Source organism: Streptomyces sp. NPDC054842, assembly GCF_053611025.1.
The window spans coordinates 1-56860 of record NZ_JBSGZN010000048.1 but is presented as its reverse complement, the minus strand read 5'-3'; the positions used below and the strand labels follow the sequence as shown (position 1 = coordinate 56860).

Genomic DNA, 56860 nt, shown 5'->3' with positions numbered 1-56860 from the left:
AACGACCGGTCGTGTCCGCACGGTTCCCGGCACCGGCCGAGGAGACCGGGAACCGTACGGACGTGACCGGCGGTCAGGTCTCCCGCGGCCCGTCCCCGGAGGGACGGCGCGAGCCGCGCGGGACGCCGACCTTGCCCGAGCGCAGGTAGTCGGCGACCAGCGCGTTGACCTCGGTGGGCTTCTCCAGCAGGGAGGCGTGGCCGCAGTTGCGGATCTCGGTGTACTCGGCGGTGGGGATCAGGTCCGCGAGTTCCCGTGACAGGTGCCGGGGCGCGACGATGTCGTGCTCCATCCCGACGACGAGCAACGGCACCCGGACCCGGGCCACTTCCTCGTCGGAGGGCCGGAAGGCGGTGCTCGCCTCGGCGTGGCCGATGGCGCCGTGACCGCCCGACTCCGCGAGTCCCGCCAGGCCGTCGAGGTAGGGCGCGATGAACTGGTCGCGGTTGAGCGCGCGCGGCCCGAAGAGGTACATCGCGCGGAAGGTGCCCTCCAGCAGGGCCGGGACCTTGTGGCCGTTCTTCAGCCGGTCCACCGCCTCGGCCTGGATGGCCTGCTGCAGCTTGCCGGGCTTCCACGGCACCCCGATGAGCGCGGCCCGCTCGATCAGGTCGGGGCGCTTCATCGCCAGCTCCAGCAGGATCATCGCGCCCACCGAGTAGCCGATGTAGGTACAAGGGCCCAGTTCCAGGGCCTCGTTGAGCGCGGCGAGGTCCTGTCCGAGCAGTTCCACCGTGTACGGCGGAGGGGTCTCCTCCGAGGGATGCACACCGCGCAGGTCGAAGGTGACGACCCGGTAGCCGGCCTTCGTCAGCTGCGGCACCTGCATGGTCTCGAAAAGGGACGCCTGGTGCTGTCCGGGCACGAGCACGACCACGGGCCCGTCCTCGGGCCCGTAGAAGTCGTAGCTCAGCGTGACGTCCGTGGGCAGGGTGACGTTCATGGTGTTCCCTTCTGTGGGGCGCTCAGCCGATGACCAGGCGCTCGAAGTCCTGACGGCTGGGTCCTACGTGGTCGCGGCTCAGGTCGGGGTGCTCGCGCAGGAACGCAAGCACGCGGCGGGCCACCTTGCGGTCCCTCATCAGCTCCGCGGGGCTGAGCAGCATGTGGTAGACCCGCTCGGCCGCGACGCGGACGTGCTCGTCGTCCTCGCGCAGGACGGCCAGGGCGGTGAGGACGCGGGAGGCCAGGGAGTCGTCGTGCGGGCCGCCGGCGAGCTCGGCGAGGCGGGCGGCATCGGTGGCGACCTGCTGCTCGAACCACTGCCCCAGGCACCGGCCGGTGGACTCGTGGGTCTCCAGGGCCCAGGCGGCCGGCTCCTGTCCGAGCCGGCCGAGCCGGTCGGCGACGGTCCGGGCGTGGGCCAGGCCGAGCGAGACACCGCGGCCGAAGGTGGGGTTGGTCTGTGCGCAGGCGTCACCGACCAGGGCGAACCCGGTGACCAGTGGGGCGCCGTCCGCCGTCAGCGACCGGTAGCGGTTCTCAAGACCGGCCATCGGCAGGGGGTCGCCGACCGGGGTCGCCCCGTCGAGCCAGTCCCGCACCGGAGCCACGCTGGCCAGGAAGCGGAGGTAGACCTCGCGGTCCAGCAGCCGCGTCCGCGCGGGGTCGTGGGAGGACACGGTCGTGGACAGGTGGAAGCGGCCGTTGTCACCGGGGAAGGCCAGCACCGTGGCGAAGTCGAGTTCGTGCACCACCGGTGACCGCAGGGACGGGAAGCGCCCGCCCGCCTTCAGCGCGAACTCCTGGGCGATGTAGGAGAAGCCGCACGCCTGGGCCCTCTCGCGGGGCGGGGCGCCTCCGATGCCGGTCAGCCAGGCCGCCGCGGCGGATCGGCGGCCGGTCGCGTCCAGCACCACCTCGGCGGCCACCTCCCCCGTCTCCGCGAGGCGCACCCCGTCCACATGGGGGACGCCGTGCGGCGCCCCGGCGCTGAGCAGGCCGGTGGCCCGGTCGCGCAGCAGCGTGACGGCGGGATCGGCGGCGACCCGGCGTCTGAGCGCGGCCTCGAAGACCAGCCGGCGGCACAGCAGACCGAGATCGCCGTTCCCGGTCTCCAGGGTCACGGGCACCGCGCCGCGGCCGGTCAGGTCCGCCAGAACCTCGGGGCACTCCTCGCGGAGCACGCCGACGCCGAGCCCCAGCAGGGCGTGCCCCTGGCGGGCGTGCGGCACACCGCGCCGTTCCCAGCCGGCCGCCTCGGCGTGCGCCCCGCCTTCCGGTGGCGGTCCGTCCCGCTCGACGAGTGTCACCCGGTGGCCCCGGCGCGCGGCGAACGCCGCGAGACCGAGGCCGGCCACCCCGGCGCCCAGCACGAGGATGTCCGCCACGGTCAGCCCCGCTTCACGAGCACCGCGAAGCGGCGCGTGGCGACGACGGTGCACACGGCCGTGATGCCGAGGGCCCAGGCCGCGGTACCGAGCACCGGCACCGCGAGCGCCCCCTCCCCGGCCAGGGCGGCCAGTGACTCGGAGGCCAGCGAGACCGGGTTTGCCCGCACCGCGGGCCGGATCCAGTGCGGGAAGGCGTCCAGCGGCACGTAACCGCTGGACATCAGGGTCAGCACGAGGGTGGGCATCTGCACGTAGCGCACGATGATGCCCGGGTGCTGGGCGACGAGCGCGACGGCCACGGCCAGCGCGCTGCACATCATCCCGAACAGCGCCACGATCCCGAAGAAGCCGAGCACGGCGAGCGGTCCGCGGGAGAACCGGAAGCCGACGGTGTGCGCGATCAGGGTCACCAGTACGGCGACGCCCATGATCCGTACGAAGTCCCCGCCGATCCGCCCGAACACGTAGGCGCGCATGTCCAGCGGCATCGCGCGCAGCCGGTTGAACACCCCGCTGCGGATGTCGCTCCACAGGGCGATCGCGGTGGTGAGGATCGAGGAGAACGCCGTGGTGAGCACGATCAGCGGAGCCAGCCGCTGGACGTAGTCGACGTCCTGGGTGTCGCGCACCAGCACGCTGAACGCCGCCAGCAGCATGAAGAGCTGAAGCAGCGGAAACGCGACGGTGACGATGAGCATCATCCGGTTGCGGACGAACTGGCGGATCACCCGGCCGGCGATGACGGCGCAGGCCGCGGTCAGGGTGGCCGGCTGGGGCGTGGGGGACGACGGCGCCGTGGGCGCGACCGGTCCCGGCGACTGCACGGTCATCGGACGGCCACCTTCCTGAACGCGACGGTCGTGGTCCACGAGAAGAGGGCGAGCAGGCCCACCAGCCAGGCGAGCCCGGGCAGGATCGCCCCCCAGGCCGGCTCGGCGGTCGAGAGGGCGCGCAGCGCGTCGATGACCCCCGACACGGGCGAGGCCGAGACGACCGGCTCCAGCCAGCCGGGGAACAGGTCCGCCTCGACGAAGCCGGTGGACAGCACCAGCAGGGGCAGGTACGGCAGGTGCAGCACCGCGCTGAGCGCCTCCAGGTTGCGCAGCCGCAGCGCGATGGTGGCCGTGGCCAGCGACAGTGCCACGGTGAAGGCCACGGCGAACACGACGAACGCCAGCGCGGCGAGCGGACCCTGGTCGAACCGGAAGCCGGCCAGGTGCCCGGCGAGCGCGATCACGACGGTCGACAGCAGACCTTGCAGCGCCACCACGCACAGGTGCGCCAGGCTCATCGCGCGCATGTCGACCGGGCTGGTCAGCAGCCGGGTGAAGACGCCGCTGGAGCGGTCGGCGGCCAGTTCGGTGGCGCTGCCGATGGCCACGAACATCAGCGCCTGCACCAGCACGGTGGGGGTGACGAACCGGCCGAAGCCGATGCCCTGTTCGTCCAGCATCCTGGCGAAGGTGCAGTAGAAGACGGCGAAGAAGAGCAGCGGCTGCACCACCGTGGCGGTCAGGCCGCCGCGCGAGAACGAGCGGACGCGCAGCCGGTCGAAGAGCACGTGGAAGTCGTGCCGCCGGCCGGCCGGGCGGCCTTGGGCGGGGACGGCGGGCACGCCCGTGACGTCGGACGTGGTGCTCATCGGGTGGCCTCCCGCTGCAGGGGTTCGGTGAGCGCGAAGAACACCTCGTCGAGGGTCGGCCTCGTGACCTCGATGTCGGCGATCCGCAGTCCCGTGCCGTCGAGCCGGCCGATCACCGCGGCGACCTCCTCCGGATGGGACATCGGTACGGTGACCTTGTCGCCCTCGGCCACCGCACCGGGCAGGTCGCGCAGCGCGTCGCGGACCGTGCCGGGGTCGGCGGCGCCGGTCAGGGTGAGCCGGCACATGATGCCGCCCACGTCCCGCTTGAGTTCGTCCGAGGAGCCGTCCGCGAGCACCCGGCCCTTGTCGATGACGACGATGCGGTCGGCGAGCTGGTCGGCCTCGTCCAGGTACTGAGTGGTGAGGAGGACGGCCACCCCGCGGCGGGCCTCGGCCCTGACCATCTCCCACAGGAGTTTGCGGCTGCGCGGGTCGAGGCCCGTGGTCGGTTCGTCGAGCACCAGCACCGGCCGGGGGACCACGAGACTGACCGCGAGGTCGAGGCGTCGGCGCATGCCGCCCGAGAGGTATCCGACCGGGGTGTGGGCGGCCTCCGCCAGCTCGAAGCGCTCCAGCATCTCCCCCGCCCGCTGTTGTGCTTCGCCGCGGCTCAGGCCCAGCAACCGGCCGAAGAACACCAGGTTCTCGCGGGGGCTGATCTGTTCGTCCAGGGCGGCGAACTGCCCCGTGACGGCGATGTTCGCGCGCACCAGGGAGGGTTCGGTCTCCGGGTCGTGGCCGAGGACGCGGACGCTGCCGCCGTCGGGCTGGAGCAGCGTGGTCAGGCAGTTGATCAGCGTGGTCTTGCCGGCGCCGTTCGGGCCGAGCAGGCCCACCACGGTCCCGGCCGGTATCCGCAGCGACACCCGGTCCAGTGCGGTCTGGTCACCGAATCGCTTGGTGAGGTCCGAGAGGGAGATCGCCTCGGTCATCGTGGCTCCTTCGTGGCGTCGTGCTCGGGTCGGTGGGCGCGGTCACGACGGTGTCCCGGCCTCCACCTGGCTCAGGACGTAGGCCAGGACCTGTTCCGTGGTCTGGATGGAGCGGCCCGTCTTCTCGTCGATCGGGGGCAGGTCGAAGTCGTCCTCGATCGCGAAGGCCATCTCCAGCAGGGCGAGGGAGTGGAAACCGAGGTCCTCGACCAGCCGCATGTCCTTGCCCGCTTCGAACCGCTCCCGCTCGGGGGCGAGTTGCTCGATGATCGCGAGCACCGTCTCGCGCACCTCTTCACTGGAGTAGGGCATGTGGTCTCCTGTTCTCCGGCCGGTCAGGCAGGGGAGTCGGTCGTGGCGGGCACCTGGTCGAAGAGGTGCTCCCGGCTGAGGTGCTGCCACAGCTGCCGGCGGCGGCTCTTGCCGCTGCTCGTGCGCGGGATCGCGCCGCGCGGCACCCGGGCCACGCGGCGGCGGGTGCCGGGGCACGCGGCGGCGAGCACGTCCTCGGCCACCTCCGCGGCGCGGGTGCCGAGGTCCTCCAGCACGGCCACGGCGTGCGCTCGGCCGCCGGCCTCGCCGAGCACGACACAGACCCGGCCGAGGTCGAGTCCGGCCTGTCCGAGCATCAGCTCGACGTCCTCGGCGAAGAGGGAACGGGCGTGGACCTTGACGCTGTCGCCGAGCCGTCCCAGTACGTAGAACTCGCCGCCCAGTTCGAAGGCGACGTCGCGGGTGAGGAGCCGGCCGTCCTCGAAGGCGGTGCCCCGGCCGGGGTCCGCCGTGAGATAGCCGTCGGCCAGTGACGTGCCGCTCACCACCAGCTCGCCGGCATGGCCCTCGGGCAGCGGCCGCCCGTCGTCGTCGACCACCCGCACCGACATGCCGTCCAGGGCGCTTCCGCAGCTGATGACCTGCACGCTCTCGCCGGTCCCGGCGTGCTCCGGGGTCTCGGCGAGCAGGCGGACCTTCGCTCCCACGCGCAGGTCGTCCCGGTGCACGCGGACCGCGCGCGGGGTCCGGTCGACCGGGACTCCGGTGACGGCGAGCGTGCTCTCGGCGAGGCCGTAGGCGGTGGTGAGGGCGCCGGGTGCCAGCCCGTGGGGCCGCATCAGCTCGGTGAAGCGGTCCACCACCGCGGGGTCGACGCGCTCGGCCGCGACGATCACGGCCCGGGTCCGGGACAGGTCCGCGCCCTCCAGGTCCGCGTGGCCGATCCTGTCCGTGATCCGCCGCAGTCCGAACGCCGGGGTGGCGGTGATCGTGGCCGGCTGGGCGACCCGGTTGGCGTCGAAGCGCGTGACGTAGGCCATCGGGTGACGCAGGAAGGTCTCGGGCCTGCACACGGCCAGCCGGTTGTTTCCCGAGACCGGCACCACCAGGCAGCCGATGAGTCCCATGTCGTGGTGCATCGGCAGCCAGGAGCACCAGGAGTCGTCGGGACCGGCCTGCTCCCAGGCACGGATCGCGGCGGTGTTCGCGTCGAGTGCCGCGTGGCTGATCCGCACCCCGCGCGGCCGTCCGGAGCTGCCCGAGGTGAACTGGACGAGGGCGCGTTCGTCCGGGGCGCGGCGGCCGGGCGCGGCCTCGGCGAGCTCTTCCAGGAGCAGCACCCGCGTGCGCAGCCCGCCTTCGGCGAGTACCTCCACGAGGTGGTCGCGGTGGGCCGCCTCCACCACGACCGCTCCGGCGTCCACGGCGGCGACGACGGCGCGGGTGTGCGCGCGGCCCGCCTCCCCGGACACCCGGGTGGGCGGCGCCAGCACGCTCACCACGCAACCGGCGGCCTGCACCCCGTAGAAGGCGGCGATCAGGTCGGGTCCGGTGGAGCAGAGCAGCGGCACGACCGCTCCGCGCGGCACGCCCTCCGCGATCAGCCCGCCCGAGATCCGCAGGGCCGCCGCGGCGATGTCCGGGTAGGGCCGGTAGGTGTGGGAGACCTCGTCGAACATCTCGACCCCGGTGTCGTGGCGGGGCTCGTCGAGCCAGCCGAGCGTGCGGGGTACGGCCGCGTGGGCTCGGAGCGTGGGGGGTCGGCTCATCTGCCACTCCTTCGTGGGACGCCCCTGGGGGCCGGGATCTCCTCGGCGACGCTCGTGACACTAGGAGCGATCGCGGGGAGGGCCGTCGTCTCTTTCACGGCTCTGTTCGTCCGGGGCGTCCCGGCCGGCCGGGCCTGAACACTGGCGCCCATGGATGAGTTCACCCCGTGGAGCGACGAGGAAGCCGCCCGCTACCGGGCTGCCGGGATCTGGCGGGGGGTACCGCTGGGCGACGCGCTGACCGTCGCGGCCGGGACCACTCCCGACCGGATCGCCGCCGTGGACCGCAGGCGCCGAGTGACCCACGGCGAGGTGCGCGCCGAGGCCGACGAGATCGCCCGCGGGCTCCGGGCCCGGGGGCTGAACCCCGGGGACCGGGTCATGGTCCAGCTGCCCAACGTCGTCGAGTTCGTCACGGTCACCGTGGGGATGTTCCGCGCCGGCATCATCCCGGTGTTCGCGCTGCCCGGGCACCGCGCGAACGAGGTGCGCCACCTGATCGAGGCCTCGGGCGCGGTCGGCTACGTCACCACCGACCGCTTCCAGGGCTTCGACTACCGCGCCCTCGCCCGCCACGCGGCCGCCCTCCCCGGCGTGCGGACGGTGATCGTGGCCGGCGACAGTGAGGAGTTCACCCCGCTGGAGCGGATACGCGCCCAGGGCGCCGGAGGCGGACCGCTCCCCGCCGTCGATCCGTCCGGTGTCGCGTTCCTGCTGCTCAGCGGCGGCAGTACGGGGAAGCCCAAACTGATCCCGCGTACGCACGACGACTACCTCTTCAACATCGCCGCTTGCGCCGAGGCCCTTCAGTTCGATGCCGACAGCGTCTACCTGGCCGCGAACCCGGCGGCGCACAACGCGGCGCTGGGCTGCCCGGGTGTGCTCGGCGCGCTGCTGGTGGGGGGCAAGGCCGTCCTGGCCGCGAGCCCCTCCCCCGACGAGGTGTTCCCGCTGATCGGCAGGGAAGGGGTCACCCACACCACGGTGGTGCCCGCGCTCGCGGCACTGTGGTCCCGCGCCGCCGCGGTCCGCCCGGTGGACATGACGTCGGTCGTGCTGCAGGTGGGCAGTTCCAAGTTCGACGAGCAGGCCGCCGGCCGCACGCAGACCGCGCTGGGCTGCCGGATCTCCAACTGGTTCGGCATCGGCGAGGGGCTCCTCACCTACACCCGTCTCGACGATCCGGACGAGGTCGTGCACGGAACCGAGGGCCGGCCGCTGTCCGAACTCGACGAACTGCGCCTGGTGGACGAGGAGTTGCGCGAGGTTCCGGCGGGCGCGGTGGGCGAGCTGGTCACCCGCGGGCCGTACACGATCAAGGGCTACTGGAACGCGCCCGAGGCGAACTCGACCTCGTTCACGCCGGACGGCTTCTTCCGCACCGGCGATCTGGCCAGGCTCACGCCCGAGGGCAACCTGGTCGTCGTCGGCCGCGCCAAGGATGTGATCAACCGGGGCGGCGAGAAGGTGTCGGCGGACGAGGTCGAGGGGCACCTGCGCGGACACGAGGCCATCGAGGACGCCGCGGTGGTGGCCCGCCCGGATCCCGAACTCGGCGAGGCCGTCCTGGCGTTCGTGGTCCCGGGCGGCCACGCCGGGCGGGCGCCTTCGCTGGTGGAGATCAAGCGGTACCTGGCCGGCCGGGGGCTGGCCTCGTTCAAGCTGCCCGACGAGGTCCGCGAGCTGCCCGTCCTGCCGCGGACCCCGGTGGGGAAGATCGACAAGGTCGCTCTGCGGGCCACGGTGGCGGCCGGTTGATCCGCGCGCTGCTGCCGGCCTGCGCGGCGGCCCGGTCGAGCGGCGGCGAGCTGACCGGACCGGAACTCCCCGGGACGGAACTGCGGCAGGTGGCCGGCGCGTCGCCGCGGCGGCGGGCCGAGTACGCGACCGTGCGGCGGCTGGCGCGCGCCTGCCTGGCCGACCTCGGCGAGGCACCCGTACCGCTGGCGCGGGGTACCGGCGGGGCGCCCCGGTGGCCGGCCGGGACGGTCGGCTCCCTGACGCACTGCCACGGCTACCGGGCGGCGGCGGTGGCGCGGACCCGCGACGCCGACGGACTGGGCATCGACGCGGAACCGCGCGCCCCGCTGCCCGCCCGGGTGCTGGCGCAGGTGGCCTCGGCGGCCGAGCGGGCGCACCTGGACGGGCTGGCGGCGGCGGAGCCGGACGTGCCGTGGTGCCGGCTGCTCTTCAGCGCCAAGGAGTCGTACTACAAGGTCTGGTATCCGGCGATGGGGTGCTGGCTGGGCTTCGACGACGCCGAGGCCGTCCTCGAAGGCGGCCGCCACGGCGGCGGGTTCACGGTGCGGCCGGTGGCGGGCGGTGCCCGCCGGGTCCGCCGGGCCGACGCGGACTTCGACGCCGCCGCCACCGGCTTTCCCGCCCTGCGGGGGCGCTGGGCGGCCGGTCCCGGCGTCGTGGTGACCGCGATCGCCGCACCGGTGGGTTCGCTGCCCCGCCCCGGTCAGGCGGGGCGCACCGCGACCGGCATGCCGCGGTGGGCCCAGTAGGGGAACCGGAATCCGCCCTCGCTGGGCTCCCACACGCCCTCGCCGGCGGCCTCGATGTCCGCGAAGCGGGTGACGAGCCGCTCGAACACCACCGCGCCCTCGACCCGCGCCAGCGCCGCGCCGAGGCAGAGGTGCACCCCGCCGCCGAAGCTCAGGTGCGCGTTCGGCGACCTGGTCAGGTCGGCGCGGGCCGGGTCGCGGAACACCCGCTCGTCGTGGTTGGCGGAGGCCAGCAGCAGCACCACCACCCGCCCCTTACGGATGGTCAGGCCGGCGACCTCGACGGGCTCGACGGCCATCCGGGTGGTCGCGTGGATCGGCGCGTCGTAGCGCAGGAACTCCTCCACCGCGGTGCCGACGATGCCCGGGTCGGCGCGCAACTGCCGCTGCGTGTGCGGCTGCCGGAGGAACAGGTCGCCGCCGGTGGCGATCGCGTTGGTGGTCGTCTCGAAGCCCGCGTAGTAGACGAACAGCGCGTTGTCGATGATCTCCTCGTCGGTCAGCGGCTCCTCGCCGTCCCTGACCGCGGTGATCATCCGCGACAGCAGGTCCTCGCCCGGCCGGCGCCTGCGCTCGCGGAGGAGTCCGACCATGTACTCCCGCAGCTCGACCACGGCACTGTGCGCCTCGCGGCGCTTGTCCTCCGGGATGAAGACCGCGAACGCCTGGGCCAGCGAGGTGGACAGGCGGGCGATGTCGGCACGGTCGGGGCGGGGGATGTCGAGCAGCTCGCTCATCACCATCATCGGTACGGGCACGGCCAGGTCACGGACGAGGTCGAAGCGGCCCTCGTCCGCGAACCGGTCCAGCAGCCCGTCCACGAGCCGGCCGACGGGTTCGCGCATGCCGCGGACCATCGCCGGACTCAGCGACTTGACCAGCAGCCGGCGCAGCCGCGTGTGGTCCGGCCGGTCGCGGTCGACGACGATGCGCCGCAGGTAGTCGTTGGCCGGTCCCGCGCCCACCGACACCTCCTGGTACTCCTCGGGGAACTCCCGGCCCAGCCGCGGGTCGCGCAGCAGCGCCGAGACCTCCTCGTACCGCGGGAAGACCCACTGCCCGGGGCCGCCCCGGCAGACCGGGCCGTGGTCGCGCAGACGGCGGTAGACCGGATAGGGGTCACGCATCGCCCGTGCGTCGTCCAGCAGGAAGCGCGGCATGTTCAGCACGCTCTTCAAGGCTGCGTCACCTCCCGGCACCCGCGGGTGCTCGGCCGTGTGGGTCGGGTCGTTCCCCTGGCCCGCCCAGTCTGGGAGCCCGGCGGGACGCGGCGGGCGGCCGTGAAGGACTGGCGACAGGTTCCCGCGCCCCCGCCGCGGAGCTGGCAGGCTCACGGGACACCACGCGCCAGCCACAGGAGGTGCCGGCCGCATGCGAACGCTGCCCGCCAGGTTCGACTCCCGCGATCCCGCCGTCGTCGCGGACCCCTACCGCGTGTACGCCGGCCTCCGCGCCGCCGGCCGGCTGGCCCGCGGCGCCGCCGGCCAGTGGGTCGTCTCGCACCACCGGGACGTCAGCCTGCTGCTCAAGGACCGCCGACTCGGGCACGAATACCCGCCCGAGTACCACGAGTTCTCCACCGGAGCCGGGCCCGCCAACGACTTCCTGAAGCGGATCGTGCTGGACCAGGACGCACCCGCGCACACCTTCCTGCGCGGGATCATGCAGCGTTCGTTCAGCCCCGGGCTGATGCGCCGGCTGGAGGACTACGTCGCCACCCAGGTCGACCGGCTGATGGCCGAGGCCCAGGAGCGCGCGGGACCCGGCGGGGTGCTCGACGTGGTCACCGACCTGGCCTTCCCGCTGCCGGTCACCGTGGTGTGCGAGCTGATCGGCATCCCCGACGTCGACCGGGCCGCGGTGCGGCCGTACGCCGTGGAGCTGGCCAAGGCGTTCGCCCTCTACGTCCCCCCGGAGGAGCGGGCGCCCGCGCACGAGGCGGTCACCTGGCTCCGCTCCTACGTCTCGGCCCTGGTGGACGAACGGGCCCGCCGCCCCACCGACGATCTGGTGAGCAACCTGCTGGCCGCCCGGCGCACCCATCCCGGCTTCGACCGGGAGACGCTGGTCGACAACGTGGTCTTCCTGTTCTTCGCGGGTTTCGAGACCACCACCAACCTGATCTCCACCATCTTCTCGGCGCTGCTGCGACACCCGGGACAGCTCGCCCTGCTGCGCGCCCGCCCGGAGCTGGCGACGGGCGCCGTCGAGGAGTTCCTGCGCTACGACGCCCCGATCCAGGCCACGGCCCGCTACGTGCGGGAGCCGGTGGACATCGACGGCCGGACCGTGCGCGCCGGCCGCATCCTGGTGCTGCTCCTCGGCTCCGCCAACCACGATCCGGCCCGGTTCGCCCGGCCCGAGGAGCTCGACATCACCCGCGACCCCAACCCGCACGTCAGCTTCGGCGGCGGTGTCCACCACTGCCTGGGTGCGGCGCTGGCCCAGGTGGAAGGGCGGGCGGTGCTGCGGTGGCTGGCGCACGCGCCGGCCACCCCGGCCGCGGCGGGCGCGATCGAGCGGCGTCCCAGCGTCACCTTCCGCGCCTACCGCAGCATCCCGGTCAGGCTGGAGCCCGCTCCAGCCTGACGGGGATCCGGCGTCCTCACCGCTGCCCCGCCCGGCCCGCGGCACGCCCCGGCCGCACCGCGCCTGCGGAGTGCGGCACGGGACTCCGCCACCGGGGCCTGCGGGACACGCTGATGCTCAGTGCCTCGCCCGCCAGGGTCCTGCTCTGCTCGACCAGTCCGGTCCGCCGGCAAGCGGCTGCCAGGCCCAGCAGGGCCGCCCGGAACAGCTCGGACTCCTTGGGCGGCGGGGCCCCGTCGCCGTACTCCGCGCCGGTGTCGAAGGCCTGGCAGCCGTCCGGCGCCAGGACGAACCGCAGGTTGTGCGCGAGCTGCGCGGCCGGCACGAAGAACCCTTCCTGCCTGGCGGTGCACAACGCCGCCAGCATCGCGGGTGACTCCCGCTCGCAGATCTCTGTCGCCTCCTCCCGGCTGCCGATCTCGGGGAGGTACGGGACGTCGTCCACGCGGGCGCCGGTCTCCGCGTCCTTGCGGCCGAGGAGGGTGCAACTGCGGTCGCTGACCGCCAGGTGGTAGTCCAGCAGCCGGCGCAGCGCCGACCGCCGCCTGTCGCTGCGCAGCAGCCACTTGACCTCCCCCGTGCTCGCCGTGACACCGGCCACGAGTCCGTGCAGGGAGTAGCGGCCGAGGCGGGGCTGCTCGAGGAGGTTCACGTCGAGGAGGCTCTCCAGGAGGAGTTCGGCCTCGGGCGGGCTGGTGCCGAGCAGGGCGGCCGCCTCGTACGCGTCCAGGCTCGCGTCCGGCAGCAATGTCAGTACGCCCAGAGCGTCGCGTTGCGCGTCGGTCAGGGTGTCGAAGGAGAGCTGGAGCACCGACCGGACACTGCGGTCGCCCGCCTTCAGTTCGGCGGGGCGCCGCTGCATGTCGCCCAGGCGCTCCACCAGGTGGGACAGGTTCCAGGTGGGGCGGCTGCGCAGTTTGGCGGCGGCCAGCCGCAGCGCCAGCGGGAGGCCGCCGCAGTGCGCGACGAGCCGCTGGGTGGCCTCCGGGTCCAGGTCGCCCCCCAGCAGCCGCTCGACGAGCTGCCTGGAGTCCGCGTCGCTCATCCGGGAGACCGGGCACGGTTCGGTGCCGTCGAGGCCGTAGAGACGGCGCCGGCTGGTGATCAGGGCGAGGGAGCCGTTGCCCGGCGGCAGCAGGGACACGATCTGCGCCTCGCTCGCCGCGTTGTCGAGCAGCAGCAGCACCTTGGACTCGGCCAGCAGGGCACGCCACAGAGCCACTTGGCTGTCGAGGTCCGCCGGGATGCGCGCCGCCTCCGTTCCCAGCGAGCGGAGCAGCACGTGCAGGACCTCGGCCGGTTCACGGGGCCCCTCCCCCGGGCTGAACCCGTGCAGGTCGACGTAGAACTGGCCGTCGGGATAGTCCTGGGCCAGCCGGTGGGCCGTGTGCAGGGCGAGTGCCGTCTTGCCGATGCCGCCCATGCCGTCGACACAGATCAGCAAGGGCCCGGAACCCCGCGAGCCCTCCCTGGCGGTCCGCAGCAGCGCGTCGACCTCCTGGCGGCGGCCGACGAAGTCGGTGAGGCCGTGGGGCAGGGTGCAGGTGGCGCGGATACGCGTCCTGCGGGAGGGCGGTACCGCCGGGTGTCTACCCGCGTCACTCCTCGGCGCGGAGTCCTGCCCCCGATATCCGGGGGGAGCGCCGGCCCGCAGGCAGGCCAGCGCGTCCCCGCGCAGGACCGCCTTGTGCACCCGCGCCAGCGAGTCGTCGGGATCGATGCCGAGCTCGTCGCGGAGCAGCGTACGGATCTCGGCGTACTCGGCGAGCGCGTCGGCCTGCCTGCCCGAGAGGGACAGGGCGAGCATGAGCTGCGCCCGCAGATCCTCCGCCAGCGGGTGCTGGGCCACCAGGTCCCGGAGATCTCCTATGACCAGTGCGGGCGGCGACGAGCGCAGCTGGAGGGTGATCAACTCCTTCTGCACCGCGAGCCGCCGCTCCTCCACGACGCGCGCGGCGGCGCGGATCAGCCCGTTGTCCAGCTCGTCGGCGTCGACGACGTCCGCGGCGACCTGGCCGCGGAACAGGGCGAGGGCCGTCTGAAGTTCCCCGATCACCTCGGCCTCGTCGGCTCCGCCCGCCGTCAACTTGCGCACCCGTAAGCGCCGTTGGTTGAACTCCACCAGGTCCGACTCGACGGCGCCCACGTCGAGCCGGTAGTTCGGGCCGTCGGTGAGGAGGTAGTCGCCCGCGCCGGGGATCACCTGCCGGAGCTGGGCCACCGCCTTGCGCACCTGGTTCGAGGCGGTCGCCGGGCAGCAGGAGCCCCAGACCGCCCGGGCGAGCCGGGGAGTGCTGAGCACCTCGCCCGGGGACAGCATCAGCACGGTGAGCACGCGGCGCGCCACGGTGCTCGGCAGCCGGGCGGCGGATTCCCCGCACCGCACCGCGACGGGCCCCAGCACCTGGAAGCGCAGGCCCGGCTCCCCTCGCGTCATTCGGCCGGCTCGCAGGCCGCGGGTATCGCCGTACGCGGCGCCCCGGCGACGAGGACGGAACCGCGGCACCGGCGGTCGACCGGTGGGCGTGAGCCGTCTCGTGCGGGCGGCGGCGTCGCAGGTGATCCGCAGGCGCGGGAACCCGAGTGCGGGGCCGGTAAGACCCGCGTTCCGGTCACCGTACAAACGGACTTCAGGCCGTCCATCCATTCCCCCTTGGACCGAGCATGGGCTGAAGCCAACCCGTGGTGTTGCTCCGTTAGCCCGTGGTGCCGGGCCCTAATCCCGGATGCAGCTAAAAACTTGGCGTTCCGGCGCAACCTCGCGGTTTGAGCCGTGGTGCGGCCGGTGTGTACTTTGCCCCGTCATGTGGACATCCGCAACCACAGGAACATGGCCTTCAGTTGGCCCGTCGCGGCGTCCTCCCCCGGCGGACGCGGAGGTTCCCCGTCCCTTACGGAGCGGAAGGGCCCGCGTTCTGCCGGTGCCTCAACAGCGGGGCGGCGCTCGGGTTAGGGTCGCCGGGAGGTGGGCCGGACGACACGGGGGGAACGGGTTGGATCGCCTGACACGAGCGGACCGGAACGCCGGCCCGGCCCGGCCGGTACCGGTCGGGTCCACCGGCCAGGCGTACGAGCGGGTCACCAGCGGTGGTTCAGGGAACACGGTGCGCCCGTGAGCGGCCGGGCGGCCGGCGCGGTGCTGCCGGCCTCGCTGCGCGCCTGGCTCGGGCCGGTCGCGGCCCTCGCCGTGCTGGTGGTCGTCGGCATCGGGGTCCTGTACGCCGGCCATGGCGGGCCCGGCGCGGTGGACCGGTGGTTCGTCGAGCCCACGGCGGACAGCGTGGGGCCGCCGTGGCGGCGCGTCGCCCTGGCCACCGACTTCCTCGGCGAGCCGGTCGGAGCGGCGGCGCTGGTCGTGGCCTGCGTGACGGGCTGCCTGCTGCTGCGGCGTCCGCGCGCGGCGGTGCTCGTCGTCGCCGGAGCCGCTGCGGCCGTGGGCACGTCGACGCTGCTCAAGCACCTGGTGGGACGCACCATCCACGGCGACGACAACCTCTCCTACCCGAGCGGGCACACCGCCTTCCTCACCGCGCTCGCCCTCGTGGTGGCGCTGCTCGCGGCCGCCCGGCCCGGTCTCGGCAGGGCGGCCGGCGCGTCACTCGTGCTCGCCGCGGCGCTGGTCGCCGGCGCCGCCATGGGGTGGGCGCAGGTCGCCCTCGGCGCGCACTACCCGACCGACGTCCTCGGCGGCTGGTGCACCGCGCTGGCGGCCGTACCGGCGACCGCGTGGCTGGTCGACCGGGTGGCCGACGGGCCGGGCGACCGGACGGCCACCCGGGCGGCCGCTCGGACGGAGGACCGGACGGACGACAGGACGGCCCCCTCCGGCCCGCGAGCGCCTGACTGACTGACTGACTGACTGACTGACGAGACCGTACGGCCCCCGGACCTTCGTCGCGCGATTCCACGTCAACTGGTAACCGAGTAATGGGCCCTGATGTTGCGTCAGGTGTTGCGTCAGGTTACGCCCGGCGGCGGAACACCGGCTTCACCGGACGTCCGGTCAGCCACGGGGTGGGGTCACCGGCGTCCAGTGCCTTGCGGTACACCGCGCATGCCTGGGCCACCACGTCGACGGTGTGGTCGATGTCGTCGTCGTCGAGCGCGCTGCTCACCACGAAGGACGGGGCCAGCACCCCGCCCGCGAGGAGCCGGTGCAGGAAGAGCGTGCGGTACCCCTGCGAGGGCTGCCCCTTCTCGTCCAGCGTGGCGAAGACCAGGTTGCTGGCCCGGCCCCGGACGAGGACGTGGTCGCCCACGCCCATGCCGGCCGCCGCGTCGCGGACACCGGCGGCGAGCCGCTCGCCGAGGGCGTGCAGCCGCGCGGTGACGCCCTCCTCGGTGTAGGTGGTCTGCACGGCCATCGCGGCCGCCAGGGAGTGCGTCTCCGCCCCGTGCGTGGTGGACAGCAGGAACACCCGGTCCCGCGCGTGACGCAGTCCGCCCAGCTCCATCAGGTCGCGGCGGCCGGCCAGCGCGGAGACGGCGAACCCGTTGCCCAGCGCCTTGCCGAAGGTGGAGAGGTCCGGGACGACGCCGTACAGGCCCTGGGCGCCCGCCTCCGACCAGCGGAGGCCGGTGATCATCTCGTCGAAGACCAGCACGCAGCCGTGCCGGTCGGCCAGTTCGCGCAGACCGGCGAGGTATCCGGGCGGCGGCTCGCGGTGGCCGGCCGGTTCGAGGATCAGGCAGGCGACCTCGCCGTGGTGCCGGGTGAGGAGTTCCTCCGTGGCGGCCAGGTCTCCGTACGGGAACGCCACGGTGAGGTCCGTGATCGCCGACGGGATGCCGGCGGACATCGGAGTGGTGCCGATGAACCAGTCGTCGACGGAGAAGAACGGGTGGTCGCCGCAGACGGCCACCTTGGGGCGGCCGGTGGCGGCGCGCGCGAGGCGTACGGCCGCGGTGGTGACGTCGGAGCCGTTCTTCGCGAACTTCACCATCTCCGCCGTCGGCACAGTGGCCAGGAAGCGCTCGGCGGCCTCGGCCTCGACGATGGACGGGCGGACGAAGTTGCTGCCGCGGTCGAGTTCCCGGCGCACCGCCTCCAGCACGCGGGGGTGGGCGTGACCGAGGCTGACCGACCGCAGGCCGGAGCCGTACTCGATGTAGCGGTTGCCGTCGACGTCCCAGACGTGGGCGCCGCGGCCGTGGCTGATGACGGGGGCCAGGTGCTCGGGGTACTGGTCGTCGCCCTTGGCGTAGGTGTGCGCGCCGCCGGGGATCAGGGCGTGCAGCCGCTCGTTGGCCGCCCGCGAGCGGGGCAGCGCGAACTCGGCCGCCCCACCGGCCTGTTCGGTCTCCGCGCTCGGGGTGGTCGCGCTCTTGTCGGTGTCCACGCCGGTCTCACTTCTCTCTCTGCTGCAGGACCTCGGCGAGGCTCGGCGCCTCCTGGTCCCGCTTGGACATGGACGTGGCCGGCAGCGGCCAGGGGATGGCGAGTTCGGGGTCGTCGAAGGCGATGGTCACGTCCTCGGCCGGGTCGTGCGGGCGGTCGATCCGGTAGGTGACGTCGGCCGGTTCCGTCAGCGCCTGGAAGCCGTGCGCGCAGCCGGCCGGGATGTAGAGGGTCGACGGTGTGTCGCCGGACAGCTCGAAGAAGGCCCGGTTGCGGTAGGTCGGCGAGTCGGGCCGCAGGTCCACGACGACGTCGAAGATCCTCCCGTAGGAGCACCGCACCAGCTTGGCCTCGCCGTCGCCGGAGCGCAGGTGCAGGCCGCGCAGCACGCCGCGCACCGAGCGGGAGACGCTGTCCTGGACGAAGGAGTCCGGGTCGAGTCCCACGGAGCGCACCGTGTCGGCGTCGAAGGTGCGGCAGAAGAAGCCGCGCTCGTCGGCGTAGGGCGTCGACTCGAACAGGTACGCACCGGCGATGGCCGGGACTTCGGTCGCCTTCACGAGGCCTCCCGCAGGACGTGGGCGTGGTCGGCCGCCGGGAACAGGGCCGCGGTCAAGTCGGTGAACTGGTCGTCGAGTTGGCGGGAGACGAGCAGGTTCCGCTCGGCGAGGGTCCGCCGCAGCTCCGCCGAGTCGCCCTCCAGCTCCCGGAACTGGGCGAGCAGCCGGTCGGCGTCCACCTCGCGGGCCGGATGGCAGTACGCGTCGAGTCCCATCCGGGCCATCAGCGCGTCGCTCTTCGCGGCGTAGCTGAGCGCGAGCGTGGGTGTGCCGGCCTTCAGCGCGCAGACCAGGTTGTGGTAGCGGGTGGCCACCACGGTGTCGGCGGCGGCCGTCTCCTTCATCAGGTCGGCCAGGGAGGCCGCCTTCGCGGCGGTGACCAGCGGCGAGTCGACGGCGTGGATGATCGCGGCGGCCACCGGCGCGTCGCAGTCGTCGCCGGTGAGGAGCCGGACCGGGCGGCCGTCCTCGACCAGGGCGCGGACGAAGCGGGTCGTCCCGTCGAGGTAGCGGCGGTGGATCTCCTCGGCCCGCGCGCGGTCGTCGTTGCCGCCGTGGAAGTCCATGACGCCGACGCAGACCGGACCGGGCGGGCCGGACGGTGTGCTCGCCGGGGGCGCCGGGAGGGCGAAGGCGAGGTCCGGGTGGACCGTGTCGCGCGCGGTGTCGACGCCCATCGCTTGGAGCGCGTCGCGGGAGAGGGTGTCCCGGTACGAGCGGTACGTGGCCAGCCGCGCCGACCAGCGCACCAGGGCCCGGGTGGCCCGGTCGCGGATGGGGGCGGCGCCGACGCCGACCAGCGCCACCCGGGTCCCGAACAGCCGGCCCGAGGCGCACAGCAGGAACAGCGAGTACGGGAAGCCCCACGGCCGCAGCGGCAGCGTGGCCTCCAGGACGCCCATGCCGGGCACGATCACCACGTCGTGCCGGCGCACCCAGGCGGCGGTGCGGAAGACGTCGACGATTTTGCCCAGGCCCTTGGCGGCGACGGCGCGCGCGCGTGACGCGGTGCGGTACTCCCCGCGGTACCAGTGCAGCCGCGTCGCGGGAATCCGGTACCGCGCCGTCACCTCCTCGGGGCCGCCGCACAGGGCGTCCACGAGCGCCTCGGGGTGCCGGGCGCCGAGGTATCCGAGCACGGCCTCCAGCGAACCGTCGTTGCCGAGGTTGCCGGACCCGAGCAGGCCGAACACGCCCACGCGCACCGGGGTCCCGCCGGCGACGATCACGTGCGCCTCCCTTCGCGGCCGGCGACGAGGGCGTCCACGGAGACGGTGAGGTGGTCCGGGTCGACCCGCGCGCGGTCCTCGACGCGCTCGCCGGCGCCCGGCCGGAACCGGCTGGTCATCCACGAGGCCAGGTGGCGGTGGCACGCGCGACGGTCGGCCGGGGACAGCGGCGCCCGCCGGATCGCCGAGACGAAGCCCCAGACGTACTCGGCGAGCAGGCGGGGCGTCGGGTGCAGCGGGCCCGCCCGGCGCGGGTCCAGGTTGACGCAACGCGAGCGCTTGGAGGGGTTCGCCCGTTCGGCCCGGGTCGGGTGGTCCCGGCGGAAGTACAGCAGCTCGGGGACCTGGTGGAAGGGCCCGTGCAGGGTGATCTCGGCGACGAACGTGCGGTCCGCGTGGTGGTAGCTGTCGTGCGGCTTCACCCGGCGCAGCACGTCGGCGCGCATCACCCCGTAGAAGTCGTCGCCGCCCGGCTCGAAGAGCAGGCTGCGGAAGCGCTCCGGCGCGTGCGGGGAGTCGGTGGCGAGGCCGTACTCGTAGGGGACTGTCACCTGGCCGTCGCCGTCGATGACCGCCTGGCCGCTGTGCGCGAGGATGACGTCCGGCCGCTCGTCCAGTGCCTGGACGCAGCGCAGCAGCAGGTCCCGTGCGTAGAGGTCGTCGTGCGAGGCCCACTTGAACAGCTCGCCGCGGCACTCGGTGAAGACGTGGTTGTGGTTCGGCGCGGCACCTATGTTGCGGGGCAGCCGGAGGTACCGGATGCGGGAGTCCTTCGCGGCGTACCGGCGGCAGATGTCCTCGGTCCCGTCGGTCGAGGCGTTGTCGGAGATGACCAGCTCGAAGTCCTCGTAGGTCTGGCCGAGCAGCGCGTCGAGGGACTCGGCGAGGTACTCCTCGCCGTTGTACACGGGCAGGCCGATGCTCAGCCTGGGTTGGGCGGTCATGAAGTCCTCACTTCGGGAACGGAGTTGTGGTGGCGCTCGCGCAGGGCGGACCGCAGGTGCAGCCACCACACGGCCGAGCCGCAGACGGTCGCGGCGGCGACACCCCAGGCGGAGCCGGCCGTGCCGGCCAGGGCCGCCCCGCCGAGTCCGCCGGTGACGTAACACGCGGAGCCGATCAGCTGGCTGCGCAGGCTGCGCCGGGCGGCGCCGAGCGCGCGCAGCCCGGCCGCCGCGCCGGTGCCGAGGCCGGCGCCCGCGACGCCGAGCGTGACCGGCACGACGAGTTCCGAGGCGGCGCCCCAGACCCCGCCGAGCACGAACTCGCCGGCCCGGTCCGGCACCAGCAGCAGGGCGCCGCCCCACAGCAGCGCGGCGGCGGCCTGCCCGCCGCCGAGCAGCAGGCAGAACCTGCCGAGGCGGTGCGGGGCCCGCCGCAGCACCCGGGCCGCTTCCGCGACGGTGACCAGCGACAGCCCCATCAGCAGGGCGAGGAACGGGCCGAGCAGCAGCTCGGCTCCCCGGATGACCCCCACCGCGCCGACACCGACGACGGCGCCGAGCCCGTACGCCCGCAGCTGGCTCGCGCCGCTGTTGCTGACGTTCTCGACCAGGTACCGGTAGCCGAGGTCGCGGTGCTCGCGCAGCCAGTCGCGCGCTCCGGCCGGCCGGGGCCGGATGCCGGACTGGAAGCAGCCGTAGACCGCGGCCAGCGCGGCGCACGCGCCCCAGGCGAGCACGAACGCGGCGACGCTGCCCACGCGGGCCGCCACCACCATGGCGGGGACGAGCGCGACCCCCCACACGAGGTCGTTGACGAACGCCTTGCGGCCGGTGCCGGCGGCGAAGAACGCGAACCGCCACGCGTCCTGGAGCAGCAGCCCCGGCAGGACCACGCCGAGGCAGGCGAACGCGGGCCCGACCCGCCCGCCGACAGCGAGTCCGGCCACCAGGGACACCGCGCCGAGGGCGGTGCCGACGCCGAGCGCGATGCCCGACGACCGGGTCACGGCCTCCCGCCAGGCCGCGTGCGGCACGCCGCTGAAGCGCACCACGAGCGGGTCGGTGGCCAGCCCGCGCGAGACGTTGAGCACCACGCCGTAGGTGACCCAGGCGAGACTGAACACGCCGAACGCGGTCAGCCCCAGCGAGCGGGCCACGTAGATCCCCACCGCGAAGTTGGTCATGCTGGAGGCCGCCTGGTCGCCCAGTCCCCAGGACAGCCGGCCGACGACGGCACGCCGGGCGGATCCGGCCGGTGTCCTCGTCGTCCGCGGATCCGCCCCCTCGGTGGCCATCGGGGTCATGCCTTGATCAGCCCGGCGCCGTGCAGGGCGTCGGCCGCGCCGGCGACCGTGTCGAACGGCAGCCCGGACCGCTCGGCCACGTCCAGCAGACTGTGCTCCCCGTCGGAGAGGCTGAGCACCCAGAGCATGGCCAGCTGCGCCTCCTTGGCGTCGCTGCGCCCGCCGAGCGAGTCGTACAGCCCGCGCCGCCCCAGCTGTGGTTCGCCGTACGGACTGAGGTTGAGGTAGCGCCGGTTGGCGTCCAGCACGGTGAAGGTCTCGCGGCAGACGGCGAGGGTGTCCGCCATCGCCTCCGGGGAGACGAAGTCCGGGTTGTCCGCCGAGGTGTGGTACTCGGGGTACCCGGCGTACGGGGTCCGGCTGAGCGAGCCCACGCCGAGGTCGAACCCGGGCGAGCAGTACTGCCGCTCGTCGTAGCCGTAGGGCGTGAACTCGGTGATGTGGTGCGGGCGTTCGGAGGCGGTGAGGACGTGCCGCATCACGCGGTCGATCTCCGCGTCGCCGCGTCTGCTCTGCTTGTACGTGAGCCGGCCCGGGTCGCCCGCGCAGGCCAGCACCAGGCCGTGCTTGACGCGGTCGATCCGCTCCCGGTTGCGGGCCAGCCAGGTGATCGCCCCGATGGTGCCGGGCGCGTAGATGAACCGGTAGGTGTAATACGGCGTCCGCTCGGCCAGCGCCCGGGCCAGGTAGGTCGCCACCGCGATGCCGGCCAGGTTGTCGTTGGCCAGCGACGGGTGGCAGACGTGGCAGGAGACGATCACCTCGTCGGTGACCTGACCGGGGACCACGTGCTCGGCGTAGGTGAGGTGGCCGTCCTCCAGGGTGGAGTCGACGCGCACCTCGTAGTCGCCGTCCGGCATGGCGTCCAGGGTCTCCTGGGACAGGCAGAACCCCCACTCCGGCCGGTAGTAGCTGGTGCGGTAGGGCACCCACGCGGGGTGGTCCGGCAGGGTGTGCAGGTGCGGGCGGAGGTCGGCCAGCGGCATGGTCGCCGACACGGGCACGCTGTAGCCCAGCACGTGCAGGCTGGACGCGGCGAAGTCCACGACCCGGCGGCCGTCGCCGTCGGCGATGTACGCGTCCCGGATGTTCCACTCCTGCGGCACGGTCCAGTCGAGCACCTGCGTCCCCGTCGGCACCTCGTGCACCGTCAGCGGGAGGTACTCGCCGACGATGTCCAGGGTGGCGCGCACGCCGTCGCCGGTGATGCTCCGGCACAGCGGGTAGAGCCGCTTCACCAGCGCGTGCATCTCCTCGCCGGCCGTGGTCATCGGCGCCACCGCAGGGTGTCGTCGACGGCACCGGCCTCGGTCGCCGCGCGCAGCACGGCCAGCCGGGTGAAGCGCCGCTCGAAGTCCTCCCGGGTCAGCCCGTGTTCCCGGTAGGCGTCGGCGAGTTCGAGGGCGCCCTGCTTCACCGTCCACTCGCAGTCGAAGCCGGGCACCGCGGCGCGGAACCGCGAGAAGTCCACCCGGTACGACCGCGGGTCGGCCCCGTTCTCGCCGGTGATGACCACCTTCGAGCCGGGCACCGCGGCGGCGACCTGCTCGGCGATCTCGGCGACGGTGACGTTGTTGATCTCGCTGCCGATGTTGAACGCCCGGTCGTGCACCGCTTCCCGCGGCGCGGTGAGCGCGGCCGTGAAGGCGCGTGCGATGTCGGCGGCGTGGACCAGCGGGCGCCAGGGGGTGCCGTCGGAGAGCACCAGCACCTCGCCCGACAGCAGGGCGTGGCCCACCAGGTTGTTCAGCACGATGTCGGCGCGCAGCCGGGGCGAGTAGCCGAACGCGGTGGCGTTGCGCATGTACACCGGGCTGAAGTCGCCGTCGGCCAGGGCGTGCAGGTCGTCCTCCACCCGCACCTTGGACTCGGCGTAGGGCGTCACCGGGCGCAGCGGGGCGTCCTCGGCCACGAGGTCCCCGCCGCCCGCGGCACCGTAGACGGAGCAGGTCGACGCGTACAGGAAGCGCCGCACTCCGGCGTCGCGGGCCAGCCGGGCGAGCCGCACGGACGCGTGGTGGTTGATGTCGTAGGTGAGTTCCGGCGCCAGCGAGCCCAGCGGGTCGTTGGACAGCGCGGCCAGGTGGATCACCGCGTCCACCCCGGCGACGTGCTCGGCCGTGACGTCGCGCAGGTCCACGCGCGGGCCCGCGGGATCCGCGGGCGCCGGGCCGAGGACGCAGTCGGCGAACAGTCCGGCGTCGAGGCCGACGACCTCGTGCCCGGCGGCCGCGAGCACCGGGGCCATCACGGTGCCGAGGTAGCCCTGGTGTCCGGTCAGCAGTACGCGCAAGGTTCAATCCCCCAGGTCGAGAGTGAGTTTGGTGACGGCGAACGCCTCGGCGTAGCGCGCGTGGCATTCGATGCCCCGGATCCGCGCGAGGCCGAGGAAGGCCTCCCGGTCGTACCAGGGCCGGTGCCGCTGCGAGGGGTAGTGCTCCTGCAGCAGCCGCACCTTCTGTTCGGCGGTCTCCGGCGACAGCGGCTGGTACGCCGACGGGCGGCCGAGGTCGCCGTCCCATTTGACGATCTCGTAGCCGAGCACCAGGTGGTCGCGGTAGGCGGTGGTCATGAGCTGCGCCAGGCCGCGGTGGTCCTGGTGCGCGTCGTCCGTGCGCGGGGCCAGCACGAGGTCGGGCTCGGTGTGCGCGCGCAGGTCCTCCACCGCGTCCTTGGCCTCCTCCCAGTGCGCGGGCAGCCGGCCGTCCGGCAGCTTGTGCACGGTCAGCCGCAGGTCGGCGTCCGGGCAGAAGGCGGCGAGCGCGGCCTGTTCCTCCTGCTCGCGCTCGGTGCCGCCGCCGGAGAGCACCAGCGCGTCGACGCGGAGGCCCGGCCGCGCGCGGCACATCGTCAGCAGGGTGGCGCCGGCGCCGATGGCGATGTCGTCGCAGTGCGCCCCGACCGCGACGATCCGGTCCAGGCGCCCCGCGCCGAGCCGTATCACGCGGTCCCCGCTCGGACGCCGGCCCCGGCGCCGTCGCGTTCCCACACGGCCCACGGGCGGTCGCCCCGGGCGTAGGCCTCGTCCAGCGCGGCCCGTTCCTTCACGGTGTCGGTCGGCTTCCAGAAGCCGCGGTGCCGGTGGGCCACGAGCCGTCCCTGCTTGGCCAGTTGGCCGCAGCCGTCGGCGACGAGGTCCCCGTTCTCCGGGATGTGGTCGAAGACCTCCTGGCGGAGCACGAAGTAGCCGCCGTTCTCCCACAGCGGCATGTCGCTCACCGCGGTGATGCCGCCGACCAGGCCGTCCTCGCCCAGCTCCACGCAGTGGAACGAGGACTGCGGCGGCACCACCATCATCGAGGCGCCCGCGTCGCGCCCGGCGAACCGGTCGATCATCTCCGGCAGCGGGGCGTCGGTGAGCACGTCGGCGTAGTTCGCGAGGAACATCTCGTCGCCGTCCAGATGGTGCCGCACCCGGCGCAGCCGCTCCCCGATGGGCGACTCGATGCCGGTCTGCGCGAACGTGATCGTCCAGTTCGATATGTCGGTGGACAGCAGCTCGGTGCGCCCGCCGCGCAGCACGAAGTCGTTGGACGTCGTCTCCTCGTAGTTGAGGAAGAAGTCCTTGATGTGGTGGGCGCCGTACCCGAGGCACAGGATGAACTCCGTGTGCCCGAAGTACGCGTAGTAGCGCATGACGTGCCAGATCAGCGGCCGGGGGCCGACCATCGCCATCGGCTTGGGGACGTCGTCGGACGCGCCGCTGCGCATCCGCATCCCGTAACCGCCGCAGAACAGGACGACCTTCATCGCGTGACCTCGACAATGCTCAGTTCCGGGATGGGGAAGACCAGCCGGCCGCCCCACTCGTGCACGAAGGACAGCTGCTCGACCAGTTCGTCGCGCAGGTTCCACGGCAGGACGAGCACGTAGTCCGGCCGGTCGGCGGCGATCCGCTCGGGCGGCAGGATCGGGATGCGGGTGCCCGGGGTGAATCTGCCGTGCTTGTAGGGGTTGCGGTCGACCGTGTACGCGAGCAGGTCGGGCCGGACGCCGCAGTGGTTGAGCAGGGTGTTGCCCTTGCCCGGGGCGCCGTAGCCGACGACCGTCTCGCCGCGCTCGGCGGCCTCGACGAGGAACCGCAGCAGGTCCCGGCGGACCTTGGCCACCCTGGTGGAGAACTCGGTGTACCCGGACAGCTCCTGCAGTCCGGCGGCCTTCTCCCGGTCCAGTACGTCGGCGACCCGCGCGGTGGGCTCGCCCGCCACCTCCGCCGGACGCGCCCACAGCCGGATGGAGCCGCCGTGCGTGGGCAGCAACTCGACGTCCACGAGGGCGAGTCCGCCGCTGGCCAGCGCCCGGATCGCGGACGCGACCGTGTAGTACTGGAAGTGCTCGTGGTAGATCGTGTCGTACTGGTTCTCCTCGATGAGGGTCAGCAGGTGCTGCACCTCGATGGAGACCCAGCCGTCGTCGGCGACGAGGCGGCGCAGTCCCTCGGTGAACCCGACCACGTCCGGGATGTGCGCGTACACGTTGTTCGCCACGACCAGGTCCGCCGGGCCGTGCTCGGCGCGGACGGCGCTGCCGGTGTCCGGGCTCAGGAACTCCGTGAGCGTGGGCACGCCCGCGTCCCGTGCCGCCGCCCCGACGTTCACCGACGGTTCGATGCCGAGGCAGCGGATCCCCCGGTCCACCACGTGCCTCAGCAGGTAGCCGTCGTTGCTCGCGACCTCGACCACGAAGGCGTCGGGGCCGAGGCCCACCCGCTCCGCGGCGGCGTCGACGAAGGTGCGCGCGTGCTCCACCCAGGAGGTCGAGAACGAGGAGAAGTACGCGTACTCCTTGAACGTCTCCTCCGGTGTGATCAGCGGTGGGATCTGCGCGAGCCAGCACGCGGTGCAGACCCGCAGGTGCAGCGGGTACGTCGTCTCCGGCTGGTCCAGCGCGTCCGCGGCGAGGAAGCTCTCGCACGGCGGGGTCGCCCCCAGATCGACGACGCTCGCCAGCGTCGCCGAGCCGCAGAGTCGGCATCGTGTCATCTGTTGTCCCCATCCCCCCTGCTCGCGCGGGAGTCCCCGCCGCGAGTCTGTGCTGACCGACCCGCGATCGCGGTGCGGTACTCCTCCTCCAGGCGCTTCAGCCCGACGGCCGGGCCGAAGTCCCGCTCGTAGCGCCGCCGTGCCGCCCGCCCCATCTCCCCGTTGAGGTCCGGCCCGGCCGTGACCCGGCGCAGGCAGGCGGCGAGCGAGGCAGCCTCCCCCGGCCGGTGCAGCAGGCCGGTCACCCCGTCCTCGACGAGTTCGACGAAGGCCCCGTGACCGGCGGCGACGGTCGGAACCCCGGCCGCCATCGCCTCCACGACGACCAGGCCGAACGCCTCCAGCCACGTCGAGGGCGCCACCACGGCGACCGACCGGGCGACGGCCTTGCGGCTCTCCGCCGTGTCGAGCAGCCCGGCGTAGCGCACGTCGTCCCGGCCCGCCGCCCAGGCGGTCACCTCCCGCTCCAGGGGCCCCGTGCCGGCGATCACGAGCGGCACGCCCGGCCCGCCGTCGGCGGTGATCTCGTCCCAGGCCGCCATGAGCAGCCGTACGCCCTTCGCCTCCGCGAGCCGGCCGAGGTAGAGCAGGTGCTCGCCGGGGCCCGTGCGCACGTCGTCCGGCTCGGGCACGAAGTTGTGCTTCACCGCCAGCCGTTCGGGCGGCATGCCACCCCGGACCAGGACCTCGCGCTGGGCGGCGGAGATGCACAGGAACCGGTCCACGCCGGACCACCACCGGCGCCGGTTCACCGACAGGCTGACCGCGAGCGGCACCGTCGCCGGCCGGGAGCCGCGGTAGCAGCCGTGCCGGACGGCGGGCAGCGGCGTCGACCCGACGCACTCGGTGCACGGCAGCCCGTCGCGCTGGAGTGTGCCCGGAGGGCAGATCTGGGTGTAGTTGTGCAGCGTGGCGACGACGGGCACGCCGGCGTCGGCGCAGGCGGCGAGCACCGCGGGCGACAGGAGCGGGAAGACGTTGTGGACGTGGACCACGTCCGGCCGGTCGGCGCGCAGCCGGGCGGCCAGCTCCCGCCGCACCGCCGGGTTCCACGGCACGCGCAGCGGCACGCCGGCCTTGGCGAGCAGCGACATCGCGGCGATGTCGTCGCTGCGCCGCTCGAACACCTCGACCCGGTGGCCGGCCGCGCGCAGCAGCTCCGTCTCCTGGCCGACGACCTTGTTCTCGCCGCTCGGCTGTGCCGAGGCGTAGTGGTTGTGCACCACGAGGACGTGCATGCTCAGGTCACCTCCGGTTCGCGGGCCCATCGCGGGACGTGCCGTTGTGGGGCCGCGGGCGGCGGCAGCGGCGGGTCCGCCGGTGCCGCCAGCAGGGAGGCGGCCACGGCGAGGTGGAGCAGGTACGGCGAGGCGTCGCCGAGTCCGGCCTCGGTGTACGAGGCGATCGCGCAGTAGCTGATCAGGAAGATCGCGCAGGCCCGTGACAGCGACGGCGGCCGCAGCAGGGCGACACCGCCGAGCACGACGATGACCGCCACGACCAGCGCGACGCCGGTCAGCCCCTGTTCGTGGTAGACGGCCAGCCAGCTGTTGTCGATGGGCAGCCCGCCGAACGACTTGTCGCCCAGGCCCATGCCGAACAGCTTCTCTCCGGTGCTGCGGGGCGCTGCCAGCAGGGCGTCCCAGACCTTGGCCCGGCCGGTGAGGTTGGAGAAGTTCTCCTGGCTCTGACCGCGCAGGAACCATGACCGCAGCGCCCCGGCGAACCCCACCGCGGCCACCGCGGCGCACAGCACGGACCAGGTGAAGAAGCGGCGGGCGGCGGCGCTGGTGAGCACGAGCGAGCCGATCGCCAGGGTCAGCCCGATGATCAGGCCGAGCGTGGCCGTACGGGTGTGGGTCAGCGCCAGCAGGACGAGGGACGGCACGACGACCACCGCCGCGCTCACCCGGTCGGTCCTGCGCCCCAGTACGAGCAGCACGGTGAGCCCGATGATGACCGCGGCGTACTGTCCGATCTGCGGCGGGGTGAGCGGCCACAGCGCGCCGACGAGCCGCCCGCCGTACAGCTCGGGCAGGGCCGCGCCCGGGGAGATGAGCAGACCGGCGGCGACCGAGCCGAGCACCGCGAAGTACATCCGGATGTGGTGCCGGACGAACGTGGGGCCGCCGTCCCACCAGCGGCTGAGCAGCCACAGCGTGCCGACGAAGAGGGCCAGCCGGCCGCAGCGGAACAGCGCGCCGAACCCGGAACCCAGGTTGGCGCTGGACACCAGGCTCGGCACCAGCAGCAGGGTGAGCAGGAGAACGTAGGCGCTGGGGCGGATGCGCACCCGGAGGTTGACGACGAGCGCCAGCGCGAACGCGGCGACGAGCGCGCCCATGGTGACCATCTGGATGAGGGAGCGGGGCAGCGGCACGATGGTCTTCGCGCCGGCCGAGCCGAGCGTGTTGAGGATCAGCAGGCCCCAGACGATCCCGACCATCCTGGGTGTGGCGGCGGCGGCCGTGTCCGCTTCGCCGGGCGGCCTCTCGTGCCGCAGGTCCGAGGCCATCTCAGCCACCGCCCCGCGGGTCGAGGGTGCTGCCCTTGTCCTGCCGGTAGGGCGTGCCCTGCCACTGGGTGAAGTCGAGGACGCGGCTCGGGTCGTGGGCGACGAACTTCCACGGTCCTCGGTAGACGTTGTCGTGCCAGCGGTTGTGCTGGCCGGTGGTGATCGCCTCGGCCACCCCCTCGCCCTGGTACGGAGACCAGTCCGGGTAGGTGCCGTAGTTGGCCAGCACCGCCATCAGGCCGCACTTGGCCGTGCACTTGACGACGGACTTGTCGAGCGTGAAGCGGTTGTGGTGGATGTCGACGCGCTGGGTCTTCCACCGGCAGTCGTCGTACAGCGGGGGGCCGGCGATCGCCGGCTTCGCACACCGGTCGGTGTCCTTCACCAGCAGGGTGCAGTCACCGGACGAGGTGTTGGCCGGGCTGTTGCAGAACCGGTCGGCGTTCTCCCACAGGGTGATCCCGGACCAGTTGTCCATCAGGACGTTCCGGTAGACCTCTATTTTGTCGGTGCGGGCGCTGACCCTCGGTTCGCCGCCGGACTCGGACAGGTAGACCGTCGCGAACGGGAAGGTGTCGCCGCGTTCCGCCGCCTTGCGGCCCTCGACCCAGTTGTTCCGCCGGATCGTGTTGTTGCGGATGACCGCGTTGTAGCTGATCTCGTAGATCAGGGCGGCACCGTCGTTGGCCTCGAACACGTTGTTCTCGATGCGGAAGTCGTTGTTGTTGGTGTCCGCCCACAACCCCGTCCCGCGGTTGTCGTGCACCCAGTTGCCGCGTACGTCGGCGCGGTCGACCGCCCAGAACTTGACGCCTCCGGTGCAGCCGCAGCCCTTCTGCCGTCGTTCCCAGTCGCCGGTGTTGTTGCCCACGATCTCGTTGCCCTCGACCACCAGTCCGCGCAGCGGGCCGCCGGCCTTGTACGCGTTCATGCCGTACTGGCCGTTCTTCCGCAGGCAGTTGGCGCGGACCTGCTGGCGCGCGCCGGCCATCAGTCCGGCGCCGGAGTTGTACTGGATCGTCGCGTGCTCGATCACCCATCCGTCCGCCGAGTCGTGGTTGACCACGCCCTCGTCGCGCGGGGCGACGAAGTGCTGCACCGTCAGGTGGCTGATGGTGACGTCGCGGGCGCCGCCGCCGAACGCGTACTGGTTCTTCTTCCTCCCGTCGAGGACCGCGCCCGGCGCACCGAGGTAGCGGTCCCCCTTCTTCGGGATGACCTGGGCGTAGCGGTCCGGGTCGAGCCGGTGCGTGCCGGGCCGGAGCCAGAACGTGGTGTTCGGGGGGCTGCTCTTCGTCTTCGCCGCCAGGTCGCCGACCACCTTGGGGTCGATGGTCACCGCGCCCGCCGGCGCCTTGTCCGGGCCTGCCGCGGGCTCGGCGCACACCCGGGCCACGGAGCGGGCCGCGGGCGTGGACGGCGCGGCCTTCGGTGGTTCCGCCGCGGCGCCCGGCGTGCTCTCGCAGCCGGTCGCCGCCAGCAGGACCAGCGCCAGCGGTGCCAGCGCCGCCGGCCAGTGCCGCCTCTTGATGTCCACGCGTCCCCCTAGCCGTGGAACCTGAGCACGGTGGTGAAGTCCTCCGTGCTGTCGGTGAAGCCGGTGCCGATGAGCGTGGTGGCGGGTTCCTTGCGCCCGAAGCCCGCGGAGTACCAGCCGAGGGGCGGGGCGGTCTCGGCGCGATGGGCCCGCCAGTCGAGCTGACCGGGCAGGTCGAGCACCGCGGAGCGTCCCTCGCCGTCCCGGATCCAGGTGAGCGCCGCCCGGTTCCCCACCAGGTCGGCGGCGACGGCCGGGCCGAGGTGGAACGCCAGCTGCACGGCCCGGCGCGGCCCTCGCACCTCGTCGACGATGCTCAACTCCCTTGTGGCGGCTGTCAGTTCCACCCGGCGGCGGTGCACCGAGGGCCGGTAGCCGTCGTGCTCGGCGCTCCAGCGGGCCACGCCCGGGTCGGACGTGTCCGCGACCAGCACGCGGCTGCGGGCGTGCCGGGTCCACAGGAAGGGGCCGCCCGAGGCGGACTGGTCCTCGCCGTCCAGCGTGAGGGTGTTGTGGCCGAGGGTCGACCGGAAGTACCGCCGCCACTCGGGCTGCCCGTGGTAGCAGTACGTCCCCGGGTCGGCGAGCACGTCGACCCCGTCGTGCCGGACCTCCACGGACAGGGCGTCCGCGTGGGCGTGTGCGGCGATGGACAGGAAGCCGTGCGGTCCGCCGTCGCAGCGGCACCAGATCCCGTCCGGTCCACGCAGGACGGTCGTCCCGGCGTCGGCGAAGTGGTCGGGCCGTGTCGCGGGGCGGGTCACGGCGGGCGCCGTGCCCTTCTTCCCGTACGGCCGGACGAGCGCGGCCAGCAGCGGGGTGCGGACGTCGGTGGAGGTCACCGCGGGCCACCAGTCGAGCCGCCCGAACACGGCGTCCCCGGTGGCGAGCAGCGAGGCCCAGCGGTCGGTGCCCGGCCCGTCCAGGACCAGTCCGTGCCCGTCGTCCGCGTCGCCCTGGCGCGGCGGCCGCAGACCGCTGTCCACGACGGCCGCGAGCGCGTCGGTCATCCGCAGCAGCACCAGGCGCACGGTGGCGGGCACCGGCACGTCGGCGGCGTCCGCCTCGGCCACGGCGGCGAGGCCCAGCTCCAGGACGAGCCCGTGGTACTCGGTGGCCAGTTCGCGGTTGAGCCCTGAGCCGAAGGTGTTGCCGCGCAGGTGCCGCTCCAGCGAGCGCAGCGCGCCGGCCCGCCAGCGCGCCGAGGACGGGAACCACCCGAACGCGCAGGCCCCCGCGAGCTGCCCGGCGGCCTCGGCGACGACGTGGTTGTTCGCCGAGGACCCCCGGCTGGGGAAGGCGGCCAGCCAGCGCTGGTGGTGCCAGATCTGGTTCCGGGCCACCGGGTTGTCCTCGAACAGCGCGGCCGCGCCGGGCCAGCCGTCGAGCAGCCGGCGGACCCACACCCAGGACAGCAGCCGGATGCCCAGCTCGATCCCGCTGATCCAGTGCACGCCGCGCAGCGGCGGGTTGGCCGCCCACCACGACCGCAGGTGCTCGGCGACGCGTTCGGCGTACCGCTCGTTCCCGGTGATCGCGTAGGCGGCGGCGAGCACGGTGAGGTGCTGGTGGCGGGACGGCTCCCAGATCTGCTTGATGTCCCCGACGGCGTCCTCGCTGCGGTAGGGCACGTCGAAGGCGTAGCCCCCGGGAGCCCGGCGCCCGGTCTTCGGGTCCCACCACCAGTCCGGGTCGGCCATGTCGTCGCGGGGCACGCCGAAGTACTCGGCGTGCCCGTCCATCAGCCGGTCCGCCCCGGCGACCAGGCGCTTCGCGGCGTCCGGGGGTATCGCGGCGAGCGTCCCGGCGGGCAGGGCCGCGGTGAAGCGGGCCCCGGTCACGTCCGGGCAGCCGGCCGGCGCCGAGCGCCAGCGCCGCCGGCGCACCGTGTCGCCCACCCGGCCGCCGATCTCGCGCGGTCCCATCCGGGACAGCCGCCGCAGGTACCAGCCCGCGCTCATCGTCATCGGGTTCTCGCCAGCGTCACCGGGGCGCCGCCGGCCAGCCCGGCCTGCACGGCGAGGGTGGCCGCCGTGGTGGCGACCAGCGACTCCAGCGGCACCGGCATCGGACCGCCGGTCCGCACGGCCCGCACGAACGCGGCCAGTTCGGCGGCCTGGCCCTTGTCCCGGGCCTTGGGCAGCCGCGAACTGACCCACCGCTTGCGGCCGTAGACCGACGCGCGGACGAAGTCGTCGAGGCGCAGCACCTTGCCGTCCGCGACGAGGTCGAGCGTCTCCTTGGGGAAGCCGGGCGCGCCGGTGGTGACGTAGCTGAGGGTGGCGGTGGAGCCGTCCGGGTAGCCGAGGACGATCTGGAGGTCCTCGTTGCCGGGTGCGGCGACCGCGTACACCGAGACCGGGTCGGCGCCGAGCAGCCAGCTCGCCGTGTCGATGAAGTGCCCGCCCTCGCCGGCGAACCGCGAGCCCTCCGCGCCCTGTTGCAGGTACCAGCTGCCGTGCTGGAGCCGGCCCGCGTTGATCAGGTAGCGCAGGCTCGCCGGGCCGGTGCGGGCGCCGAAGCGCTTTTTGGCCTCGGTGAGCAGCGGCGCGAACCGGCGGTTGAAGCCGACCTGGAGCCGGTCGTTGCCGGACTCCTCCACCGCCGCGAGCACGCCGGCGAGTTCGTCCTCGGTGAGCGCGAGCGGCTTCTCGACGAACACCGCCTTGCCCGCCAGCAGCGCCTTGCGGGTCAGCTCGGCGTGCGAGCTGTGCCGGGTGACCACGAACACCGCGTCGATCGACGGGTCGCCGAGCACGGCGTCGAGGTCGGTGGTCGCCTCGGCGAAGCCGAACTTGCGCTGCGCGTTGGCCGCGGACAGCGCCGTCGTGGTGACGACGGTCGACAGGGCGACACCGTCGCGCTGTGCCAGGTGCGGCAGCAGCATGGACGTGGCGTAGTTGCCGGCGCCGACGAACGCCAGCCGCACCGGCGCGGTGGCGGACCGGGCCGGGGTCGGAGCGGTGCCGCCGCCTCTCTTGACCTCGGGCACCGCCACGGTCGGCGCGACCGCCTCCACCGCCTGCTCGGGGTACCGGAACAGCACGGCCACGGCCTTCAGCTCGCCGTCCTTCAGCCGCTGGTAGGTGTCCACCGCGTCGTCGAAGTCGGCGACGTGCGACACCAGCGGCTCCACGTCGACGCTGCCGCGGGCGAGGAGGTCGAGGAAGCACGCCAGGTTGCGGCGCTCGGTCCAGCGCACGTAGCCGATCGGGTAGTCCCGTCCGTCGAGTTCGTACTCCGGGTCGTAGCGCCCGGGGCCGTAGCTCCGGGAGAACCGGACGTCGAGTTCCTTCTCGTAGTACGCGTTCCACGGCAGGTCCAGGCGGCACTTGCCGATGTCGACCACCCGGCCGCGGTCCCGGCACAGCCGGGCGGCCAGCTCGACGGGCTGGTTGCTGCCGCCGCCCGCGGCCAGGTACACCTGGTCCACGCCGTGCCCCGCGGTGAGTTCGGCGACGGCGGACTCCACGGCCGCGGACGCGGGGTCGCCGCAGGCCACGGCGCCCAGCCGCTCGGCGAGTTCGCAGCGCGCCGGGTCGGGGTCGGCGCCCACGACGCGGACGCCCGAGGCGGTGAGGAGCTGCGCCACCAGCTGGCCGATCAGCCCGAGGCCGATGACCAGCGCCACCTCGCCGAGCCGGGGCTCGCCCTGGCGGACGCCCTGCATCGCGATCGACCCGACGGTGCCGAACGCCGCGTGCCGCGGGGCGAGGCCGTCCGGGACAGGGGTGTAGAGGTTCTTCGGCACCCAGTTCAGCTCGGCGTGCAGGGCGTGCTCGTTGCCGGCGCAGGCCACGAGGTCGCCGGCCTTCACGTCGTCGATGCCGTCGCCGACCTGCTCGACCACCCCGCACAGCGAGTAGCCCAGCGGCGTGTACGAGTCCAGCTTGCCCATCACCTTGCGGTACGTGGCGGGCACTCCGTTGGTGGCCACGCTCTGCATGACCTTGGCCACCTGGTCGGGCCGCGAGCGGGCCTTGCCCAGCATCGACATGCCCGCCTCGGAGACCTTCATGAGTTCGGTCCCGGTGGAGATCAGCGAGTAGGCGGTGCGGACCAGCACACCGCCCGGCTTGCACCCCGGCACCGGCACGTCGAGCACGGCCAGCTCGCCGCTCTTGTAGTTCTGCACTACCTGTTTCACGCGAAGTCCCCTTGATTCTGAGCCGTCTTCTCAGCCGTGCCGTGCGTGCTCGGGCCGGATCCGGAGGTAGCGCCGCGGTACCAGTGCTCCAGGGTCAGCACGTGCCACAGGTGCTTGGAGAAGTCCCGCTGCCCGGCGGCGTCCTCGGCGACCATGCGCGCCAGCGCGTCGCGGCGCAGGATCCCCGAGTTGACCAGCACCCCGTCGTGCACCACCTCGCGCACCAGCGGTGCCAGGTCCCGGCTCATCCAGGCCCGCAGCGGGGCACTGAACAGGCCCTTGGGCCGGTACACGATCTCCCGTGGCAGGACCGAGGCGGCCGCCTCCTTGAGTACGGCCTTGCCCTGGCGTCCGGCGATCTTGCGGTCGCCGGGCACCGCGAACGCCGCCTCGACCACCTCGACGTCCACGTACGGCACCCGCACCTCGGTCGACGCGGCCATGCTGGAGCGGTCCGTGTAGGCGAGGTTGAGGCCCGGCAGGAACATCCGGGCGTCGGCCAGGCACATGCGGTTGACGAAGTCGTCCAGCTCGTTGTCCCGGTAGACGTCGGCGTGCTCGGTCAGCACGTCGTCCACCGTCCCGGCCAGGTCGGGATCGACCAGGGCGAGCAGCTCCTGCTGGTCGTACATGGTGTAGCTGCGCCGGAACGCGGTCTCCTCCGGCAGGTCGGCGAAGGACAGGAAGCGTTTCGCGAAGCGCACCGACCGGTAGCCCCGGCGGGCGGTGGCCACCGGCAGCCGGTCCACGGCGCTGGAGAGCCCGCGGCGCAGCGGCCGCGGGACGCGCTGGTAGCGCAGCGCGAGCAGGTTGGCCAGGTGCTTGCGGTACCCGGCGAACAGTTCGTCCGCGCCCATGCCGGAGAGCATCACCTTGACCCCGGCGTCGCGGGCCGCGGAGCAGATCAGGAACGTGTTGATCGCGGCCGGGTCGCCGATGGGCTCGTCCAGGTGGTACGTCATCTCCGGCAGCAGGTCGAGCACGTTCGGGGCGATCTCGATCTCGTGCAGGTCGACGCCGAACCGCTCGGCCACCTGACGGGCGTACCGCAGGTCGTCGGGCATCGCCTCGAACTTCTGGTCCTCGGCGCGGAATCCGATCGTGTAGGCCGAGATCCCGGGCTGGTGGCGGGCCGCCAGCGCGGTCAGGTAGCTGGAGTCGAGGCCGCCGGAGAGGAAGGTCGCGACGGGTACGTCGGAGAGCATGTGGCGCCGGGTCGAGTCCTCGACGACGGCGGCCAGGTCGGGCTGCTCGCCGCTGCGGGCCCGCTCCTGCCCCCGGGCGGCGACGTCCTTCAGGTTCCAGTACCGGCCGCGTTCCACCCGGCCGTCGGGGCGGCACCGCAGCCAGCTTCCCGGCGGCAGCTTCTCCGCCTCGCGGTACGCGCACCGCGAGTCGGGCACCCAGTAGTAGAGCAGCGAGGCCACCAGGGCCGCGTGGTCCACTTCCAGGGACCCCCCGGTCGCGGCGGCCAGCGCCTTGAGCTCGGAGGCGAACACCAGGCCCGTACCGCGCCGGAGCAGGAACAGCGGCTTGATGCCCAGCTGGTCGCGGGCGAGGACCAGTTCACCGGTCCGCTCGTCGAAGATCCCGAAGGCGAACATGCCGCGCAGCCGGGGCAGGCAGTCGGTGCCCCAGCGCCGCCAGGCCTCCAGCACCACCTCGGTGTCGGAGGTGCCGCGGAAGCGCACCCCGGTGGCGGTCAGTTCGGCCCGCAGCTCGGGCGCGTTGTACAGCTCGCCGTTGTACGTGAGGGCGAGACCGTCGGAGACCATCGGCTGGGCGCCGGTCTCGGACAGGTCGACGATGGCCAGCCGGCGGTGCCCGAGGTGCACTTCGCCGTCGCCGACGGGGTGGCCGTACCGGCCCGCCCCGTCCGGGCCGCGGTGGGCGAGGATGTCGGTGAGCCGGTCGGTGACGACCTTGCCCTCCGGCCACCGGTAGGTGCCTGCGATGCCACACATGTGCTACCGAGCCTCCTGGTCGTTTTCCGGGACCCGTGCGGCCCACAGCGGCAGCCGCTCCGTCCGCCGCCGCCCCTCCCCGTTCGGCCGGTCCGGCCGCTCGCTCCGGCCGCGCAGCGCGGTGTGCAGGCCGTCCCAGAGCGTGCCGTCGGTGCGGTCACGCGGATCGGGGTCGATCAGCACCACCCCGATCACGGGGATGCGCTGGTCGGCGAGCTGCCGCGCCACGGTGTGCAGCCATGCGGTGCTGCCGTGCCCGGCGCGTACGACGAGCACGGTCTGGGTGCCGAGGTGGCGCAGGTCGGTCCACGCCGTGCCGGGCGCCACCGAGCCGACGGCGAGCCGGCGTTCCTGGAGCGGCACGGTCTCGGCGCGCTCGGCGCCGACCACGGCGGGGTCGCCCGGTTTCGGGCGGCGGCCCGAGAGCTCCCGGCCGGGCAGCGCGTCGACGACGACCACCCGTCCCTCCGGTGCCAGGGCAGCGGCGAGGTCCAGGGCGAGCGTGCTCGCCGGGCGTGCGGCGCCCAGTTCCAGCAGGGACACCGGTTCCGTAGAGCCGCGTACGGCCCTGGCGAGGGTCGCGGTGAGCCGTTCGCGGGCCGTCCGGGTCCGTCGGCGCCGCCACGGGGGGCCCGGACGGCGCGGCAGCTCCGCGACGACCGAGGCGCCGAGGTGCGCCGCGACGTCCCGGCGCAGCACGGGCCGGTCCCCCACCACCGCCCCGACCGCGGCCAGCACGAGCCCGATGACCAGGCCGAGGACCAGGCCGATGACGGCGTCGGTGGCCAGGGCCTTGGGCAGGGAGTGCCGCAGCGCCCGCGGGGCGTCCACGATCTGCGTACCGGCGATGATTTTGGGTGCGCCGGTGCGTGCCTCCGCGGAGCGCTGGTCGAAGTCGGCGATCCGCGAGTTCAGTTCGGCCCGGCGGGCGAACAGCGACTCGATGCTCGCCGACGCCTTCGGGTCGCTCTCCGGGGACTGGTTGCCGATCGCCTTGTTCACCTCGGCGAGTTCGGTCCGCATGCGGTCGCTCTGTTCGAGCAGGGCCGCGGCCTCGGCCTTCGCGGCCGCCCGCATCCGCCGCACGTGGTCGGCGACGAACGCGTCGGCCAGCGCCTTGGCCCGGGCGACCGCCTCCGCGTCGCTGTCGCCCGTGACCTCGATCTGCAGCAGGTTGTTGGTCAGGCCGGTGCCCCGGTAGTCCCGCATGAAGTCCGCGGGATCCTCCCGGGAGCCGAGGGTGTCGAGGGCCTTGCCCGCGATGCGGGTGGTCCCCAGCACCTCGACGTCGGTGCGGATGAGCGTTCCGGTGTCGTTGGGCTGGTCCTGCTGGTGCGCGACGAGCACCTTGGTCACCGCGGTCGGTGGCGGCGGCAGCAGGACCGCGACCGCCGCGCCGACGAGCAGCCCGAGCAGGGCCAGGGAGGACCACAGGCGGCGGCGTCTGCGTACCGCCACCACCAGCGCCTGGAGGTCAAGGAGGGGAGCCGCGGCGGGTGCGTCCGTGGACGTTCGTGTCGTCACGCCGGGCCTCCCGCCGCGTTGCCCCGCACCGCGAGCTTCCGCGTGGGCTGGTCCGGTGTCCGGTCCGCGGGCCGTGCCTCGGGGGCCAGGACCGTGTCGGCGACGACGGCGCCGACGAGTTCGTGCCCGCCGTCCGCGCACGCCCCGGCGATGCCGGCGAGTTCGTCCGCGGTCCAGTTGCCGGCGCCGAGGACGACCAGGGCTCCGGACTCGGTGTCGCGGTCCGGCACCATGGGCCGGTCCACGGAGACCTCCACCACCCGCAGCAGGGGATCGCCCCCGGCCTCGGCGGCGAGCTGCCCCGCGGCCCGGCGGGCGGTGTCGTCACCCTCCGGTACGACGGCCAGCAGGCGCCGGGGGGCCGGCACCTGGCTCCGGAGGCGGGCGCACACCCGCCGGTAGCGGATCAGCCGGCCCGCCTCGTCGCCCGACCTGAGCGGGGCCGGCGCGTCCCACGGGGTGTCGGCGCCGAGGAGCCGGCGGACGCGGGCCCGTGTCCCGTGGTGGTCCGGCCCGCGCGTGCTTCCCCGGTGCGGCACGTCGACGGTGCCCAGCAGCGCCGAGCCCAGTGCCGCGGAGATCTCCGCCTCGGTGCGCAGCCGCCGGTTCACCCGGGCGGCGGCGAGATGCCCGACGACCGAGAGCAGGAAGAACAGCACCGCTCCCCCGACGACGAGCTGTGTGCGCGTGGGCGGTGTCTCGCCGGTCGGCCGGGCCGCCGGGCCCATGACGACCATGCCGGCCTTGTTGCTCGCCGGGTCGGCCTGGTCCAGCTTCGTCATGGCCTCTTCCAGCGAGGTGCGCAGTTTCTCGAGGGTGGTGCGGGCCTGCACGCTCTCCACGTTCTGGCCCGGGTCGGCCGCCTTGGAGAGGTCGGTGATGCGGCGGTTGGTCTCCACCACCTGCTGACGGAGCGCCTCGGCCTCCGTGGCCGCCTGGTCGTTGCCGCCGCCGGCGATCCGGGTGGCGAAGTCGACGAACTGCCGGGCCACCTCGTCGGAGAGGCGCTGTGCGTGCTTCGGGGTGTCCGCGGTGCCCGAGATCGTGATGATGTTCCCGTCGGCGGCCTTGGCGCTCACCCGATCCCGCAGCTCCTCGCCCCTGAGGCCGGTCCAGCCGAGGGTGGCGGCCGCGCGCTCGACCACCGTGGAGCTGGTCGCGACGTCGACCTGGGTCAGCAGCTCGCGTTCCTCCCACTGGCCCGGCAGCAGGACCGATGCCGAGGCGGTGTAGCGCGGCGGGAACGCCAGCGAGGCGCCGTAGCCGACCAGCGCACCCACGACGGCGAGGACGGCGAGGAGCCGCCGGCGCCGACGGAGTATCCGCCCGATGGTGACCAGGCGGATCGTGTCATCACTCAACGGCGCGGCCTCTTCCCTGTCCGGACCAGGCCGCCCGCCCGCGCCGGAGCGCGGTCACGGCAGGCGGCGGTGTAGGCGGCGAGCAGCGACGCCTGTGAGTTGCGCCAGGAGAGTCGGCCGTCGATCCGCTGCTTGCCGGTCTCGCCCATCCGGGCCCGCTTCTCCGGGTCGTCCAGCAGCAGCGTGATGAGCTTGGCGAATTCGGCCTCGTCGTCGGCGGAGGCGTAGAGGGCGGCGTCACCGGCGGAGACGCGCGCCTCCCGGAGGTCGAAGGAGACGATGGGCCGGCCCATCGCCATGTACTCCAGGACCTTGTTCATGGTCGACACGTCGTTGAGCGGATTGCAGGGATCGGGAGACAGGCACACGTCCGCGGTGGAGAGGTAGCGCACCAGGTCGGCGTCCGGTATTCGCCCGGTGAACTCCACCTGGTCGGAGAGCCCCAACCGCCGGGACAGCTCGACCATCGCGTCGAAGGCGTCGCCCGATCCGACGAACACCGCGTGCCAGTCGGTCCGTCCGAGTTCGTCGCGCAGTCTGGCGAGTGCCCGCAAGGCGTAGTCGACGCCGTCCTGGGGACCCATGACGCCGAGGTAGCACAGCAGGTGCGGCTTGCCGCGCTTCAACTCCGGTTCTGGGGGCACCGGTTGGAAGCGGTCGGTCTGGGGCGCGCTGCGCACCACGAAGACGTCCTCGGGGCGCTTGCCGCCGCGGCGCACCGCGACGTCGCGGTAGCTCTCGTTCGTGGCGAGCACCACGTCCGCGGCCCGGTACGTCATCCGTTCCAGCGCGCACACGCCGCGGTAGAGCAGGTCCTCGCCGCGGTCGAAGCGGGAGAGGTACAGCTCGGGCACCAGGTCGTGCTGGTCGAAGACGAACCGCGCGCCGCGCCGCTTCAGCCACAGGGCCGGCAGGAACAGCAGGTCGGGCGGGTTGCAGGCGTGGACGACGTCGACCGGGCCGACCTTGCGGGCCAGCCGGGCCGTGTGCCACAGCGCCGTTCCGTACTCCCGCAGGTAGCCGGCCGGTCCCCCGGTGGCCGCCCGCAGCGGGTAGCGGTGGATCCGCACGCCGTCGATCTCCGCCTCGGCTTCGGTGTCCCGCTTGCTGCCCTTGGGACAGATGACGTGCACCTCCCAGCCGGCGTCGCGCAGCGTCGTGCACTCCTGCCACACCCGCCGGTCGAACGGCACCGAGAGGTTCTCCACGAGGATCAGCGCGCGCCGGTCGGGCCGGCCGTCGCTGACTGCTTCACCAGGCAAGGCCCATGTACCCCGGTTCGGTCCGGCGCGTTTCGGCGTCGGGAAGACGGATGAGGTCGATGATCGCCGGGCCGTCCCCGTGGGGCAGCGCCGACAGCACGGCCGGGTCGCTGGTCCCCACCAGGCACACCTCGGCGTGTTCGAGCACCTCGTCGACCGAGTCGGCGAGCAACTGCCCGAGGTGCGGGAGCCGGGTCTCGATGTACTCGCGGTTGGCGCCCATCAGCCGGGACAGGCTCACGTTGGCGTCGTGGATGCGCAGGTCGTACCCCTTGCCGAAGAGCCGCTCCGCGAGTTCGACGAGCGGGCTCTCGCGGAGGTCGTCGGTGCCGGGTTTGAAGGACAGCCCGAACATGCCGACCTTCCGTTTGCCGGTGCGCTCGACGAGTTCCACCGCGCGCTGGAGGTGGTCGGCGTTGGAGGGCAGGACGTGGGAGAGGATCGGCACCGAGACGTCGGCCCGCTGCGCCGCGTGGACCAGGCTGCGCAGGTCCTTGGGCAGGCAGGAGCCGCCGAAGGCGAAGCCGGGCCGCAGGTAGGCGGGGCTGACGTTCAGCTTGCGGTCGGCCAGGAACACGTCCATCACCTGGTGCGAGTCCACGCCGAGCGCCCGGCAGATCGCGCCGAGTTCGTTCGCGAAGCCGATCTTGAGGCCGTGGAACGCGTTGTCCGCGTACTTGATCGCCTCGGCGGTCGGCACCGGTACCCGGAACACCTCGCCGGGCAGGCCGCCGTACAGGGCCGCCACGACGTCGCCGCCGGCCGGGTCGAGTTCGCCGATGACGGTCTTGGGCGGGTCGAAGAAGTCCCGGACGCTGCTGCCCTCGCGGAGGAACTCCGGGTTGACCGCGACCCCCAGGTCCACGCCGGCCGTGCCGCCCACGTACTTCTCCAGGATGGGCACGAGCAGGTTCAGGCAGGTGCCGGGGAGCATGGTGCTGCGGAACACCACGGTGTGACGTCCGCCCCGCTCGGCCAGCGCGGCGCCGATCTCCTCGGTGACCCGCTCCAGATAGGTGGTGCACAGGCTGCCGTTGGGTTCCGAGGGCGTGCCCACGCAGACGAGCGACACCTCGCTGCCCTCGATCGCCTCGCGGACGTCGCGGGTGGCGCGCAGGGCGCCGCCGCGGACGACCTCGGCGGTGAGTTCGCCGATCCGTTCCTCGACCACCGGGGCCCTGCCGTCGTTGACCAGGTCGACCTTCGCCTGGTTGACGTCCACCCCGATGACCTGGTGTCCCATGCTGGCCAGGCACGCGGCCGACACGCAGCCCACGTAGCCGAGCCCGAAAACGCTGACTTTCATGACGCGTCCCTCCCCCTGGGCAGGCCCTGGTGGCCTGCGGTCCGCGCGCCTGCCGGACGACGGCTCCCGCGCATCAGTACGCCCCCTGTCCGTGGAGCACCGCACGCAGCGTCTTCCACAAGATCACCGTGTCGAGTGCGAGCGACCAGTCCTCCACGTACCGCAGGTCCAGGCGCACCGCCTCCTCCCACGGCAGGTCACTTCGTCCGCTGATCTGCCACAGGCCGGTGAGCCCGGGCTTGACCAGCAGCCGCCGCCGGATGTCCGGGCCGTAGGCGGCGGACTCCTCCGGCAGCGGTGGCCGGGGACCGACGAGCGACATCGATCCGGCGAGTACGTTGAACAATTGCGGGAGTTCGTCGAGCGAGTACCGGCGCAGTACCGCTCCCACCCGGGTCACCCGCGGGTCCCGGCGGAGCTTGAACAGCAGGCCGGCGCCCTCGTTGAGGCCGGCCAGCTCTCCGCGTGCCCGGTGGGCCCCGGTGACCATGGTGCGGAACTTGAGGATGGTGAACTCGCGGCCGTCCTTGCCGACCCGGCGCTGGCGGTAGAACGCCCCGCCCCGGCTGTCCAGCAGGACGAGCAGTCCGACGAGGACCATCAGCGGCGCGAACAGCACGATCAGGAACGCCGCGCCCAGCCGGTCGACGACCTCCTTGACCGCCCGGCGGCCGCCGGTGAAGGTCGGCATGCTGACCCGCAGCAGCGGGATCCCGAGCACCGCGTCGACGTGCAGCCGCGGTCCGGCCACCTCCATCAGCACGGGGGCGACGACCATGTCGGCGTCGCTGCCCTCCAGGTTCCAGGCCAGCCGCTGCAACCGGTCCGGTGACCAGTGCGGGTCGGGTGTGACCGCGACGACGCGGTAGCCGTCCCGCCGGACGTGACTGGCGACGTCCGCCAGCCGGCCGACGACCGGCACTCCGTCGAGATGGTCGTCGCCGTCGAGGTCGAGGCCGTCCGTCGTGCACACCGCGTCCACCCGCCAGCCGAGGTGCGGGAATCTGCGGGTGCGGTCGATCAGGTCGCGCACGGTGGCGGGGCTTCCGGCGGCGAGCACCGGTCGCAGGCACCGCCCCTCGTTCCGCCGCTTGTGCAGGCGGAGACGGAGCAGGTACCGCGCGGTCATGGTGACGAGGGCGATCGCGGGGATCGCCACGAAGATCCAGAGCTTGATGTTGCGCGAGGTGAGGGCTATCCCCCCGAGCGCGAGGACGACGGTGGCCGCGAACAGGGAACGTCCGAGCCTGCGGAACTCCTCGGCGCCCTGGCCGAGCACGACCGGCGCCCACGCCCGGCTCACCGCGAGCGCTCCCAGCACCAGCAGTTCGGTGCCGAAGGCGAGGATGCCCCACTTCTCATGCCAGTTGGCCGCGTCCCGGGCCCCGAAGAAGTTGCCGATCGCCGCCACCACCAGAGCGGTGGCCACGGTGTCGCTGGTGATCACGGTACGGCGGTAGCGCTGCTCCCAGTCGTTCGCGGGCTGGGTGATTGCCCCGTTCGTCAGACGCCCGTGCGTCGTCGGAAATGGGCCGACTAGTCCCCCCTGCGGCACAAGAACCCCCCGGTTCCCAGTTGTTCGACGTGCTCGCCCAACACTGTTTTCCCTCCCCCCGGGAGGCCCCCGCCTCCCGCACTGTCCCTCCCCTGGGAGGCCCCCGCCTCCCGCACAGATCCCACCTCGGGAGGCCCCCGCCTCCCGCGCGTCACATACCGGTTGTGTCAGTGCTGCATGAACAATCCCCGCGGTGGGCAACGGACTTGCAGCCCGTCGCGCACGGTCGAGGTGCCTGAGAATTCGCAGACCACACGGGTGTCCCCCTCACCCGACGGCCCCCTCCTGGGGCCGAGACCCGTTCACTCACACATCCGGCGCGGGCGACACGACCGGCCGCCCGTCATGACGGCAACCCATAGATCATTATTTGTCGCGTCGTGTCCCACCATGTGAAGCACGGTCAATCTAGACCATCAGAACCCGCGTGCGGAGAGGGATGTGCGCAATTTGTACGCAACATTTGAAGCCGGCTCCACGAATCGGCCACCGGCCGCGGACGCCTCGCCGGCACGAACACCTCCTGACCTGTGACGGAGGACGTTCCGCGGGACGCCGCACCCCCGCCGGAGCCCCCGGCGGACTGACCGAAAACTGAACGCCCTTCTGGAGATGGGGTGTTGGTGCTGCCGCGCCATGCGTAAGATCCGGTTCCGAGCCGCCAGGAAGGGCTCGTCCGCGCCCTCACGTGCGCGGACGTGTCCCGCGCGACGTGCCCTACGGGGTCGCATTTCCGGTCCTTGGGTGACCCGTCCTCGACCGGCGTCCGTCTGACGATGCCGGCGCGCCTCTCCACACGTCGCCGGCCGTCCTCGGCGACCCCCGTGGCGCGGCCGGTCCCGGGCCTGGGTGGCGATGACCGCGGCCTGGACGCGGCGCTCCACGCCCAGCTTCGCCAGCGGAGGAAGGAGCTGGCGTTCAGTCTCGGCGGCATGGGCTCCGCGTCCACGAACTTCCACAACAGGGCCTACGCCGCCAGGGTTGGGCCGAGGTGGCGGCCGAGGTCCGTACGCGCCGGCAGGCCGGGGACCGGGACGGCGCCGCCGCGCTGGTCACCGACGAGATGGTGCTGGCGACCCCCCTGATCGGCCCCGAGGACATGCTCCGTGAACGGCTCCGCGTCCGGCGCGACACCCGCGTGGACACCGTCCGCCTCCACCCGGCCGGCGACACCCTCGACGCCCGCCTGACCACCCTGGGCCGGGCCGTCGAGCCGGTCCGCGACGTCACGGCCGAGACGGCTCCGTGACGTCCAAGAGGCCGCCGGCGACTTCGGTCCGGCGGCCTCGCAACCTCCCTGCAACGTCGCGGGGTGTCGGCTGAGCACAGCCACGGGACGGGACCCGCGTCGCGCCCCGAACACTCCGAGGACGGGAGCCACCGCTGTGGACACCCCCGCACGCGTCGAACTGACCCCGGCCGCCGCCGAACTGCTGGGCCGGCTGCGGGAGCTGCACGGACCGCTGATGTTCCACCAGTCCGGCGGCTGCTGCGACGGCAGCGCGCCGATGTGCTATCCGGCCGGTGAGTTCCGCACGGGCGGCTCCGACATCCTGCTCGCCGAACTGGAGGCGGACGGGGTCGCGGAGCCGGTGCCGTTCTGGATGTCCCGGAGTCAGTACGAGGTCTGGCGGCACACCCGGCTGATCGTCGACGTCGTGCCCGGACGGGGCAGCGGCTTCTCGCTGGAGGCACCCGAAGGAGTGCGTTTTCTGATCCGTTCCCGCGTCGTCGGCACGTAGCCACCGGCGCGGCCACCGCCGTCTGGTGCACTCCCCCTGAGTCCTGGGACAGTTGACGAGACATCAGGGGGGACTGTGACGCCTCGCACCGCACGGTTCAGAACGGTACTGACGGCACTCGCGGCGTGGAGCGCGCTGGCCGGGGCGGCCCTGGCGGGCGCGGCCCCGGTGAACGCCGCGGAGGACGGCACCCGGATCGCTCCCGGCGTGCTCTACCGGGAGTTCGACCTGCCGGCGGCGAAGGGCGTGACCCACGTCCACCTGCTGAGCGTCGACCTGCGCGACTCCCGTACCAGCGTGGGCCTGCTGTATCCCGGCGTCGTGGCGTCCCGGGAGCCCGTCTCGCGCCTCGCCGACTCGCGCGGCGCCGTCGCGGGCGTGAACGGCGACTTCTTCAACATCACCGAGACCCAGCACCCCGGGACCGAGGCGACCGGCGCGCCCGTCGGACCGGCGATCGCGGGCGGGCACCCGCTCAAGGCCGCCGTCCCGGACGGACAGCGCTTCGGGCCCGCCCTCCCGCCCGGCACCAGCACGAAGGACGTCCTCGGTGTGGGCGCCGACGGCAGGGCCCGGCTGGACAGCCTGGCGCTCGACGGTTCGGTGCACACGCCGGACGGGGGGTTCGCCCTCGGCGGGCTCAACCAGTACGCCCTGCCGCAGGACTCGGTCGGCGCGTTCACCTCGGACTGGGGCGGCGTCTCGCGGGCCCGCGCCGTGTGCGGAACGGACACCGACCGCGCCGCGCCGTGCAGTTCGGACACCTACGAGGTGACGGTCAGGGACGGCCGGGTCGTCTCGGGCTCGGACACCCCCGGCGCGGGTCCCGTCGCGGCGGACACCACCGTCCTGGTCGGGCGGGAGGCGGGCGCCCAACGGCTGCGCAAGCTGTCGGCGGGCGAGACCGTGCGGGTACGGCACCGGCTGGTGGCGGCCCGTTCCCGGGTCGCGTACCGCTTCGCGCTCGGCGGCTACCCGGTGCTCAGGGACGGCAAGCCGCTGCCCGGCCTGGACGACAGGACGTCCGCCGTGCGGACCGCGGCCGGCATCGCGGACGGCGGCCGCCGCCTGCTCCTGCTCGCCGTCGACGGGGCACCCGCCTACCGCAGCGGTCTGACCATCGCCGAAGTGGCGGACGCCCTGCGGTCGTCGGGTGCCGAGGACGCCTTCAGCCTGGACGGCGGCGGCTCCACCACCCTGGTGGCCCGGGAGCCCGGAGCCGCCGCCGTCACCGTGCGCAACCACCCCAGCGGCGGGGCGGAACGGCCGGTGCCCAACGGCATCGGGGTCTTCTCACGCTCCTGACGTCAGGGGTTCAGGCTGCTCACGATGTTCGCCGTGGCCGTGAGCCCTTCACTGATGGTCGGCGCCATGCTCGTGCTCGCCAGGTAGAAGCCGAGCAGGACGCAGACCACGGCGTGCGAGAGCTTCAGTGCGCCGTTGCGCACGAAGACCACCGCCAGGATCAGCAGCAGCACCACCACAGAGATGGAAATGGCCATCGTCAACCTCCTCCGCCACGTCCACACCGCGGCATTCGGCCGCAAGTGTCGCGTAGCGGAGGGTTGTTCCGGGCTGCTGACGTGTCCTCCGAACGTGTGGAGTTCTACGACTTGTCGTGTGCGTCGAGAAACGCTTCGAGACCGGCCAGGTCATCGGTGTTGAGGTGGTCGACGCCGGCGGCGAGCAGTTCGCCCCAGACGGCGTCGCGCGCCGGCCCCGCCAGGTCGGGGGTGGCCCAGAACCGCACCCGCTGACCGCGCGCGTGCGCCGAGGCGACGATGCCGCGCAGCTTGCGCCGCTCGGCGTCGGGGAACCGACCGACGCCCAGCCAGGTGAAGTTGAGCGTCCAGTTGTCGCTGATCAGCGGGACGAAGGAGGCGGGTGCCGCGGTGCCGAGGTCGGCGAGGCGGCCGTCGTAGAAGGCGCGCCGCTCGCGCTGCGCCTCCATCGGGACGCGGGCCGCCCGGTCGCCGGAGATCACGGCGGTCACCGCTCCCGGGTGCACCCTGCCGTGGGCGTAGCTAGTGAAGAGGTGGCGGTGGCGCCGCAGCAGGCGGTCGAGTTCGAGGTAGGTCGCGGCGCCCTCGGTCTTGATGTCGATGAGCAGTTGCAGCGGCCTGCGGTCTCCGCGGTACACGGAGCCGTGGTTGGCCCTGACGCGTGCGGCGAGGGGGTTCAGGTAGAGGGCTTCGAGGGTGCGGGCGGGGTCGAGGTCGACCGGGTCGTGGGCGACGAGCAGTTGGCCGTCCACGAGGTAGATGTCGGCCTCGACGCTGCCGAAGCGGTGGTCGAGGGCGTCGAAGAGGGGCCTCGGGTGTTCGTAGTCGTTGTGCGCGTGGGCCCGCCACAGGGGACGCGGGCTGTGTCCGCGCTCGTCCGCCCGGGCGGACGCGGCGGGCAGCGCCACGGAGCCGGCGAGGGCGGCGCCGAGCGTGGTGAGGGCTCTGCGGCGGGTGGTGAGGGCCATGCTGTCTCCCTGGGTGTGCCGTACCGGACAGGTGGGCGCACCCCCCGTCCGGGCGAGATCGGGTCGGGGAGAGTATGCGGTCCGCGCGGCCTCAAAAAGCAGTGGCGTGCGCGGAGTTGGCCGGACTGCCGCCGCGGGTTCACTTCAGCGGCGGCGCACGCGCGAGGCCCGCCCCCAAAGGGGACGGGCCTCGGACGGGAGCGGGCCGGGTGTCAGGGCGCCGGCAGGTCGACCAGTGCGGCCAGTTCCTCCCGCTGCCTGCCCGCCGTGCCGTACGCGAGCGAGTCGGCCTTCGCCCGCTTCAGGTACAGGTGGACCGGGTGTTCCCAGGTCATGCCGATTCCGCCGTGCAGCTGGAGGGCCTCCTCGGCGGCGTGCACGGCGACGGGTGCCGCGTACGCCTGGGCGAGGGCCGCGGCGACGTCGGTGTCCTCGCTGCCGGTGGCGAGCGCGTCGGCGGCGTTGCGGGCGGCGGCGCGGAGGTTGACGACTTCCAGCCACAGCTTCGCGAGGCGGTGCTTGAGCGCCTGGAAGCCTCCGACGGGACGGTTGAACTGCTTGCGGTCCTTCAGGTAGCGGACCGTCTCGGTCAGGCACCAGTCGGCGAGGCCGAGCTGCTCGGAGGCGAGCAGACCGGCACCGGACCGCAGGGCGCGGCGGATCACGGACGCGGCGTCGGGGCTCAGCAGTCGCGCCGGGGCCCCGTCGAGGACGACCGTGGCCACGGGGCGGGTGAGGTCGAGGGAGACCTGCGGCGTGAGGGTGACGGCGTCCGCGTCGACGGCGTACAGGGCGCCGTCCCCGGCGGGGACGAGCAGGACGTCGGCGGCCGCGGCGTCGGCGACGCCGGTCAACTCCCCGTGCAGCGTGCCGTTCTCGTGCCGTACGGCCTTGGGGGTGCCGCCCGGTGCCACGGACAGGGCGACCGCGAGTACGCCGACGGTCCGGCCGGACGCCAGGGCGGCCAGCAGCGCGTCGGCCTCGTCGCCCTCGCAGGCCAGCAGCGCCTCCGTCGCGACGACCGCGCTGGTCAGGTAGGGGACGGGCGCGACCGCGCGGCCCAACTCCTCCAGGACGACGGCGGCTTCGCGGTGGGTGGCGCCCTGGCCGCCGCGCGCCTCCGGTACCAGGAGTCCGGCGAGGCCCATGCCCTCGGCGAGCGCCTTCCACAGGGCGCGGTCGTGCGGGGCGTCGGTCTCGGTGCGGGTGATGACGCCGGCCGCGTCGCAGTGGTCGGCGAGGAGGTCGCGGACGGCGGCGCGCAGCGCCTCTTCCTCCTCCGAGTAGAGCAGATCGGTCATCGGGCCAGGTCCTTCCAGGCGACGTCCTTGTCGGTGCGCGGCTCGGAGGGCAGGCCCAGCACGCGTTCGGCGACGATGTTCAGCAGGACCTCGGTGGTCCCGCCCTCGATGCTGTTGCCCTTGGAGCGGAGGTAGCGGTAGCCCGCCTCGCGGCCGGTGAAGTCGACCTTGTCGGGCCTGCGCATCGTCCAGTCGTCGTACAACAGGCCCTCCTCACCGAGGAGTTCGATCTCCAGGCCGCTGATCTCCTGGTTGAGGCGGGCGAATCCGAGCTTCATGGCGGAGCCCTCGTGGCCGGGCTGGCCGGCGACGAGCTGCTGGCGGAGCCGTTCGCCGGAGAGCCGGGCGACCTCGGCCTCGACCCACAGGGTCAGCAGCCGCTGGTGCAGGTCGTGGGTGCGCAGGTCGGGGCGCTCGCGCCAGGTCTTCGCGACCGGGCCGATCATGCCGCCCTCGCGGGGGATGCGCATGCCGCCGATGGACACGCGCTCGTTCATGAGGGTGGTCTGGGCGACCCGCCAGCCGTCTCCCACGTCGCCGAGCCGGTGGGCGTCGGGGATGCGTACGTCGGTGAGGAAGACCTCGTTGAACTCCGCCTCGCCGGTGATCTGGCGCAGCGGGCGCACGTCGACGCCCGGGTCGGTCATGTCGCAGACGAAGTAGGTGATCCCGCGGTGCTTGGGCGCCTCGGGGTCGGTGCGGGCGATGAGGATGGCCCAGCGGGCGACGTGGGCGCTGGACGTCCACACCTTCTGCCCGTTGATCACCCAGTCGTCGCCCTCACGGACGGCGCGGGTGCCGAGCGCGGCGAGGTCGGATCCGGCGCCGGGCTCGCTGAAGAGCTGGCACCAGACCTCCTCACCGGTCCACAGGGGGCGCAGGAAGCGCCGCTTCTGCTCGTCGGTGCCGTAGCCGAGGATCGTCGGCGCGGCCATGCCGAGGCCGATGCCGATGCGCCGCGGTTCGTTGTCGGGGGCGCCGGCGGCCTCCAGTTCGGCGTCCACGACGGCCTGGAGGGCACGCGGGGCGCCGAGGCCGCCGAGGCCCTCGGGGAAGTGGACCCAGGCGAGGCCGGCGTCGAAGCGGGCCCGGAGGAAGTCGAGGCGGTCCGTCGCCTCGGGCGGGTGCGCGGCCAGCAGCTCCCGGGTGCGCTCGCGAAGGGCGGCGGCGTCCAGGGCGCCGCTCACGCGGGTGGCGTCGCTCATGCGTCTGCTCCGTTCTCCGAGGAGGGGACCACGGCCACGCGTCCGGTCGTGGTGCCGTCGGCGACGCGCTGCACCGCCGCCGCCGCACCGCTCAGCGGCACGCGCTCGCTGATCAGCGGTTTGATCGCGCCGCGTGCGGCGAGTTCGGTGAGCTGCTCGTGGCAGTGCTGGACCAGCTTCGGGTTCTTGGTGTTGTACAGGCCCCAGTGCAGGCCGAGGATCGCGTAGTTCTTCACGAGCGCGTGGTTCAGCCCGGGGCTGGGGATGGTCCCGCTCGCGAAGCCGACGACGACGATCCGGCCCTCGAAGGCGACGACCTTCGTGGACTGCGTGTACGCCTCGCCGCCGACGGGGTCGTAGATCACGTCGGCGCCGCGTCCGCCGGTGGCCTCCTTGACGGCGGCGATGACGTCCTCGGCGCGCCGGTCGACGACGACGTCGCAGCCGAGGTCGCGGGCGACGGCCGCCTTGTCGGCACCGCCGACCACGCCGATGACGGTGGCGCCGGCGGCCTTGCCGAGCTGCACCGCCGCGCTGCCGACCCCTCCGGCGGCCGCGTGGACGAGCAGCGTCTCCCCCGCTTCCAGGCGGGCGCGCCGGTGCAGACCGAACCAGCCCGTCTGGTAGCCGATGTGCAGGGCGGCGGCCTCGGCGTCGTCGAGGGCCTCGGGCGCGGGCAGGACGGCGGCGGCGTCCGCGACGGCGTACTCGGCGAAGCCTCCGTACGGCAGCACGGGGTTGGCGAGGAGGCGGCGCCCGTCCTCGGTCTCGCCGCAGATCTCGACGCCGGGCGTGAACGGCAGCGGCGGCCTGACCTGGTACTGGCCCCGGCACATCAGGGCGTCCGGGAAGTTGATGTTCGCGGCGCGCACCTTCAGCAGGAGCTGCCCCTGGCCGGGCACCGGCCGCTCCACGTCCGCGAGCCGCATCACCTCGCTCGGCTCGCCGTTCTGGTGCACTTGCCATGCCTGCATGCGGGGCCTCCACGGGACTGCTTCGTCTGACCGGGCTCGTCCGCATACTAAGCGGTCGCTTGCCGATCAGGGAACAGTCGCGTGCGTCACGGCGCGGCAGGCCTGGTGGGCCGCGCCCTGACGTGCATCCGCTCGCCCTGGGGCCCGAAGAGGCTCAGGAATTCGACGGGCCCCTCCCCCGTCGATCCGAACCAGTGCGGCACCCGGGTGTCGAACTCCGCGGCCTCGCCGGGGCCGAGCACCACGTCGTGCTCGCCGAGCACCAGCCGGAGCCTGCCCGAGAGCACGTACAGCCATTCGTAGCCCTCGTGGGTGCGCGGGTCGGGCTCCTGGCGGCGGTCGGGTTCGAGGACCTTGAACGCCTGGAGTCCGCCGGGCTGGCGGGTGAGCGGCCAGTGGGTGCGGCCGTGGCGCTGGATCGGCTTGGCCCGCACGCGGGGGTCGTCGACCGGCGGCGCGCCGACCAGTTCGTCCAGCGCCACCCGGTGGGCCCGGGCGATCGGGAGCAGCAGCTCCAGGCTGGGCTTGCGCAGCCCGGACTCAAGGCGCGACAGCGTGCTCACCGAGATGCCGGTGGCCTCGGACAGCCCGGCGAGCGTGGCCCCGCGCTCCTTGCGGATGCGCCGCAGCCGGGGCCCGACCCCCGCGAGGACGGCGTCCGCCTCCGCCCCGTCGTCCCGCGTCCCGCCCGTTCCCGTGTCGTCGCCCATCACTGTATTGCAGGTTCGGCAAAGGCATTTGTCAAGACGGCAGGTGCCGGGTGACCGTTCAGGCGGAGGTGGTCACCATGACCGAGAGGTACGAAGCAGTCGTCGTCGGCGGCGGCACGGCCGGGTTGTCGGCGGCACTGGTGCTCGGCCGGGCGCGGCGCCGCACGCTCGTCGTCGACGCCGGCGAACCGCGCAACGCGCCCGCCGCGCACATGCAGGGCTATCTGTCCCGCGACGGCATGCCGCCCGCCGAGTTCCTCGCCGAGGGACGGCGGGAGGTCGAGCGGTACGGCGTGGAGCTGGTCCGGGACCGCGCCGTGGACGTCCGCCGGGACGGCGCGGACGAGTTCGACGTGGTGCTGGCGAGCGGGCGCACGGTGCACGCGCGGCGGCTGGTCGTCGCCACCGGCCTGGTGGACGAGCTGCCGGAGGTGCCGGGCGTCGCCGAGCGCTGGGGGCGCGACGTGCTGCACTGCCCCTACTGCCATGGCTGGGAGGTCCGCGACGAGGCCTTCGGCGTACTGGCGGCCGGGCCGATGAGCGTGCACCAGGCGCTGATGGTCAGCCACTGGTCGAAGGACGTGCGGCTGTTCCTGCACGCGGTGGACGAGGACACGCTCGCGGACGACGACCTGCGCCGGCTGGCCGCCGCCGGGGTCGAGGTCGTGCCCGGGGAGGTCGCCGGGCTCGTGGTCGACGGGGACCGGCTCACCGGGGTCCGCCTCGCCGACGGCTCGGTCCACGACCGCACCGTGGTCTTCGTCGGGGCTCCCATGACCCCGCGCACCGAACTCCTGGAGCGGCTGGGCGCCGAGCACCGCGACACGGCGTTCGGCACCTTCCCGGTGGTGGACGAGACTGGCCGGACCACCGTGCCCGGCGTCTGGGCGGCGGGCAACGCGACCAGTCACGCCGAGCAGGTCGTGAACGCGGCGGGCGCCGGCTACCGGGCGGCGGTCGCGCTGAACGGCGACCTGCTGTTCGCGGACCTCGACGCGGCCGTCTCCGGCGGCTGAGCACCGCGGCCGGGCGGTGCGCGGGCGGCCCCCTGGGGGTGTGCGCGGGGCGGCTCCGTTGCACCATGGCTGCATGCTGCTGAGCCGGCTCGCCCATGTGTCCCAGGAGGTCGCCGCCACCTCGGCGCGCACCCGCAAGATCGCTCTGCTCGCCGAGCTGTTCCGGGAAGCCGACGCCGAGGACGTGCCGGTCGTCATCCCCTATCTGGCGGGACGGCTGCCGCAGGGGCGGCTCGGCATCGGCTGGAAGCTCCTCGGCACACCGGTACCGCCCGCCACCGGGGCCACGCTGACCGTGCGCGACGTCGACGCCCGCCTGACCCGGCTCGGCGCGGTCACCGGCACCGGCTCCCAGGCGGAGCGCAAGCGGCTGATGGGTGACCTGCTGGCGGCGGCCACGGAGCCGGAGCAGCGGTTCCTCTTCGGGCTGCTGACCGGCGAGGTGCGCCAGGGCGCCCTGGACGCCCTGGCCGTGGAAGGGCTGGCCATGGCGACCGGGGCGCCCTCCGCGGACGTACGGCGGGCGGTGATGCTCGCGGGGTCGCTGCAGACGGTGGCGCAGGCGCTGCTCGACGAGGGGCCCGGCGCCCTGGACGCCTTCCGGCTCACCGTGGGACTGCCGGTCCTGCCGATGCTGGCGCACTCGGCGGGCTCCGTCACCGAGGCCGTCGGCAAGCTGGGCCCGTGCGCCGTCGAGGAGAAGCTCGACGGCATCCGCGTGCAGGTCCACCGCGACGGCGACGAGGTACGGGTCTACACCCGCACGCTGGACGACATCACCGGCCGGCTGCCCGAGCTGACCGCCTCGGCGCTGGAGCTGCGGGGCGAGCGATTCATCCTGGACGGCGAGGTCATCGCCCTGGACGGGACCGGCCGGCCGCGCTCGTTCCAGGAGATCGCCGGGCGGGTCGGCTCACGGGTGGACGTGGCCACGGCCGCCGCGGCGGTGCCCGTCTCCCCCGTCTTCTTCGACGCGCTGTCGGTCGACGGTCGGGACCTGCTGGACCTGCCGTTCACCGAGCGGCACGCGGAGCTGGCGCGGCTGGTGCCCGAGCCCCTGCGGGTCCGGCGCACCCTCGTGTCCGGCCCCGACGAGTCCGGCGCCGCCGAGGCGTTCCTCGCGGACACGCTCGCCCGCGGTCACGAGGGTGTGGTCGTCAAGGCGCTGGACGCCCCCTACAGCGCGGGCCGGCGCGGCGCCGCCTGGCTCAAGGTCAAGCCCGTGCACACCCTCGACCTCGTGGTGCTGGCCGCCGAGTGGGGCCACGGACGCCGCACGGGCAGGCTCTCCAACCTGCATCTGGGGGCCCGCGCCGACGACGGGACCTTCGTCATGCTGGGCAAGACGTTCAAGGGCATGACGGACGCGATGCTGGCCTGGCAGACCGAGCGGCTCCAGGAGCTGGCCCTCGACGACGACGGCCACGTGGTGCGCGTACGGCCCGAACTGGTCGTCGAGATCGCCTACGACGGTCTCCAGCGCTCCACCCGCTACCCGGCCGGCGTCACCCTCCGCTTCGCGCGCGTGCTCCGCTACCGCGAGGACAAGGCGCCGGCCGAGGCCGACACCGTGGAGACGCTGCTGGCGGCGCACCCGGAGGTGGCGGGGTGACGGTCAGGCGCAGCGCGGGACTCCTTCTCTACCGGCGCACCCCGGCCGGGATCGAGGTGCTCCTCGGCCACATGGGCGGCCCCTTCTTCGCGCGGCGCGACGCGGGCGCCTGGACCGTGCCCAAGGGCGAGTACGAGCCCGACGAGCCGTCCTGGGACGCGGCGCGCCGCGAGTTCCAGGAGGAGCTGGGGCTGCCGCCGCCCGACGGCGAGGCGACACCGCTCGGTGAGGTGCGGCAGTCCAACGGCAAGATCGTCACGGCCTGGGCCGTCGAGGCGGACCTCGACCCGGCCGCCGTGGTCCCCGGCACCTTCGCGATGGAGTGGCCCCCGAAGTCGGGGCGCGTCCAGGAGTTCCCGGAGCTGGACCGGGTGGAGTGGTGCGGCCTGGAGCGGGCCCGGGCCGTGATCGTGCCGGCGCAGTCGGCGTTTCTCGACCGTCTCCTGGAGCACTCGGACTGAGGGCCGGGGTCCGCACGAGGGCACCGGCCGCGCAAGGTGCCCTCCGCGTTGCGCGGTGTCACGCCGCGCGGGAGGGTCGAAGGACTGCCCCGCTCTCAGGAGGACGGCCATGCCCATCGCGACGGTGAATCCGGCGAACGGCGAGACACTCAAGACGTACGACGCGCTGGGCGCCGAGGAGATCGAGCGCAGGCTCGCCACCGCCGCGGCGACGTTCCGCACCTACCGCACCACCCCCTTCGCCGAGCGCGCGCGGCTGCTGCTCCGGGCCGCCGACCTCCTGGATGAGGACCAGGACGACATCGCGCAGGTGATGACCACCGAGATGGGCAAGCCGGTCAAGCAGGCCCGCGCCGAGGCGGCGAAGTGCGCCAAGGCGATGCGCTGGTACGCCGACCACGCCGAGGAGCTCCTCGCCGACGAGGAGCCGCCCGAGTCCGCGGCGCGCGACTCGGGCGCCTCCCGGGTGGTCGTGCGCTACCGGCCGCTGGGCCCGGTGCTGGCCGTGATGCCGTGGAACTTCCCGCTCTGGCAGGTCGTCCGGTTCGCCGCGCCCGCGCTGATGGCGGGCAACGTGGGCCTGCTCAAGCACGCCTCGAACGTGCCGCAGACCGCCCTCTACCTGGAAGACCTCTTCCGCCGTGCGGGTTTCCCCGACGGCTGCTTCCAGACGCTGCTCATCGGCTCGGGCGCGGTCGAGGACATCCTGCGCGACCCGCGGGTCAAGGCGGCCACCCTGACCGGCAGCGAGCCGGCCGGGCGGGCGGTCGCGTCCGTCGCCGGTGAGGAGATCAAGAAGACGGTCCTGGAGCTGGGCGGCAGCGACCCGTACGTCGTCATGCCGTCGGCCGACATCGAGCAGGCCGCGCGGACCGCGGTGACGGCGCGGGTCCAGAACAACGGGCAGTCCTGCATCGCCGCCAAGCGGTTCATCGTGCACACGGACGTCTTCGACGCGTTCGCCGAGCGCTTCAGGGCGGCGATGAACGACCTCACGGTGGGTGACCCGCTGGACGAGGGCACGGACGTCGGCCCGCTCGCCACCGAGCAGGGCCGCGACGACCTGGAGCAACTCGTCGACGACGCGGTGGAGAACGGCGCGACGGTCCTGTGCGGGGGCGAGCGGCCCGAGGGCTCCGGCTGGTTCTACGCTCCGACGGTCCTCGCCGACATCACCCCCGAGATGCGCATCCACCACGAGGAGGCCTTCGGCCCGGTGGCCACGCTCTACCGGGCCGCCGACCTGGACGAGGCGGTCGGGATCGCCAACGACTCGCCGTTCGGCCTGAGTTCTAACGTGTGGACGCGGGACGAGGCCGAGGTGGACCGGTTCGTGCGCGACCTGGAGGCGGGCGGCGTGTTCGTCAACGGGATGACGGCCTCGCATCCGGCCTTCCCGTTCGGCGGGGTCAAGCGGTCCGGCTACGGGCGTGAGCTGTCGGGGCACGGAATCCGAGAGTTCTGCAACATCACCACGGTGTGGCACGGAGCGTGAGCATCCGGCAGCTACGATCCCCTCTGTGAACCGCGAAGTGACCCTCCCCCTGATCGTCGACGACCGCGGCACGCTGCAGGTGTCGGCCGCGGACGTCAGCAAGCTGCTGCGCACGGTGGGCGGCCGGTGGCTGCATCTGGTGGAGGCCGGCCAGGACGGGCTCGACGAGGACACCGTCGCGACCCTCACCATCGAACTCGCCAAGCTCGCCGACCGCATCGACGTCGCCTGCATCGCGCACAGCAGCGGTACGTCCGCGGGCTGAACCGGGGTCCGGCCGTCCGCGAGGACGGCC

Annotated in this window: 48 protein-coding genes and 2 pseudogenes (1 of these 50 cut by a window edge); 13 read left to right on the top strand and 37 right to left on the bottom strand. The window is 73.4% G+C overall.

Features of this window, described 5'->3' with window-relative positions:
* Position 1, top strand: a 1-nt sliver of a protein-coding gene (locus ACWGIS_RS29600; RefSeq protein ID WP_453365529.1) for a class I SAM-dependent methyltransferase. The gene continues 1025 nt to the left of window position 1, outside the view; just 1 of its 1026 coding nucleotides falls inside the window; the start codon falls outside the window, past its left edge; only part of the stop codon is in view: it crosses the left edge, with 1 base visible at position 1.
* 72 nt (positions 2–73) lie between these two features.
* On the opposite strand, the gene ACWGIS_RS29595 is transcribed toward ACWGIS_RS29600, so the two are convergent.
* The 7 genes from ACWGIS_RS29595 to ACWGIS_RS29565 are packed head-to-tail and all read right to left on the bottom strand — an operon-like array spanning position 74 to position 6952.
* Complete coding sequence (locus tag ACWGIS_RS29595) at positions 74–943, bottom strand: alpha/beta fold hydrolase (RefSeq protein WP_453365528.1); 870 nt, start codon at positions 941–943, stop codon at positions 74–76.
* A 22-nt stretch (positions 944–965) separates the two neighbouring features.
* On the bottom strand, positions 966–2330 hold the full coding sequence (locus ACWGIS_RS29590; protein WP_453365527.1) for an NAD(P)/FAD-dependent oxidoreductase: 1365 nt from the start codon (positions 2328–2330) through the stop codon (positions 966–968).
* A 2-nt stretch (positions 2331–2332) separates the two neighbouring features.
* Complete coding sequence (locus ACWGIS_RS29585; protein WP_453365526.1) at positions 2333–3163, bottom strand: ABC transporter permease; 831 nt, start codon at positions 3161–3163, stop codon at positions 2333–2335.
* The gene (locus ACWGIS_RS29580) at positions 3160–3975 is read right to left on the bottom strand and encodes an ABC transporter permease (RefSeq protein ID WP_453365525.1); all 816 of its coding nucleotides are present in this window, start codon (positions 3973–3975) and stop codon (positions 3160–3162) included. Before ACWGIS_RS29580 ends, ACWGIS_RS29585 begins: the two co-directional genes overlap by 4 nt.
* On the bottom strand, positions 3972–4910 hold the full coding sequence (locus ACWGIS_RS29575; protein ID WP_453365524.1) for an ATP-binding cassette domain-containing protein: 939 nt from the start codon (positions 4908–4910) through the stop codon (positions 3972–3974). Before ACWGIS_RS29575 ends, ACWGIS_RS29580 begins: the two co-directional genes overlap by 4 nt.
* Positions 4911–4952: 42 nt before the next feature.
* Positions 4953–5222 carry an acyl carrier protein gene (locus tag ACWGIS_RS29570; protein WP_453365523.1) on the bottom strand — a complete coding sequence of 90 codons (270 nt, stop codon included), beginning with the start codon at positions 5220–5222 and terminating at the stop codon, positions 4953–4955.
* Positions 5223–5245: 23 nt separating this feature from the next.
* The gene (locus ACWGIS_RS29565; RefSeq protein ID WP_453365522.1) at positions 5246–6952 is read right to left on the bottom strand and encodes an AMP-binding protein; all 1707 of its coding nucleotides are present in this window, start codon (positions 6950–6952) and stop codon (positions 5246–5248) included.
* Between the two features lie 150 nt (positions 6953–7102).
* On the opposite strand from ACWGIS_RS29565, the gene ACWGIS_RS29560 reads away from it, so the two are divergent.
* Together ACWGIS_RS29560 and ACWGIS_RS29555 are read left to right on the top strand one after the other, a co-directional pair.
* On the top strand, positions 7103–8710 hold the full coding sequence (locus ACWGIS_RS29560; RefSeq protein ID WP_453365521.1) for a (2,3-dihydroxybenzoyl)adenylate synthase: 1608 nt from the start codon (positions 7103–7105) through the stop codon (positions 8708–8710).
* Positions 8707–9462 (top strand): 4'-phosphopantetheinyl transferase family protein, encoded by a 756-nt coding sequence (locus ACWGIS_RS29555; RefSeq protein ID WP_453365520.1) that lies wholly within the window; start codon positions 8707–8709, stop codon positions 9460–9462. The genes ACWGIS_RS29560 and ACWGIS_RS29555 overlap by 4 nt, the downstream gene beginning before the upstream one ends.
* Here the strand turns inward: ACWGIS_RS29555 and ACWGIS_RS29550 are convergent.
* The gene (locus ACWGIS_RS29550; RefSeq protein ID WP_453365532.1) at positions 9417–10631 is read right to left on the bottom strand and encodes a cytochrome P450; all 1215 of its coding nucleotides are present in this window, start codon (positions 10629–10631) and stop codon (positions 9417–9419) included. The genes ACWGIS_RS29555 and ACWGIS_RS29550 overlap by 46 nt on opposite strands.
* A gap of 202 nt (positions 10632–10833) precedes the next feature.
* On the opposite strand from ACWGIS_RS29550, the gene ACWGIS_RS29545 reads away from it, so the two are divergent.
* Complete coding sequence (locus ACWGIS_RS29545; RefSeq protein ID WP_453365519.1) at positions 10834–12051, top strand: cytochrome P450; 1218 nt, start codon at positions 10834–10836, stop codon at positions 12049–12051.
* A gap of 16 nt (positions 12052–12067) precedes the next feature.
* On the opposite strand, the gene ACWGIS_RS29540 is transcribed toward ACWGIS_RS29545, so the two are convergent.
* Positions 12068–14488, bottom strand: a complete 2421-nt coding sequence (locus ACWGIS_RS29540) for a BTAD domain-containing putative transcriptional regulator (RefSeq protein WP_453365518.1) — start codon at positions 14486–14488, stop codon at positions 12068–12070.
* A 675-nt stretch (positions 14489–15163) separates the two neighbouring features.
* Between ACWGIS_RS29540 and ACWGIS_RS29535 the strand changes: the two genes are divergently transcribed.
* Positions 15164–15898, top strand: a complete 735-nt coding sequence (locus ACWGIS_RS29535) for a phosphatase PAP2 family protein (protein ID WP_453365517.1) — start codon at positions 15164–15166, stop codon at positions 15896–15898.
* A gap of 115 nt (positions 15899–16013) precedes the next feature.
* Here ACWGIS_RS29535 and ACWGIS_RS29530 read toward each other — a convergent pair whose 3' ends face one another.
* The 22 genes and pseudogenes from ACWGIS_RS29530 to ACWGIS_RS29425 all read right to left on the bottom strand — a co-directional run.
* Complete coding sequence (locus ACWGIS_RS29530; protein ID WP_453365531.1) at positions 16014–17318, bottom strand: glutamate-1-semialdehyde 2,1-aminomutase; 1305 nt, start codon at positions 17316–17318, stop codon at positions 16014–16016.
* 79 nt (positions 17319–17397) lie between these two features.
* Positions 17398–17949 carry a dTDP-4-dehydrorhamnose 3,5-epimerase family protein gene (locus tag ACWGIS_RS29525; RefSeq protein WP_453365516.1) on the bottom strand — a complete coding sequence of 184 codons (552 nt, stop codon included), beginning with the start codon at positions 17947–17949 and terminating at the stop codon, positions 17398–17400.
* Complete coding sequence (locus tag ACWGIS_RS29520; protein WP_453365515.1) at positions 17946–19178, bottom strand: polysaccharide pyruvyl transferase family protein; 1233 nt, start codon at positions 19176–19178, stop codon at positions 17946–17948. The genes ACWGIS_RS29525 and ACWGIS_RS29520 overlap by 4 nt, the downstream gene beginning before the upstream one ends.
* On the bottom strand, positions 19175–20122 hold the full coding sequence (locus ACWGIS_RS29515) for a glycosyltransferase family 2 protein (RefSeq protein WP_453365514.1): 948 nt from the start codon (positions 20120–20122) through the stop codon (positions 19175–19177). Before ACWGIS_RS29515 ends, ACWGIS_RS29520 begins: the two co-directional genes overlap by 4 nt.
* Positions 20119–21426 (bottom strand): hypothetical protein, encoded by a 1308-nt coding sequence (locus ACWGIS_RS29510; protein WP_453365513.1) that lies wholly within the window; start codon positions 21424–21426, stop codon positions 20119–20121. The genes ACWGIS_RS29515 and ACWGIS_RS29510 overlap by 4 nt, the downstream gene beginning before the upstream one ends.
* On the bottom strand, positions 21423–22697 hold the full coding sequence (locus ACWGIS_RS29505; protein WP_453365512.1) for a DUF4910 domain-containing protein: 1275 nt from the start codon (positions 22695–22697) through the stop codon (positions 21423–21425). The genes ACWGIS_RS29510 and ACWGIS_RS29505 overlap by 4 nt, the downstream gene beginning before the upstream one ends.
* A complete protein-coding gene (locus ACWGIS_RS29500; protein WP_453365511.1) occupies positions 22694–23719 on the bottom strand; it encodes an NAD-dependent epimerase/dehydratase family protein in 1026 nt (341 codons plus the stop codon). Before ACWGIS_RS29500 ends, ACWGIS_RS29505 begins: the two co-directional genes overlap by 4 nt.
* 3 nt (positions 23720–23722) lie before the next feature.
* A complete protein-coding gene (locus ACWGIS_RS29495) occupies positions 23723–24370 on the bottom strand; it encodes a PIG-L deacetylase family protein (protein WP_453365510.1) in 648 nt (215 codons plus the stop codon).
* Positions 24367–25176, bottom strand: coding sequence for a glucose-1-phosphate cytidylyltransferase (locus tag ACWGIS_RS29490; protein WP_453365509.1), 810 nt, complete (start codon positions 25174–25176; stop codon positions 24367–24369). The genes ACWGIS_RS29495 and ACWGIS_RS29490 overlap by 4 nt, the downstream gene beginning before the upstream one ends.
* Positions 25173–26408, bottom strand: coding sequence for a methyltransferase domain-containing protein (locus ACWGIS_RS29485; RefSeq protein ID WP_453365508.1), 1236 nt, complete (start codon positions 26406–26408; stop codon positions 25173–25175). The genes ACWGIS_RS29490 and ACWGIS_RS29485 overlap by 4 nt, the downstream gene beginning before the upstream one ends.
* Positions 26405–27646, bottom strand: coding sequence for a glycosyltransferase (locus ACWGIS_RS29480; RefSeq protein WP_453365507.1), 1242 nt, complete (start codon positions 27644–27646; stop codon positions 26405–26407). The genes ACWGIS_RS29485 and ACWGIS_RS29480 overlap by 4 nt, the downstream gene beginning before the upstream one ends.
* 2 nt (positions 27647–27648) lie before the next feature.
* Complete coding sequence (locus ACWGIS_RS29475) at positions 27649–28923, bottom strand: O-antigen ligase domain-containing protein (RefSeq protein ID WP_453365506.1); 1275 nt, start codon at positions 28921–28923, stop codon at positions 27649–27651.
* Position 28924: 1 nt separating this feature from the next.
* Positions 28925–30460: a right-handed parallel beta-helix repeat-containing protein gene (locus tag ACWGIS_RS29470; RefSeq protein WP_453365505.1), complete on the bottom strand. Its 1536-nt coding sequence runs from the start codon at positions 30458–30460 to the stop codon at positions 28925–28927.
* Positions 30461–30468: 8 nt separating this feature from the next.
* Positions 30469–32427 (bottom strand): alginate lyase family protein, encoded by a 1959-nt coding sequence (locus tag ACWGIS_RS29465; protein ID WP_453365504.1) that lies wholly within the window; start codon positions 32425–32427, stop codon positions 30469–30471.
* Positions 32424–34607, bottom strand: a complete 2184-nt coding sequence (locus ACWGIS_RS29460) for a bi-domain-containing oxidoreductase (protein WP_453365503.1) — start codon at positions 34605–34607, stop codon at positions 32424–32426. The genes ACWGIS_RS29465 and ACWGIS_RS29460 overlap by 4 nt, the downstream gene beginning before the upstream one ends.
* Complete coding sequence (asnB, locus tag ACWGIS_RS29455) at positions 34604–36571, bottom strand: asparagine synthase (glutamine-hydrolyzing) (RefSeq protein ID WP_453365502.1); 1968 nt, start codon at positions 36569–36571, stop codon at positions 34604–34606. The genes ACWGIS_RS29460 and asnB overlap by 4 nt, the downstream gene beginning before the upstream one ends.
* Before the next feature lie 3 nt (positions 36572–36574).
* A complete protein-coding gene (locus ACWGIS_RS29450; RefSeq protein WP_453365501.1) occupies positions 36575–38095 on the bottom strand; it encodes a Wzz/FepE/Etk N-terminal domain-containing protein in 1521 nt (506 codons plus the stop codon).
* Positions 38092–39456 carry a Wzz/FepE/Etk N-terminal domain-containing protein gene (locus ACWGIS_RS29445; protein WP_453365500.1) on the bottom strand — a complete coding sequence of 455 codons (1365 nt, stop codon included), beginning with the start codon at positions 39454–39456 and terminating at the stop codon, positions 38092–38094. Before ACWGIS_RS29445 ends, ACWGIS_RS29450 begins: the two co-directional genes overlap by 4 nt.
* Positions 39453–40718, bottom strand: coding sequence for a glycosyltransferase family 4 protein (locus tag ACWGIS_RS29440; RefSeq protein ID WP_453365499.1), 1266 nt, complete (start codon positions 40716–40718; stop codon positions 39453–39455). Before ACWGIS_RS29440 ends, ACWGIS_RS29445 begins: the two co-directional genes overlap by 4 nt.
* On the bottom strand, positions 40708–42024 hold the full coding sequence (locus ACWGIS_RS29435) for a nucleotide sugar dehydrogenase (RefSeq protein ID WP_453365498.1): 1317 nt from the start codon (positions 42022–42024) through the stop codon (positions 40708–40710). Before ACWGIS_RS29435 ends, ACWGIS_RS29440 begins: the two co-directional genes overlap by 11 nt.
* 73 nt (positions 42025–42097) lie before the next feature.
* On the bottom strand, positions 42098–43579 hold the full coding sequence (locus ACWGIS_RS29430; RefSeq protein ID WP_453365497.1) for a sugar transferase: 1482 nt from the start codon (positions 43577–43579) through the stop codon (positions 42098–42100).
* An 815-nt stretch (positions 43580–44394) separates the two neighbouring features.
* Positions 44395–44478 (bottom strand): annotated as a pseudogene (locus ACWGIS_RS29425) (DNA-binding response regulator); the annotation flags it as partial.
* Here ACWGIS_RS29425 and ACWGIS_RS29420 point away from each other — a divergent pair.
* The 3 genes and pseudogenes from ACWGIS_RS29420 to ACWGIS_RS29410 form a co-directional block, all read left to right on the top strand.
* Positions 44479–44828: pseudogene (locus tag ACWGIS_RS29420) on the top strand (LLM class flavin-dependent oxidoreductase); the annotation flags it as partial.
* A 136-nt stretch (positions 44829–44964) separates the two neighbouring features.
* Entirely contained in the window at positions 44965–45321 is a 357-nt protein-coding gene (locus ACWGIS_RS29415) for a DUF779 domain-containing protein (RefSeq protein ID WP_453365496.1), read from the top strand.
* A gap of 75 nt (positions 45322–45396) precedes the next feature.
* A complete protein-coding gene (locus tag ACWGIS_RS29410; RefSeq protein WP_453365495.1) occupies positions 45397–46626 on the top strand; it encodes a phosphodiester glycosidase family protein in 1230 nt (409 codons plus the stop codon).
* A 2-nt stretch (positions 46627–46628) separates the two neighbouring features.
* On the opposite strand, the gene ACWGIS_RS29405 is transcribed toward ACWGIS_RS29410, so the two are convergent.
* From ACWGIS_RS29405 to ACWGIS_RS29380, 6 genes are all read right to left on the bottom strand, one after another.
* Positions 46629–46823: a hypothetical protein gene (locus tag ACWGIS_RS29405; protein ID WP_453365494.1), complete on the bottom strand. Its 195-nt coding sequence runs from the start codon at positions 46821–46823 to the stop codon at positions 46629–46631.
* A gap of 104 nt (positions 46824–46927) precedes the next feature.
* The gene (locus tag ACWGIS_RS29400; RefSeq protein WP_453365493.1) at positions 46928–47791 is read right to left on the bottom strand and encodes a phosphatidylinositol-specific phospholipase C/glycerophosphodiester phosphodiesterase family protein; all 864 of its coding nucleotides are present in this window, start codon (positions 47789–47791) and stop codon (positions 46928–46930) included.
* Between the two features lie 212 nt (positions 47792–48003).
* On the bottom strand, positions 48004–49092 hold the full coding sequence (locus ACWGIS_RS29395; RefSeq protein WP_453365492.1) for an acyl-CoA dehydrogenase family protein: 1089 nt from the start codon (positions 49090–49092) through the stop codon (positions 48004–48006).
* Entirely contained in the window at positions 49089–50297 is a 1209-nt protein-coding gene (locus tag ACWGIS_RS29390) for an acyl-CoA dehydrogenase family protein (RefSeq protein ID WP_453365491.1), read from the bottom strand. The genes ACWGIS_RS29395 and ACWGIS_RS29390 overlap by 4 nt, the downstream gene beginning before the upstream one ends.
* Positions 50294–51271, bottom strand: a complete 978-nt coding sequence (locus ACWGIS_RS29385; protein WP_453365490.1) for an NADPH:quinone oxidoreductase family protein — start codon at positions 51269–51271, stop codon at positions 50294–50296. Before ACWGIS_RS29385 ends, ACWGIS_RS29390 begins: the two co-directional genes overlap by 4 nt.
* A gap of 86 nt (positions 51272–51357) precedes the next feature.
* Entirely contained in the window at positions 51358–51981 is a 624-nt protein-coding gene (locus ACWGIS_RS29380; protein WP_453365489.1) for a helix-turn-helix domain-containing protein, read from the bottom strand.
* Between the two features lie 77 nt (positions 51982–52058).
* On the opposite strand from ACWGIS_RS29380, the gene ACWGIS_RS29375 reads away from it, so the two are divergent.
* The 5 genes from ACWGIS_RS29375 to ACWGIS_RS29355 all read left to right on the top strand — a co-directional run bounded on the left by ACWGIS_RS29375 (position 52059) and on the right by ACWGIS_RS29355 (position 56830).
* Positions 52059–52997, top strand: coding sequence for an NAD(P)/FAD-dependent oxidoreductase (locus ACWGIS_RS29375; protein ID WP_453365488.1), 939 nt, complete (start codon positions 52059–52061; stop codon positions 52995–52997).
* 73 nt (positions 52998–53070) lie between these two features.
* On the top strand, positions 53071–54609 hold the full coding sequence (locus tag ACWGIS_RS29370) for an ATP-dependent DNA ligase (RefSeq protein WP_453365487.1): 1539 nt from the start codon (positions 53071–53073) through the stop codon (positions 54607–54609).
* Positions 54606–55070 carry an NUDIX domain-containing protein gene (locus tag ACWGIS_RS29365; protein ID WP_453365486.1) on the top strand — a complete coding sequence of 155 codons (465 nt, stop codon included), beginning with the start codon at positions 54606–54608 and terminating at the stop codon, positions 55068–55070. The genes ACWGIS_RS29370 and ACWGIS_RS29365 overlap by 4 nt, the downstream gene beginning before the upstream one ends.
* 109 nt (positions 55071–55179) lie before the next feature.
* Positions 55180–56565 carry an NADP-dependent succinic semialdehyde dehydrogenase gene (locus ACWGIS_RS29360; RefSeq protein ID WP_453365485.1) on the top strand — a complete coding sequence of 462 codons (1386 nt, stop codon included), beginning with the start codon at positions 55180–55182 and terminating at the stop codon, positions 56563–56565.
* A gap of 25 nt (positions 56566–56590) precedes the next feature.
* A complete protein-coding gene (locus tag ACWGIS_RS29355) occupies positions 56591–56830 on the top strand; it encodes a DUF6213 family protein (protein ID WP_354729392.1) in 240 nt (79 codons plus the stop codon).
* Positions 56831–56860 lie beyond the last annotated feature (30 nt).

What these genes read in the sequence shown, in the direction of transcription:
- ACWGIS_RS29595 (WP_453365528.1), bottom strand. Translation starts at nt 943, where the DNA reads ATGAACGTCACCCTGCCCACGGACGTCACGCTGAGCTACGACTTCTAC.
- ACWGIS_RS29585 (WP_453365526.1), bottom strand. Translation starts at nt 3,163, where the DNA reads ATGACCGTGCAGTCGCCGGGACCGGTCGCGCCCACGGCGCCGTCGTCC.
- ACWGIS_RS29580 (WP_453365525.1), bottom strand. Translation starts at nt 3,975, where the DNA reads ATGAGCACCACGTCCGACGTCACGGGCGTGCCCGCCGTCCCCGCCCAA.
- ACWGIS_RS29575 (WP_453365524.1), bottom strand. Translation starts at nt 4,910, where the DNA reads ATGACCGAGGCGATCTCCCTCTCGGACCTCACCAAGCGATTCGGTGAC.
- ACWGIS_RS29570 (WP_453365523.1), bottom strand. Translation starts at nt 5,222, where the DNA reads ATGCCCTACTCCAGTGAAGAGGTGCGCGAGACGGTGCTCGCGATCATC.
- ACWGIS_RS29565 (WP_453365522.1), bottom strand. Translation starts at nt 6,952, where the DNA reads ATGAGCCGACCCCCCACGCTCCGAGCCCACGCGGCCGTACCCCGCACG.
- ACWGIS_RS29560 (WP_453365521.1), top strand. Translation starts at nt 7,103, where the DNA reads ATGGATGAGTTCACCCCGTGGAGCGACGAGGAAGCCGCCCGCTACCGG.
- ACWGIS_RS29545 (WP_453365519.1), top strand. Translation starts at nt 10,834, where the DNA reads ATGCGAACGCTGCCCGCCAGGTTCGACTCCCGCGATCCCGCCGTCGTC.
- ACWGIS_RS29540 (WP_453365518.1), bottom strand. Translation starts at nt 14,488, where the DNA reads ATGACGCGAGGGGAGCCGGGCCTGCGCTTCCAGGTGCTGGGGCCCGTC.
- ACWGIS_RS29515 (WP_453365514.1), bottom strand. Translation starts at nt 20,122, where the DNA reads ATGACCGCCCAACCCAGGCTGAGCATCGGCCTGCCCGTGTACAACGGC.
- ACWGIS_RS29510 (WP_453365513.1), bottom strand. Translation starts at nt 21,426, where the DNA reads ATGACCCCGATGGCCACCGAGGGGGCGGATCCGCGGACGACGAGGACA.
- ACWGIS_RS29505 (WP_453365512.1), bottom strand. Translation starts at nt 22,697, where the DNA reads ATGACCACGGCCGGCGAGGAGATGCACGCGCTGGTGAAGCGGCTCTAC.
- ACWGIS_RS29490 (WP_453365509.1), bottom strand. Translation starts at nt 25,176, where the DNA reads ATGAAGGTCGTCCTGTTCTGCGGCGGTTACGGGATGCGGATGCGCAGC.
- ACWGIS_RS29485 (WP_453365508.1), bottom strand. Translation starts at nt 26,408, where the DNA reads ATGACACGATGCCGACTCTGCGGCTCGGCGACGCTGGCGAGCGTCGTC.
- ACWGIS_RS29480 (WP_453365507.1), bottom strand. Translation starts at nt 27,646, where the DNA reads ATGCACGTCCTCGTGGTGCACAACCACTACGCCTCGGCACAGCCGAGC.
- ACWGIS_RS29475 (WP_453365506.1), bottom strand. Translation starts at nt 28,923, where the DNA reads ATGGCCTCGGACCTGCGGCACGAGAGGCCGCCCGGCGAAGCGGACACG.
- ACWGIS_RS29465 (WP_453365504.1), bottom strand. Translation starts at nt 32,427, where the DNA reads ATGACGATGAGCGCGGGCTGGTACCTGCGGCGGCTGTCCCGGATGGGA.
- asnB (WP_453365502.1), bottom strand. Translation starts at nt 36,571, where the DNA reads ATGTGTGGCATCGCAGGCACCTACCGGTGGCCGGAGGGCAAGGTCGTC.
- ACWGIS_RS29435 (WP_453365498.1), bottom strand. Translation starts at nt 42,024, where the DNA reads ATGAAAGTCAGCGTTTTCGGGCTCGGCTACGTGGGCTGCGTGTCGGCC.
- ACWGIS_RS29405 (WP_453365494.1), bottom strand. Translation starts at nt 46,823, where the DNA reads ATGGCCATTTCCATCTCTGTGGTGGTGCTGCTGCTGATCCTGGCGGTG.
- ACWGIS_RS29400 (WP_453365493.1), bottom strand. Translation starts at nt 47,791, where the DNA reads ATGGCCCTCACCACCCGCCGCAGAGCCCTCACCACGCTCGGCGCCGCC.
- ACWGIS_RS29395 (WP_453365492.1), bottom strand. Translation starts at nt 49,092, where the DNA reads ATGACCGATCTGCTCTACTCGGAGGAGGAAGAGGCGCTGCGCGCCGCC.
- ACWGIS_RS29390 (WP_453365491.1), bottom strand. Translation starts at nt 50,297, where the DNA reads ATGAGCGACGCCACCCGCGTGAGCGGCGCCCTGGACGCCGCCGCCCTT.
- ACWGIS_RS29385 (WP_453365490.1), bottom strand. Translation starts at nt 51,271, where the DNA reads ATGCAGGCATGGCAAGTGCACCAGAACGGCGAGCCGAGCGAGGTGATG.
- ACWGIS_RS29380 (WP_453365489.1), bottom strand. Translation starts at nt 51,981, where the DNA reads ATGGGCGACGACACGGGAACGGGCGGGACGCGGGACGACGGGGCGGAG.
- ACWGIS_RS29375 (WP_453365488.1), top strand. Translation starts at nt 52,059, where the DNA reads ATGACCGAGAGGTACGAAGCAGTCGTCGTCGGCGGCGGCACGGCCGGG.
- ACWGIS_RS29370 (WP_453365487.1), top strand. Translation starts at nt 53,071, where the DNA reads ATGCTGCTGAGCCGGCTCGCCCATGTGTCCCAGGAGGTCGCCGCCACC.
- ACWGIS_RS29360 (WP_453365485.1), top strand. Translation starts at nt 55,180, where the DNA reads ATGCCCATCGCGACGGTGAATCCGGCGAACGGCGAGACACTCAAGACG.